Here is a 55,247-nt window from a genome sequence, read left to right as displayed (position 1 = left end):
CCCACCGAGTTGCCCGCCTTGTCGGTGTAGGGGGCGTCCTTGTAGTAGTCCCAGTCGAAGACGTGGCTGTGCAGGTCGGTGGTGCCCAGGATGGAGAACGACCAGGTGCGGGGGTGGCAGTCCCGCTTCTCCTCGGCCGCCTGCGCGGGGGCGGCCGCGACGGTCCCCGCGGCGGCGACGGCCGCACCGGTGACGGCCGACTTCTTCACGAACTCGCGGCGGTTCATGGGACTGAGGGGCATGCGAGGCTCCTGGGAGGGGCGTTGACGCGAGCAGATGGGCATACGGTGCGGAGGCTACCCGCGTAGATGCTGCTCGCGCCCGCGATCGCCGGAAACCAGGAAAAGGTCATGTCCGGGTCAAGGATGGGTCAGTGGGCCGGTTACGGGAACAGTGGGGAAACGGCCGGTGTCAGAGGCGGCCGATGAGCCTTATCTCCGGCGGCCACAGCACCCCGCTCGCCATCAGGAGCGAGGGCCCCAGATGCACCGGGCAGACGTGGAGCGGGGGCAGCTGGTACCGGGCCACCTCGAAGACCGCCGGGTCGAAGCAGTCCGTGCCGTCGGCCAGGCCGCCTTCACCGCCGTACGGTCCCCGGCACCGTGCGTTCCGGCGGACGCTCATACTTCGATTGTCCACCGGAACACACGGTCGTGGTTCCTCTACAGGAACGAGTTGATCTCGATCGTCTCGTCCCGGCCCGGGCCCACGCCGATCGCGGAGATCGGGGCGCCGGACATCTCCTCCAGCGCCTTGACGTAGTTCTGGGCGTTCTTCGGCAGGTCGGAGAAGGACTTCGCCTTGGTGATGTCCTCGGACCAGCCGGGCAGCGTCTCGTAGACCGGCTTCGCGTGGTGGAAGTCGGTCTGCGAGTACGGCAGCTCCTCGACGCGCCTGCCGTCGATCTCGTACGCCACACAGACCGGGATCTCTTCCCAGCCGGTGAGGACGTCCAGCTTGGTGAGGAAGAAGTCGGTCAGGCCGTTCACGCGGGTCGCGTAGCGGGCGATGACCGCGTCGAACCAGCCGCAGCGCCGGTCACGGCCGGTGGTCACGCCCCGCTCGCCGCCGATGCGGCGCAGCGCCTCGCCGTCCTCGTCGAACAGCTCGGTCGGGAAGGGACCGGCGCCGACACGGGTCGTGTAGGCCTTGAGGATGCCGATGACGCGGCTGATCTTCGTCGGGCCCACGCCGGCGCCGGTGCAGGCGCCGCCGGCGGTCGGGTTCGAGGAGGTCACGAAGGGGTACGTGCCGTGGTCGATGTCCAGCAGCGTGCCCTGGCCGCCCTCGAACAGGACGACCTTGTCGTCCTCCAGGGCCTGGTTCAGGATCAGCACGGTGTCGGCGACGTACGTCTCGATCTGCTCGGCGTAGCCCAGCAGCTCCTCGACCACCTGGCTCACGGCGATCGCGCGCCGGTTGTAGAGCTTGGTGAGGATCTGGTTCTTGACGTCGAGGGCCGCCTCCACCTTCTGGGTGAGGATCGACTCGTCGTACAGGTCCTGGACCCGGATGCCGACGCGGTTGATCTTGTCCGCGTAGGTCGGGCCGATGCCGCGGCCGGTGGTACCGATCTTGCGCTTGCCGAGGAAGCGTTCCGTCACCTTGTCGACGGTCACGTTGTACGGCGTGATGATATGCGCGTTACCGCTGATCAGGAGCTTGGACGTGTCGACGCCACGCTCGTTCAGACCGCTCAGCTCGGAGAGCAGGACCGACGGGTCGACGACGACGCCGTTACCGATGACCGGCGTACAGCCGGGAGACAGGATTCCGGAAGGGAGAAGGTGAAGTGCGTACTTCTGGTCGCCTACGACGACCGTGTGGCCGGCGTTGTTGCCGCCCTGGTATCGCACTACATAGTCCACCGAGCCACCGAGCAGGTCGGTTGCCTTTCCCTTGCCTTCGTCACCCCACTGAGCACCGAGCAGCACAAGTGCGGGCACGCGCGTACACCCCTTCCGGGCGGGGCATGTCCATGGTCGGGGACGTGGGCGTAAGGTACACCGCCGCGTGCCACAGCGACCGCCGTTGGTCGCACAACCGTCGGACCGGATGCCCCGGAATAGACGAAGCCCCTGGCGCAATAGCGCAAGGGGCTCTTGCACAAAGATGCTACCCGAGGAAGCGAGGCAGGACCGAGGTGGCGACTTTCGCGATGTCCGAACAGCTGCTGGTGATCATCGATCCGGCGGCACGGCAGACGGACGGGGAGTCCGTACGGATCGCGAAAGACGTGCTCAGCGCGGGTGCGGCGGCCAAGGTGTGTCTGCCGGACGGGCCGGAGGAATTCGCCCGCGCACTGGGCCGCAGGGGTTCGAGACGGCCGGTGGTGGTGGGGGACGACCGGGCGCTGGTCCGGACCGTCACCCTGCTGTACCGCCGGCGGGAGCTGGCCGGATGTGCGCTGTCGGTGGTCCCGGTGGGTGAGACGTCCGTCGCCCGGTCCCTGGGCGTACCGGGCGGAGCGGTGGCGGCGGCGCGGGCGGTGCTGGACGGGGTCGAGCGGCGCCTGGACCTGCTGGTCGACGACAGCGACGGGGTCGTCCTGGGCGCGCTGGGCATCCCGCCGGAGCCGGTGCGGGCGGCTGCCGCACAGCCGGTGCCCGTGGGTTCGGGCCGGGCCTGGTACCGCTCCCTGGCCCGCACCCTGGCCCCCCGCCCGCCCCGGCTCCCCGCCATTCCGGCCCCCGGGCCGTCCCGGCTGCGGGTCGAGGTCGACGGGGAGACGGTGGTGGATCTGGGCCAGCCCGTGCAGGCGGTGTCGGTGACGCCGGGCACGGGCGGTGTGGCCGAGGTGGAGGTACGCCCGCTGTCGGTGGGCGCGGAGGCGACGCCGCTCAGGGCCTCAGGGCGCGCGGTCACGGTGGTGGGCACGGACTTCCGCTACCGCGCGGATGCGGCGGTGTCGGGGCCGGTACGGCGGCGTACATGGCGTGTGCTGGAGGACGCCTGGGGACTGGTGCTGCCGTCGCCGTAAACCCACCCGCGCGCCCCCCAATGGTCTGGTGACAAATATTTAACCGCGCCGACCCCTTCCCGTGCACCCGTGTCGTCCACCATCCTGCTCCATCAGGACCCAGCGACCGGATACTGAGGGGGCCACCCGATGGCAGTGGACGAGGGCGTCGCTCCGGCGGCGGGCACGGCGGACGGCGAAACGGTTCACCGGCTGAAGCCCAACGCAGTGGGCCTGCTCGGCGTGGTGTTCATGGCCGTCGCCACCGCCGCGCCGATCACCGCGATGACCGGCAACGTGCCGTTCATGGTGTCGGCCGGCAACGGGATCGGGGCACCCGCGAGCTATCTCGTGGCAATGGTCGTCCTGGCAATCTTTTCCGTGGGTTTCACATCGATGGCGAAGCACATCACGTCCACCGGCGCGTTCTACGGATTCATTTCGTACGGGCTCGGCCGGACCGCCGGTCTCGCCTCCGGGCTGCTCGCGACCTTCGCGTACGCCGTCTTCGAACCGGCCCTGATCGGCATCTTCTCCACCTTCGCCACGACCACCCTGAAGGACCAGACGGGCGTGCACGTGCCCTGGTGGGCCTTCGCGGTCCTGATGCTCACGATCAACGCGACCGGCACCTGGTTCGGGATCAGCGTCGCCGAGAAGCTGCTGGTGGCGCTGCTGGCGACCGAGGTGACCGTGCTGGCGGCCATGGCGGTGTCCGTCGCCTTCCACGGCGGCGGCCCGCACGGGTTCACCTTCGCGCCGGTCGACCCGGTCAACGCCTTCAAGGGCACGTCCGCCGGCCTCGGGCTCTTCTTCGCCTTCTGGTCCTGGGTCGGCTTCGAGTCGACCGCGATGTACGGCGAGGAGTCCCGCGATCCGAAGAAGATCATCCCCAAGGCTACGATGATCAGCGTCCTGGGCGTCGGCGTCTTCTACGTCTTCGTCTCCTGGATGGCCATCACCGGCAACGGCGAGGCCGAGGCCGTGAAGGCGGCGTCCTCCGCGAACCCGCTCGCGATGTTCTTCCACCCCACCGAGCGCTATGTCGGCCACTGGGCCGTCGACGTCATGCAGTGGCTGATGATCACCGGCTCACTGGCCTGCGGCATGGCCTTCCACAACTGCGCAGCCCGCTATCTGTACGCGCTCGGGAGGGAGGGTGTCCTGCCGTCGCTGAAGCACACCGTCGGCCGCACCCACACCCGGCACGGCTCGCCGCACATCGCCGGCCTGGTGCAGACGGTCGTCAGCGCGGTGCTGATCGGCGCCTTCTGGATCGCGGGCAAGGACCCGTACACCGGCACGTACGTGCTGCTCGCCATCCTCGGCACCATGGCGATCCTCGTCGTCCAGGCCGTGTGCTCCTTCGCGGTGCTCGCGTACTTCCGCTCCCACCACCCCGAGAGCCGCCACTGGTTCCGTACCTTCACCGCACCGCTCGTCGGCGGCGTCGCGATGCTGGCCGTCGTGGCGCTGCTGGTGTCCAACATGGGTGCGGCGGCCGGGCCGGAGTCCGGGTCGGCCGTGCTGAAGGCGACACCGTGGCTGGTGGGCCTGGTCGCGGCGATCGGGGTCGGGTACGCGCAGTATCTGAAGCGGCGGTCTCCGGAGCGGTACGCGTTGTTGGGGCGGACGGTGCTGGAGGAGACGAAGGAACGCTGAGCAGGCAAGCCACCGGCGGTCTTCGATCGGAATCGGTCGGCGATCAGCGAAACGGGTGATCAACCGACCTCGACGCTCAGCCCCTTCAGCCCCCGGATCACAAAGTTCGGCTTCCGCTGCGGCTCCGCAGCCAGGGCCAGGTTCGGGGCCTGCTTCAAGAGGGCCGTCATCGAGGCGGCCAGCTCCATGCGGGCCAGCGGTGCGCCGATGCAGTAGTGGATCCCCGCGCTGAAGGAGATGTGCGGGTTGTCGGTGCGGGTGAGGTCGAGCCGCTCGGGGTTGTGGAAGACCTCGGGGTCGTGGTTGGCGGAGCCGAAGAGCATGGCGATCTCCGCGCCGCGCGGGATCGTCGTGCCGTCGATCTCGATGTCGTCCAGCACCCAGCGTTCGAAGAGCTGGAGCGGAGTGTCGTAGCGCATCAGCTCCTCGATCGCGGAGGGGATCAGAGAGTGGTCGGCGCGCAGGGCGGCCAGCTGGGCGGGGTTGCGGAACAGCGCCCACCATCCGTTCACCGTGGCGTTGACCGTGGCCTCGTGACCGGCGTTGAGCAGCAGGACCGCCGTGGAGATCATCTCCTGCTCGGTCAGCCGGTCGTCGTCCTCGTCATGGGCAGCGATCAGGCCGGAGATGAGATCCTCCCCCGGCTCCTTGCGGCGGGCCGCGATCAGCTCGCGCAGGTACTCCGAGAACTCCACCGAGGCACGGACCGCCTTCGCGGCCGTCTCCTCCGACGGGTTCAGCTCGTACATCCCGCAGATGTCCGCCGACCAGGGGCGCAGCTGGGCGCGGTCCCCCTCCGGGATGCCGAGCATCTCGGCGATCACCGCCACCGGCAGCGGTTCCGCCACGTCGGTCAGCAGATCACCGCCGCCGTTGCGGACGAGCGCGCCCACCAGGTCGCTCGCCAGTGCGCGGACGTACGGCGTGAGCCGCTCCACCGTGCGCGGCGTGAACGCCTTCGACACCAGGCGCCGGATCCGGGTGTGGTCCGGCGGCTCCAGGTCGAGCATGCCGTGGTCGTTGAGGGTGTGGAACGGCTCGTGCTCCGGCGGGGGCGGGGTCCGGCCGAACTCCTCGTCACAGAAGCGGTGCTGATACGTCCGCCCCAGCCGGCGGTCCCGGAGCAGCGCCGAGATGTTCGCGTGGTGCGGGACCAGCCACTGGTCGGTCGGCTCGTACCGGATCACCCGGCCGCGTGCGCGCAGCTCGGCGTAGGCCGGGTACGGGTCGGCGAGGAACGCCGGGTCCCAGGGGTCGAAACCGAGGTCGTGAGAGCCTGCCATGCGGGGAAGCTAACCCGCCGGACCGGGGTCTGGCCAGGGATGCTCAACGCCGGCCTGCGTAGAGGAAGTCGTAGTAGCCCTTCCCGCCGACGAGGACGGACGTGACATGCACCGGCAGGCCCTCGGCGTCGCGCGGGATCTCCTGGGAGGTCTGCCGGGTGAAGCCCAGGGACACGCCGGGGATCACGGGGGACTCGGGCCGGGACCGGTCGACCCACCATCCCCGCGCGGTGGCGCGGCGGAACAGCTCCTCCGCGGGTGTGCCGAAGACGTCGTCCCCGTTGAGCAGGACCCGGGTGCCAGAGGTCCGGCCCTCACCGGGCCACCACAGCTCGATCGCCGTCACCGTGGGGCTGCTCTCCAGCAGGGCCTGTACGCCCACGCCGTCCAGGGACCAGGAGGCCCGCGCCGAAATCCGGCGCCTGGACAATCTGGGCTCACCCCAGCCGGACACCGCCGCGACCGCCTCGTCCAACGTCATGCCCAGACACAGCGGGGCGACTCCGTGCGGTGGGTCGAGTACGAGATCCATGGTCAGGCCACGACCTCCGTGCTCACCAGGACGTACTGGAACCCGGCGTCGTCGAAGTTCACCACGAACCTCCCCGGGGGTCGCTCGGCTCCCTGGCGATGGCTGACGCGGCCCAGCGCCGGCGCGATCCATCCATGTGTACTCCTTACGTCATCTGTACTCCTTACGTCACCTGACGTACCGTCAGCCCGGCGTCACCAGTCGCGCCTCGTACGCGAACACCGCCGCCTGGGTGCGGTCTCTGAGGCCCAGCTTCACCAGGACGCGGCTCACGTGGGTCTTGATGGTCGACTCGGCCACCACCAGCCGCTCGGCGATCTCCGCGTTCGACAGCCCCTGGGCGATCAGGACCAGGACCTCCGTCTCCCGTTCCGTCAGCTCGCCGTAGGCCGCCTGGGCCGCGGGGATCAGGCGCGGGGTGTCGGACAGGCGTGAGAACTCCGTGATCAGGCGTTTGGTGACCGAGGGGGCGAGGAGGGCCTCGCCTGCCGCCACCACCCTGACCCCGTCGGCAAGTTGACGGGCCGAGGCGTCCTTCAGGAGGAAGCCGGAGGCACCCGCGCGCAGGGCCTGGTACACATACTCGTCCAGGTCGAAGGTCGTCAGGACCAGCACCTTCGCCTCCGCGTCCGCCGCCACGATCTCCCGGGTCGCCTCGATGCCGTTCAGCTCGGGCATGCGGATGTCCATCAGGACGACGTCCGGGGCCAGTTCACGGACCTTGTCCACCGCCTCCCTTCCGTTGACGGCCTCGCCGACGACTTCGATGTCCGGCATCGCGTTCAGCAGGACCGAGAAGCCCTCGCGGACCATCATCTGGTCGTCCGCGATCAGTACGCGGATCGTCATGCCCCACCCTCGATCGCCGTGCCCGCGGCCGGCACCGGCAGGAACACCGTCACCTCATAGCCGCCCTCCCCGGTCGGGGCCGTCGTCATCTCACCGTTCAGCATGGAGACTCGTTCCCGCATACCGGTGATGCCGTGACCGGCGCCCGGCGAGGGCTGGACGAGGTGCGGTGCGGGCGGCGGGCCGTTGACTATGCGCAGGCCCAGGCCGCCGAGGACATAGCCGATCTCCACGCGGGCACTCGCTCCCGGTGCGTGCCGCAGGGTGTTGCTGAGGGCCTCCTGAACGATCCGGTACGCCGACAGCTCGACCCCCTGCGGCAGTTCACGCACCGCGCCGGTCACCGCCTTGTCGACCGTGAGGCCGGCCTCCCGCACATTGGCCAGCAGCCCGTCCAGGTCGGCCAGGGTCGGCTGCGGGGCGTCCGGGGCCTCGTAGTCCTCGGCACGGACCACTCCGAGGACCCGGCGCAGCTCGGTCAGGGCCGCCACCGCGTTCTCCCGGATGGTGACGAACGCCTTCTCCAGCTCCTCCGGCGGGTTCTCCACCCGGTAGGGCGCGGCCTCCGCCTGGATGGCCACCACCGACATGTGATGGGCGACCACGTCATGCAGCTCACGGGCGATGGTCGTGCGCTCCTCCAGCAGCGTGCGCCGCGAGCGCTCGTGCGCGGTCACCGTCTGCTGCGCGGTCACCTCCCGCTCGGCCTGCCGGCGTATGTGCCGGACCGTGACGGCCAGCAGGATGAATGCCGAGAGGATCAGCATGGGGGACACGTCGGTCTCGTAGTGGTCGGAGCCGAAGGCGGCATCGAACCAGACGCCGTACACCGCGGTGAGCGCCCACATCCAGGCCGCGGTGCGCGGGCGGGTGCGCAGTGCCACGACGGCGAGCACCGTCAGGTGGGAGACGAAGCTGCTCGGCAGCCACGGCCAGCTGTCCCAGTCGCTGCCGGTGACCGCGGTGGCGGTGGTCGCCGCGAGCGACAGCCAGAACGCCCCGGCCGGACGCGCCAGGGTCAGCAGCACCGGGACCAGCGCCAGCAGCGCGCGCAGCAGGGCCCTGAGCCCCCCGTAGTTGTCCGCGAAGCCGACGAGCGCCGCCAGCACGCCCACGGCTGCCACCGTCGCGTGCGGGGCCCAGGCCGCGTACTCCCTCATCCGGCCGGGCAGCCGGCGGGTGAGCGGGCCGTCCACGGACATGGGCGGCAGCGGCCGGTAGGCGAAGGGGTTCCGGCAGAGGTCCTGCCGCAGCCCGCGCAGGGCGTCCGCGGCGAGCCGGAACTCCGGGCTGCGCGGCCGGCCGGCCGGCCCCTGCGGAGTCGTCTGCGTGTGCGTCGTCTGGGTCACGTACGCAACGGTAGGCGGGGGCGGGGCCCCGGTCGTCACCTTGCAGAGGGGTCCTCGTGGATCCCTCTCAGGTACTACGGGTCTCCGCAGGGTCCGGTGAGGGACCGGTGGCTTTCAACGGCCGCCGGGGCGGACCAGGCCGGACTCGTAGGCGAAGACCGCCGCCTGGGTGCGGTCGCGCAGGCCCAGCTTCACCAGGATCCGGCCCACGTGCGTCTTCACGGTCTGCTCGGCCACGACCAGCCGCTCGGCGATCTCCGCGTTCGACAGGCCCTGGGCGATCAGCGCCAGTACCTCCGTCTCCCGTTCGGTGAGGTCACCCACGCGCTGCTTGAGCGGGGCCCGGGGACTGCCGTCCAGGCGGGAGAACTCGGCGATGAGGCGGCGGGTGATGCCGGGTGCCAGCAGGGCGTCACCCGCGGCCACGACCCGTACCGCCTCGGCCAGCTGGTCCGCGGAGGCGTCCTTGAGCAGAAAGCCGGAGGCCCCGGACCGCAGCGCCTCGTACACGTACTCGTCCAGGTCGAACGTGGTCAGCACCAGCACCCTGACGGCCGGGTGGTCGGCCGTGATCCGGCGGGTCGCCTCGATGCCGCCGAGTTCGGGCATCCGGATGTCCATCAGCACCACGTCCGGCGCCAGTTCGGCGGTCCGGGCGATCGCGTCGCGGCCGTCCACCGCCTGTCCGACCACCTCGATGCCGGGCTGGGTGTTGAGCAGCACGGTGAAGCCCTGCCGGACCATCTGCTGGTCGTCGGCGATGAGTACGCGGATGGTGCCGGCGCCGCTCGTCATGGGGTCGGTTCTCCTGTCGGGGCTCGGTGCTCGGTGCTCGGTGCTTGCCGGGTCGGGTGCAGTGGGACGAGGGCCGGGGTCGGGGTCAGGGCGGCCCAGGAGGTGGCGGTCCCGTCGGTTCGGGGGCGTCGCCCCGGGGGAGGAACGCCACCACCACGAAGCCGCCGTCCCGGGCCGGCTTCGCCTCGACACTCCCGCCCAGCATCGCCGCCCGCTCCCGCATGCCCAGCAGGCCGTGACCGCCGCCCGGGGTCGGCAGGGCCGGACGGCTGGGGCGGGAGTTGCTGACACTCAGGTATATGCCGTTGGGGAAGTGGGCGATGTCCACGCGCACCTTCGCGCCCGGCGCGTGCCGCAGGACGTTGCTCAGCGCCTCCTGGACGATCCGGTACGCGGACAGCTCCACCCCGGGTGAGTAGCCACGGGGGTCGCCCTCCTCGGCCTTCACCACGTCCACGCCCGCCGCCCTGGTGTTCTCGAGCAGGGAGTCCAGACGGGCGAGGTTCGGCTGCGGGGCGTCGGGGGCCGGGCCGGTACCGGGAGCGGACAGGCGAGAGATGTGCTCGGCCTCCGGTTCGTCAGGGCTCTCGGAACGCAGGACGCCGAGCACGCGGCGCAGCTCGGTCAGGGCCTCCAGGGCGTTGTTGCGGATACCCGCGAGGTTCTCCTTGAGCTCCTCCGTGGGGTTCTCCACCAGGAGGGGAGCCACCTGGGCCTGGATGGAGATCACCGACATGTGGTGGGCGACCACGTCGTGCAGCTCCCGGGCGATACGGCTGCGCTCCTCCAGGAGGGTGCGACGGGCCCGCTCCTCCGCCGTGATCGTCGTCTGCTGGACCAGTTCGGTACGGGCCTCGCTCCGACTGCGCAGGGCGGCGCCGATGACGGTGGCGACGGCGAACAGGCCGATCGCCACCTTTCCCGTCGGGGTGTAGAGCCGCGCTCCTATGCCGCCCTCGATGAGGAAGGTGACCAGGGCGGTGGCGCCGAGCGCGGCAACCGTGCCGCGGACGCGGGCGCGCAGGGCGAGGAGCAGTAGTACCACCATGTGGGCCAGCAGAACGGGCGTTGACCAGGGCCAGGTCGGACTGGACAGCTGAAGCAAGGGCGCCATCATCTGCTGCCGGGCGAGCAGCGCGGTGACAGCGGCGGCTGCCAGCGACAAGGCCCAGGCGGGGGCGGGGCGCCACAGGGCCAGGACGATGGCGGCGCCCTGCAGGGACGTGCACAGGAGGGCCACGGCGGTGGCGAGGCCGTAGCTGTTGGACAGCTCCTCGGCGCCCGCGCCGAGTATGGCCAGGGCCGCATAGAAGGTCAGCAGATAGGTGAGCAGCCGGAGCCAGCGGTACTTGGAGAAGGGGGGCGACTGGGAGGAGGGGTTCTCCCCCAGCCAGGCACGGAGGCGGGCGGCACGGGAAGGAGGAGTGGCCGGGCCGGACTCGTCCTCGGCCGGGGAGTCGGGTGAGGTCGCGGGCGGGGCGCCGTCGGGGTGCTCGGTCGGGTTCTCGGGTTCCGCGGACATCACGGACGTCACTCTAGGCATGGTGCGGGGACCTCGCTGGCGGCACATGGCGGCGGACCACGTGCGACGTACGGTCGCGGGGGCGGCGGGGGCCCTGCTCGTGGTGCCGGAAGGCCGTCCAGCACAGGGCCAGGGTCAGGGTGAAGACAGGGAGCCAGGCAAGGCGGGAGGCCACCCAGGTGAGGGAGTCGGGGGTGGTGTGCAGGCCGGGCAGGCGGCCGGCCAGGAGCGCCGTCGCCGTGGTGGCCATCATGGCCGTCTGGTGCCAGAGGAAGATCGTCATCGCGGAGAGGTTGACGAAGGCCGTCGCCGCCCAGGCCAGGGGCCGGGTCATCGCGCGGCGCAGACGGTCACGGAGCAGGAGGGCGAGGCCGCACTGGGCCAGGCCGAAGGTGACGGCCGCCAGGGTCGGGGGGTTGAGGTTGGATATCGGCGCGCCGGGGACGCCGACCATGGACGCCGGGTAGCCCGCGCAGGTGATGAGCAGGGCCGTGGCCGCCGTACCGCCGAGCAGCAGGGCCCGGCCCGAGCGGCGGCTCGTCAGCTCGCCCCGGGCCCAGGCGGCGCCCAGGGCGTACGGGACCAGCCAGCCCGCCGGCAGGTTCAGCCAGCCGAGCCAGGACGGGCCGAGGTGCAGGCCGAAGCGGAGCAGGTCCACGTGCAGGACGACGGCGAGCGGCCAGAGTGGGTTGAGGCGCGCGACGAGGGGGGTGGCGGCCGTGAGCGCGGCGAAGACCAGCAGGAACCACAGCGGGGACAGCGCCAGTGTGAGCAGCGTGTGGATCGTGGACAGGGGCGTGCCGGTGAGGAGGAGGGTCACCGTCGCCGCCGTCCACAGGGTGAGCAGCGCGGCCACCGGGCGCAGGAGACGGGTCAGACGGGCCCGCAGCCAGGCGGCGTAACTGGCGCCTTGGTTGCGGGCCGAGGCCAGGCTGCGTGTCGCCACCTGGCCGCCGACCAGGAAGAACACGGCCAGTGTCTGGAAGAGCCAGGAGACCGGGGCGAGCCAGGGCATGTGCTGCAGCGGGCTCGCCGTGTGCAGGCCTCCGTCCTGTGCGACCAGCGCCGTCACCAGCCAGTGGCCGAGGACGACACCGAGGATCGCGAGGGCGCGCAGGGCGTCGATCGCACGGTCCCGGGATGCGGGGGTGGCGGTGTCGACCTGGTGGGCGGCTCGGCGCAGGGCGTGCAGGGGTGCGCGGAGGGCTGTGCGGAGGTTGGGCCGCGGGGCGTGGGGGGTGGTGCGGTGCGCGCTTGCGGTCTGCTCAGGCACGGGTCACCTCCGAGGTTTCGCCGAGGGTGATCCGGGCCAGGTTGGCGAGGGAGGCCGAGCCCGGGGTGAAGTAGCCGCTGTGGTCGGTGCCGGCCGCGTCGAAGACCCGGGCGCCGAAGGCGCGGGAGACCGGGTCGGTGCCGAAGCCGAAGGTGGTGCCGAAGAGGTGGGCGCGGACGTGCGGCACGTGCTCCACCCAGTCGTCGCTGCCGCGGGCCGCCCAGATCCGGGCGCGGGTGTGCAGGGCGGCGGCCGAGTCGGCGCCGGTGCCGGGGCTGCCGACCAGGGCGATGTCGTCCGCGTCCAGGCCGGGGGCGGCTTTGCCGCAGACGACCGAGCCGTAGGAGTGGCAGAGCAGGGAGATGTGTGTCCGGGGCGGGGTTGCCGCACGCAGCTGGCGTACGAAGGCGCGCAGGCGGGGGGCGGCTTCGTCGGCGCGGGTGGTGGTGGTCACCGTGCTGCTGACGGTGGCCGGGGTCGCGTAGCCGAGCCAGGCGATGACGGCGACGTGGGTGTGCCGGGGTGCGCGGTGGGTGAGGTCCGTGTAGAGGGCGGTGGCCGCCTTGTGGAAGCGGGCGTAGGTGTCCAGGGAGGTGTCCGAGCCGGGGACCAGGACCGCGAGGTGGTCGGCGTGGGCGAGGTCGCCGAGGACCTCGGTGGCCTGGCCTGCGCCTCGGCCGTCGAAGATGAGGAGGTGACGGGACGGGGAGGCGAGTGCCTGGTCGGCGGTGGCGCGGTGGGGGGCGCCGTGGGTGGCTGCCATGCGGGCGGCCTGGGCGGCGTCGGCCCGGTTGGTCTCGTAGGTGGTGGGGAGGGTGGTGGCGGTGAGCGGGGGGAGGGTCGCGGGGGTGGGGGCGGGGATCTGGGGGCGGGCCGCGCCGGAGAGGGGGGCGGCTATGGCTGCGGTGAGGAGGGTGGCGAGGAGGGTGCGGCGCCATTTCTCCGGGCGGCGGGTGGGGCGGGGGCCGTCGGGGTTCGGGGGCGGGTCGTGCGGGTGGCCCTCGTGGGACGGGATCGCCGTCGGCGGCTGCCCGTTCGCGGGAAGAGAGGCTGTGGTCCGGGGCGGCTGTGTATGCGTCGGGTGGTCGGCGTGCCCCATGGGCGGGTTCCTTTCAGGTCGCCCGGCCATCGGGCTTCTCCGGAAAGGAAGTTAGGGATCGGGGGCTGTCGTCGGCGTCCCGCCAGGGAGCTGTCCTGCGGGGTAGCTCTCAGGTACTACGGGTATCACCGGGTGCCGGACACGAGCCGTCACCACGCCAGTTGGGCGATCTCCTCCGCCACCACCGCGCACGCGTCCGCCGCCGGGTCGATCAGCGGGAAGTGGCCCACGTCCTCCAGCAGCGTCAGGCCCACGACCTCCCCGGCCTTCGCCGCCGCGTCCGCGTAGGACTCGGCCACCGCCTGCGGCACCACCCGGTCCGTACGCCCCTGGACGAGCGTCGTCGCGATGCCCGTCGGGAGGAGCAGGACGGGGTCGGCGTAGGGGCGGCGCCCGGCGAACGCGTCGTGGCCGCCGAGGAGTTGCAGGCTGGCGTTGCCGCACACGTCCAGTTTCTCGGCGACCTCGAAGTCCGCGATCGGGGCGAGCGCGACGACCCCGCGCAGCGGCGCCGGCCGGCCGGTGCGCCAGGGTGCGTCCGCGGGCAGGACGTGGCGGGCCGCGGCCCACAGGGCGAGGTGGCCTCCGGCCGAGTGGCCCGTCAGCACGGTGCGGCGCGGGTCGGCCTGCGGGAGCGCCTCGCGGATCAGGGCGGGGAGGGCGTCCAGGGCGGCCGCGACGTCGTCGAAGGTGTCGGGCCAGCGGCCGGCCGCAGGGGTGGCGTCATCCCCGTCGCCCGTGCTTGGTCCGGGGACCAGGGGCTCGCCGCCGCGCCGGTACTCGACGTTGGCCACCGCGAAGCCCCTGCGGGCCAGGCAGTCCGCGAAGGGCGTGATGTGACGCCGGTCGTAGCGGGCGCGCCAGGCGCCGCCGTGCAGGACCACCACCACCGGGGCCGGCGCGTCCGACGCGGTCCGGGGTGCGTAGAAGTCGATCACCTGGTCGGGGTGGCTGCCGTACGCGGACGTGACGTCGGGGTCGACCGGGGGGTGCGAGAAGGCCGACTCCTCCTCGGCGGCAGCGCGGGCTGCTGCGGCGTCGTCCGGCATGCTTCAACCTCTCAGCGATGGAACGCGTCCGGCGGACCCAGTAAGACGGACCAGGTGGAGACAATCGGCCGTCGGCGGGACGGTACCAGGCCGGTGACGTGCGCGGACACGGACGTCCGCGGTGCCTCTGGACCGACGCCACGCGGCGGAGCGACGGTCGTTCAGCAGCTTCCGCACAGCGGCACGGTCACCACGCTGCCGGCCCGCGCAGATCCCCGCGGGGCCGCGCGAGCAGACGGCTGCGCGGGAACGGACGCGGGTGCAGCGGCGGCGGCCCTCCCGCGTCCGTGGCCTGCCCGGGGCGCCTACGCCCCGCCGAGCACCTCCCCCAGCACCCGCGCCGCCCGCTCCACGTCCGCGAACCCCACGTACAGCGGTGTGAAACCGAAGCGGAGGACGTCGGGTGCCCGGAAGTCACCGACCACCCCCCGCCCGATCAGCCGCTTCATGGCATCCCCCGCGTCCGCGCACCGCAGCGCCACCTGACTGCCGCGCTCCTCATGGGCCACCGGCGTCAGACACTCGACGCGCCCCTCGGGCACATACGCCGCGACGCACTCCAGGAAGAAGTCGGTCAGCGCCAGCGACTTGGCGCGCACCGCGTCGACCGGCACCCCGTCCCAGACCTCCAGCGCCGCTTCCAGCGCCAGCATCGACAGGATGTCCGGCGTGCCCACGCGCCCCCGCAGCGCACCGGGCGCCGGGGCGTACCCCGGCCGCATCCCGAAGGGCTCCGCATGCGAGTTCCAGCCCGGAAGCGGGGAGTCGAAGCGGTCCTGGAGCGAGCGGCGGACGTACAGGTACGCCGGTGAACCGGGGCCGCCGTTCAGGTACTTGTAGGTGCAGCCGACCGCGAGGTCGACGCCGTGCTCGTCCAGGCCCACCGGCAGCGCGCCGGCACTGTGGCACAGGTCCCAGACCGCGAGGGCACCGGCGGAGTGGACGGCCGACGTCAGCGACGGCAGGTCGTGGAGGCGGCCGGTGCGGTAGTCGACGTGGTTGAGCAGCACCGCGGCCGTACGGCCGGTCAGCGCGGCGGGCACCTCGGCCGGGGTCACGGCACGCAGGGTGCGGCCGGTCATGCGGGCCGCCGACTCGGCGATGTAGCCGTCCGTGGGGAACGTCGTGGCGTCCACCAGGATCTCGGTGCGGTCCTCGCCCGCCATCCGTACCGCCGCGACCAGTGCCTTGAAGACGTTGACGCTGGTGGAGTCGCCGACGACGATCTGCCCGGCCGCCGCGCCGACCAGCGGGGCGATCCGGTCGCCGATCCGCTCCGGCGCCGTCCACCAGCCGCTCTCCTCCCAGGAGCGGATGCGCAGCTCGCCCCACTGCCGGCGGACGACGTCCGCCACGCGGTCGGGTACCTGCGCGGGCAGGGCACCCAGGGAGTTCCCGTCCAGGTAGACGACGTCGTCGAGGTGGAAGCGGTCCCTGAGCGGCGCCAGCTGGTCCGCCGCGTCCAGCTTCTCCGCCCGCAGGAAAAGCTCAGACATGGGACCTCGCCGTCCACAGCTCCGGGAACACGTTCTTGCGGGCGCGCTTCTCCAGCCAGGCCACGCCGGCCGAACCGCCCGTGCCGGGCTTGGCGCCCATCGCGCGGCGGGTGGCGACCAGGTGGTCGTTGCGCCAGCGCCAGACCAGTTCGGCCACGTCGGTCAACGCCTCGCCGAGCCGGGCGAGTTCATCGCCCTCGTCCCCCGCGTAGACGGCGGTCCAGGCCGCCTCCACGGCGTCCGAGTGCTCGTAGCGCCCGGAGACGTCCCGGCGCAGGACCGAGGCCGGGATCGGGTGGCCGCGGCGGGCGAGGAGGCGTACGACCTCGTCGTACAGGCTCGGCTCGTGCAGGGCCTTCTCCAGTTCCGCGTGGACGCGCGGGGCGCCGCGGTGCGGGACGAGCATGGACGCGGACTTCTCGCCGAGCAGGAACTCCATGCGGCGGTACATCGCCGACTGGAAGCCGGAGCCCTCGCCGAGGGCGCTGCGGTACGCGTTGAACTGCGCCGGGGTGAGCTGGCCGAGCGGCTTCCAGGAGGCGTTCAGCGCCTCCAGCTCCCGTACGGAACGCTTCAGCGCGGCGATCGCGGTCGGTACGTCGTCCGAGCGCAGGGCGTTCGCCGCGGTCTCCCACTCGTGCACGATGACCGTGAACCACAGCTCCATGACCTGGGTCGTCACCAAGAAGACCATCTCTCCGGGATCGTCGGAGAGGGTGTGCTGGAGATGGGTGAGCACGTCCGCCTTGACGTAGTCCTCGTACGGCGTCGTACCCGCGAAGTCGAGATGCGGGGTCTCGGGCTCGGCCTCGGGAAGGGGATGAGCCTGTTGGGACATCGCTGTCTCCTGTTGTTACTCCGGGTAGCGGTCCGCCCCTGCCGATTCCGGCACGGGGGCCCCGGTCCCCACCCGGAATCCTCCGCAATCGCCTCGGCTACGGCAAGGCCCGTCTGCTGCCAGACGGGCCACACCGGTGACTGCCGTCGGCTAGCCCAGGGTCTGGGCCGCCGTCGGCGAGGAGTCCTTCAGGAACTGCGAGCAGCGCTCGTACTCCTCCTGCTCGCCGATCGCCTGCGCGGCACGGGCGAGGGCGTGCAGGGCCCGCAGGAAGCCGCGGTTCGGCTCGTGCTCCCAGGGGACCGGGCCATGGCCCTTCCAGCCGCCTCGGCGCAGGGCGTCCAGGCCGCGGTGGTAGCCCGTACGGGCGTAGGCGTACGACTCCACGACCGCGCCGCGCTCGAACGCGTCGTCGGCCAGCTGGGCCCAGGCGAGGCAGGAGGTGGGGTACTTGGCGGCGACGTCCGCCGGCGCGGTGCCCTGCGCGAGGAGCTCACGGGGTTCCGGGTCGTCGGGGAGGTGGGTGGGAGGCGGGCCGCCGAGGAGGTTCTGGTGAATCGTCATGGGTTCAGTTTCCCGCACAGGCGCATATGCGGGCCCGCCCCGCGGGGAACCGACGGCCGAAAGCCGCCCCTAGCCACCCCTCAGCTCCCCCTCCAGGGGCGGCGTCGTCACATTGCCGTGGGTCCGGCACTCCGGGCGCAGGCAGCCCCGGGACGGCCGTCGGACCAGGGTGAACGCGAGGGCCGAGCCCAGCAGCAGCGTCCCCGCCAGCATGGGCATCGCCCGGTCGAACGCCGCGTCGAACGCCGTGGGCAACCGGTAGGCCTCCGGCCCCATCCCCGCCAGCAGAGGCAGCGCCGCGACCGCGATCAGGCCCGCCGCCCGGGCCGCCGCGTTGTTGATGCCGCTGGCCAGGCCCGCCCGGGTGGCGTCGACAGAGGCGAGGACCGTGGCCGTCAGCGGGGCCACCAGGGTGACCATCCCCGCCCCCATCACCAGCAGCGCCGGCAGGACGTCCGTCAGGTAGTCCGCGTCCGGCCCCACCCGCAGCATCAGCAGCATCGCCGCCGCGCAGAGCAGTGGGCCGACGGTCAGCGGCAGCCGGGGCCCCGTGCGGTCGGCCAGGGCGCCGGAGCGGGCGGAGAACAGGAGCATCAGGGCCGTGACCGGCAGCAACGCCGTACCGGCCGCCAGCGGTGAGTAGCCCGCCACCACCTGGAGCTGCAGCGCGGTGAGGAAGAAGAAGCCGCCGAACGCCGCGTACACGCACAGGGTGACCAGATTGACCGCCGTGAACCGGCGCGAGGCGAAGATGTCCGGCGGGAGCATGGGGTCGGGGCGGTGGCGTTCGACGTACACGAAGGCCACCGCCGCGGCCAGGCCCGCCACCCCCGTCAGGGGCACCGCCAAGGAGCCCGACCGCGCCTCGATCAGCGCGTACGTCAGCAGCGCCAGCGCCAGGGCGCCCAGCATCGCGCCGAGGACGTCGAAGCGGCCCCCGCGGTCCCCGGCGGACGACTCCGGCACATGCCGCACCGCGACCGGCACGCACAGCAGCGCCAGGGGGACGTTCAGCAGGAACACCCAGCGCCAGCCGGGACCGGCCACCAGCCAGCCGCCCAGGAACGGGCCGACCGCCGCGCCGATCCCGCCGAAGCCGGACCACAGGCCGACGGCCCGGCTCCGGTCGTCGGGGTGGAAGGACGCCTGGATGAGCGCGAGGGAGCCGGGGGTGAGGAGCGCGCCGCCGACGCCCTGCAGGGCACGAGCGGCGATCAGCACCGGCGGGTTCGGCGACAGGCCGCACAGCAGGGACGCCACCGCGAACCACACCACGCCCAGCACGAAGACCTTCCGGCGGCCGTGGCGGTCCCCCAGGGAACCGCCCAGCAGGATCAGACCGGCCAGCGTGACCATGTACGCGTTGACCGTCCACTGCAGCGCGGCCAGGCTCGCGTCCAGGTCGCGGCCGATGCGCGGGAGCGCCACGTTGACGACGGTGGAGTCCAGCATGGCCATGCTGGAGCCGAGGACCGTGGTGAGCAGGATCCACTTGCCCTGGGGCGAGGCCAGCCGGACGTCGGGCACGTCCCCAGGTATACAGCGGGCCCGGCGGCAAGGACAGCCGCCGGGCCCACCGCGAGGACGTACCGCTTACTTGATCTTGTTGCCCGCCGAGCGCAGGTTCTGCGTGGCCTCGACGACACGCGCGGCCATGCTCGCCTCGGCCAGCTTGCCCCAGGTGCGCGGGTCGTAGGCCTTCTTGTCGCCGACCTCGCCGTCGACCTTCAGGACGCCGTCGTAGTTCTGGAACATGTGGGCGGCGACCGGACGGGTGAACGCGTACTGGGTGTCCGTGTCCAGGTTCATCTTCACGACGCCGTTCTCCAGCGCGGTGAGGATCTCCTGCTCGGTGGAGCCGGAGCCGCCGTGGAAGACGAAGTCGAACGGGGACGCCTTGCCGAACTTGGCGGCCACGCCGTCGTTCAGCTCCTTCAGCAGGTCGGGGCGGAGCACGACGTTGCCCGGCTTGTACACGCCGTGCACGTTGCCGAAGGAGGCGGCCAGCAGGTAGCGGCCCTTCTCACCCAGGCCGAGGGCCTCGGCGGTGCGGATCGCGTCCTCGACCGTCGTGTACAGGGAGTCGTTGATCTCGTGCGAGACGCCGTCCTCCTCGCCGCCGGTCGGGGTGATCTCCACCTCCAGGATGATCTTGGCGGCGCGGGTGCGCTCCAGCAGCTCCTGGGCGATGGCGAGGTTGTCGGCGAGGGTCTCGGCGGAGCCGTCCCACATGTGGGACTGGAAGAGCGGGTTCCTGCCGGCCTTCACCCGCTCCTCGGAGACCGCGATCAGCGGACGTACGTACCCGTCGAGCTTGTCCTTCGGGCAGTGGTCGGTGTGCAGCGCGATGTTGACCGGGTACTTCTCGGCGAGGATGTGCGCGTACTCGGCGAGGGCGACCGCGCCGGTCACCATGTCCTTGCTGTACTGGCCGCCGAGGAACTCGGCGCCGCCGGTCGAGATCTGGACGATGCCGTCGCTCTCCGCCTCCGCGAAACCGCGCAGCGCCGCGTTCAGGGTCTGGCTCGAGGTGACGTTGATGGCCGGGTAGGCGAACTTGCCTGCCTTCGCCCGGTCGAGCATCTCGTTGTAGACCTCGGGGGTTGCGATGGGCATCTGTCCGCTCCTTGGTGTTGCGGGTCGGCTTGGTGCGTTACGGCCCTGACCTAGACCTGGGGGTTCGACGTCGTCGTCGGCCCCATCTTTCCAGACATGGACCGCTGGTCCATGCGCCGGTCAAGTCCAGGTCAATCCCGCGTGTCAGTCCAGACCCAGTTCATCCTTCGAGAAGGCGAACCGGTACGGAACACCCGCGCCGGCCTCGATCTTCTCGGCGGCGCCGGTCGCCCGGTCCACGATGGTCGCGACGGCGACGACCTCCGCGCCGGCCTCGCGCACGGCCTCCACCGCGGTGAGCGGGGAGCCGCCGGTGGTGGAGGTGTCCTCGACCACGAGCACGCGCCGCCCCGCGATGTCCGGGCCCTCCACGCGCCGCTGCAGACCGTGCGCCTTCGCGGCCTTCCGTACGACGAACGCGTCGAGCTTCTTCCCGCGGGCGGCGGCGGCGTGCAGCATGGCCGCGGCGACCGGGTCGGCGCCCATGGTGAGGCCGCCCACCGCGTCGAAGTCCAGGTCGGCGGTGAGATCCAGGAGCACCTGGCCGACCAGCGGGGCGGCCTCGCCGTCGAGGGTGATGCGGCGCAGGTCGACGTAGTAGTCGGCCTCCAGACCCGACGACAGGGTCACCTTGCCGTGCACCACGGCCTTGTCCTTGATCTGCTGCAGCAGCGCGCCACGTACGTCCGTCATGCCGACCAGCTTAAGGGCGCCGCCAGCTCCAGGTCGTCGTCGCCTCCAACGGCTCCAGCGGGGTGACCAGGCGCGGAAGGGTGTTCAGGCCGTTCGGCGGACCGGTCTGCGGCTCCACGCACACAGCCTCGGCCTGCTCGTCGTAGACGACCACCCACTCCTCTCGGCTGGCCACTCTCAGCTCCAGCTGCCCCGGCCAGGTGAGGGTGACGTCGACGCCGCCGGGCATGCCGAAGCAGTCGTCCCAGGGGCCGGGCTCCGGGTCGATCCGGTTGCCGGTCGGCAGATGGTCGTCCCCGCGTTCCTCCTGCCAGGCGGGCTTGAAGTCGAGCGTGACGTCCTCGCCGCCGAGGTTCCGGTTGAACCACGGATGCCAGCCGATCTGCGCCGGGAAGGAGTCGTCGTACGTCTCCACGGACATCGTCAGCGTCAGGCTGTCCTCGGCGAGCACGACGCTCTGGGTGACGCGGCCGGGGTGCGGCCAGGGGGCGACCAGCTCGTACGTCATCACCGCCTCGTTCTCCGAGGCGCGCGCGGTGCGCCAGGCGCCGTCGCGGGCGGTGCCGTGGATGGCGTGGGGCGGGGAGTTGAGCGGCATCTGACGGACGGTGCCGCCGTCCAGGAAGCGGCCGTCCCGGGTGCGGCCGCACCAGGGCACCATCGGGAAGCAGCCGTAGTGGGGGCCTTGCCTCAGCAGTTCGAGGGAGCCGAGCCTGAGGCTGCCGATACGGCCGCCGTTGGCGGGGCTGACGAGAACTTCCGCCTCGCCCGCGGTCAGCGTGATGTCTTCGTTACTCACGGGAAGAGGCTACTGGGGAAGGGTGCGCTTGTGGTCGGCGGCGGCGCCGTCGTGGCTGGTCGCGCAGTTCCCCGCGCCCCTGCACGCGCTTTTCGCTCAGCGGCGTTTGCGCAGTGCCCTTCCTGCGACGATCGCCGACGCCACGACCAGCGCCGCCGCCGGTGCCGCCCAGCGCAGTGCCGAGGTCGCTGTCACCGTCTGCGGGGCCGGAACCGGTGCGTAGCGCCCCCGCGGAGGCGCGTGGTCGACCTCCTCGGCGCTGCGGCCGATCATCGTCCGGCGCGCGTGCGCGGCCTCGGCGGGCGGCTCACCGGTGTCGGCGAAGTCCTCCGAGAGACGGTCGGCGGCCGACTCCTGCTCCTGCTGCCGCTGGGCCCGCTCCTCCGCCCGCTCCGCCTGCTCCGAAGCCTCCGTCGGCTTCTCCGGGCTCTCCGGGCTCTCTGCCAGGTTCTCCACGAAACGGTTCAGCAGACGGGTCGCCGCCGCGCTCACCGCGTCCGGCGGGAGTTCCGCGATGCGGCCGTCCGCCGCCGCCGTGCCCTCGGCCGTGACCGTCGTACCGCCCCCGGTGCCCGCGAGGCGCAGGGTGAGGGTGAGTTTCACGGCACCGGTGCCGCGGGCCTCGGTGGCTTCGGCCTCGACGGCGTACGTGCCGTCCTCCCGGGCCACCACCCGTGCCGAGCCGCGGTAGGTGACGGAGTGTCCGCCGACGCGCAGTTTCAGGCGTCCGGCGACGGGTTCGGCACCGGCGTCCTGTTGCAGGCCGGGGATGGCGCGGGCGACCTGGGCGGGATCGGCGAGGGCGGCCCTGAGCGGCTCGACCGGGACCGGGACGAAGACCTGGTGCTCCATGTCCGCTGAGCCTACCCAGGTGTGACCGGAAAGTACCCTCACGGAAACCGGCTCCTCACCACCGGCTGCCGGTCCGGCTCCTCAGTACCGCGGGTGCACCAGCGTCGATGCCGGCAGATCCCCGATCCGCGTCCGTGCCGCCGCCCTCCCGTCCGCCGTCAGGCCGCGCTGGGTCAGCGTGCGCGCATGCCAGGACCCCAGCCGCAGCGGTGGCGGAGTGTGTCCCGCAGCCGCCAGCAGGAACCCCCAGTCGTGCGGGGCCGCGGGCGCACCGGCCGAGCGGTCGGGGCCGGCCGGGAAGCCTGAGTCGTGGCCGAGGACCCGGTAGGGGGCAGCGGCGAAGCCGGCCGCGCGCAGGGTCGCGGCCACCGTCCAGAAGGCGAGGGGGCGGGTGGTGACGGACCCGGCGTGCACGACGAGCCGGCCGCGGGGGGCGAGGACGCGGCGGGTCAGGCCGTAGAACTCCTGGGAGTACAGCTTGGTGCTGGCGGTGATCCCGGGGTCGGGGAGATCGGCGATCACGACGTCGTACGACCGTCCCCGTGCCCCGCGCAGCCAGCCGAGCGCGTCGGCCGTGGTGGTGTGCAGGCGGGGGTCGGCGTAGGCGTGGCCGTTGGCGGCGGTGAGGCCGGGGTCGTGGCGGGCCAGGCGGACCAGGCCGGCGTCGAGTTCGACGAGGTCGACGCGGCGCACTCCGGGCCGGCGCAGCACCTCGCGGGCGGCGAGGCCGTCGCCGCCGCCGAGGATGAGGACGCGCGCGTGCGGCCCGCCGGACAGCGCGGGGTGCACGAGGGCCTCGTGGTAGCGGCGTTCGTCGCGGCCGCCGACCCGGAGCCGGCCGTCCAGGAAGAGGTCGAGTGGCTCGCCGTCGGTGCCGCCGGCGAGGACGACCTCCTGGACGTCGGTCTGTTCGGCGACCCGGACGTCGCCCCCGTAGACGGCGTGCCGGGCGGCGCGTTCGAAGTCGTCGGCGAGCGCGGCGGCGGAGGCGAGGACACCGAGGACGACGAGGCCGACGACGAGCAGGGTCCAGCGGGCCCGGCAGGTCAGGTCGCGGCGGAAGAGGCCCAGCACCAGGGCGCCGCCCGCCACGACGTTGACCGTGCCGGTGACCAGCGCGCCCGTCAACTGGCCCAGGAACGGCAGGAGGAGGAAGGGGAAGGCGAGGCCGCCGACCAGCGCGCCCACGTAGTCCGCGGCGAACAGGTCGGCGACCGCGCCGCCCGCGTCCTGGTGGCGGATGCGCTGGATCAGCTCCATCAGCAGCGGGACTTCGGCGCCGATGAGCAGGCCGATGGCGAGGGAGAAGGCGACCAGGAGGCAGCGCGGGCCCTCGGCCCACAGCCCGCCCCAGTCGCCGGTCCAGGCGAAGACGGCGTACAGCGCCATCGCGCTGCAGCCGCCGACCAGCGCGAGGACGGTCTCGATCGCGCCGAAGCCGGCCGCCGCGTGCCAGCGCAGCCGTTTCGCACCGAGGGAGCCGATGCCCATCGCGAACACCATCACGGACAGCACGACGGAGGCCTGGGTGACCGAGTCGCCCATCAAGTACGAGGCGAACGCCACCAGTTCGAGTTCGTACACGAGGCCGCAGGCGGCGCAGACGAAGACGCACACGAGAACCAGGAACCGCCCGGTGCCGGGCCGGACGGGCAGCCGGGCGGGGCCTGTCCAGGAGGGCGGAGCGCCCGGGGGCGCGGGGGCGTGCGGTTCGATCACGTTGCGACGTTACGTCACATGCGCGGCACGCTTCGTCACCCACACGTGTGGAACTGGGGGGCAGTTGACCCCCGGCGGGTTTATGTCGGCGCGGTGTGCTCAGCGGGCCGTGCCGCCCGCACCCGCGCCCCGACCCGGGTGCGGGTGGCCACCAACTGGCCGTCCTGCGGGTAGGCGTGCCAGGTGCGCCAGTGCACCTGGCCCTCGTGGTGCTGGGCCAGCAGCGCGGTGAAAGCGTGCGGGCTGCCCGGGAAGACACCCGCGAGGCCGTGCGGATGGTCGGAGACGAGGGCCAGCAACTCCTGGGCGCGGCCCGCGAACGAGCCGGGGCCGAGCACTTCGACGCGTGCGGCGAACTCGTACTCCCAGTCGTCGACGCGCTTGGCGACGCCGAGCGGCAGCGGGGTGCTGGAGCCGGGGATGCACGCGACCGTCTCCGAACACAGGCCGCGCTCCTCCTCCAGCAGCACCTGGTGGGATGCGCCGAGCAGTCTCAACTGCAGCTTAGCGCCGGTGAGTTCCAGATCGAGGGTGGCCAGGGCCGGCAGCGGCTCGCGTCCCAGGGCCCAGGCTAGGTCGGCAGCGCGCGTATCGGTGTAGGAGGTGTTCAGGGTCGTGAGCATGGATCGGCTCCGCAAACACGCGATGAGGGGGGAGATCGGCCATGTCAGCCCAGCCGGCTCGGCCGGATGGGGAGTCTCAGGGACGTCCGAGGGGCTGCGTTGGCGATTTAGAGGGAATCATGAACAGAGGCGCCCCCACTGCATTTTTACCCAACTTCGTGGGGTTTCCATCCCTCAGGGGGCTCCACAGTTCAACTGTTCAACCATGGCGCGCGCCGGGCGCGTGGACGAGACGGCGGGCGCCCGCCGGTTGCCTTCGCCGGCGGGCGCCCGTGTGCGGCCGTATGCGGTTCCCCCGAAAGCTCAGCTGCCCCGTGTCAGCTGCCTCCGCCGCATCCGCCCCCGCCGCCGCACGACGAACCTCCGCCGCAGGAGGAACCCCCGCCGCAGGAGGAGTGGCCCCCGCAGGAGTGGTGACCGCCGTGGTGCCCCCCGTGGTGCCCGCCCGACGAACCGGAGTCGCCGCCGCCCGCCCACCAGCTGCTGCTGCCGTCGTACGAGGACGAGGACGACGACGACGAGCGGTACGACCCGGACCGGCCCCGCCGGCCCTTGCCGAGCGACACCTTGCCCTGCCGGTTGCCGGTCCGTGCGCCCGCCATGGCCGTGAGGGTCACGAACGCGGCCACGACCAGGATGAAGATGATGCCGGCGTCCATGGCGTCACCCTCCTTCCGTTCCCCCGAAGCAGCCCCCCGTGGACCGCGGTGACCGGGGAATGCCCGGCCGTCTCAGGACTCAAAGCAGAGTTGAGGAACTCCAGAGCTTGGGCGCAGGATGACCGGCATGACCTCCAGCGCACGTCCTCACCTCAACCGCCGGCTCGCCGAGTTCGGGACGACGATCTTCGCGGAGATGTCCGCGCTCGCCGTGGCGACCGGGTCGATCAACCTGGGCCAGGGCTTCCCGGACACCGACGGCCCCGCGGAGGTGCGCGAGGCGGCGGTGCGGGCGCTGCGCGAAGGCCGCGGCAACCAGTACCCGCCGGGCCCCGGCATCCCGGAGCTGCGCACCGCCATCGCCGCGCACCAGCAGCGCCGCTACGGGCTGTCGTACGACCCCGACACCGAGGTGCTGGTCACGGCGGGCGCGACGGAGGCGATCGCGGCGGCGCTGCTGGCGCTGGTCGAGCCGGGGGACGAGGTCGTGGCCCTGGAGCCGTACTACGACTCCTACGCGGCGAGCATCGCGATGGCGGGCGGCACGCGCGTACCGGTCACCCTGCGCCCGCACGACGGCTCCTTCCGCCTGGACCTGGACGAGCTGCGCGCCGCCGTCACCGACCGCACCCGGCTGCTGCTGATCAACACCCCGCACAACCCCACCGGTACGGTCCTCACGCGCGCGGAGCTGGCCGCGATCGCCGAGCTGGCGGTCGAGCGTGACCTGCTGGTGGTGACGGACGAGGTCTACGAGCACCTGGTCTTCGACGACGCCGGGCATCTGCCGCTCGCCTCCTTCCCCGGCATGCGCGAGCGCACGGTGACGATCGGCTCGGCCGGCAAGACGTTCTCCTTCACCGGCTGGAAGGTCGGCTGGGTCACGGCCACGCCGGAGCTGGTGGGCGCCGTCCGCTCGGCGAAGCAGTTCCTGACCTACGTCTCCTCGGGCCCCTTCCAGTACGCGGTCGCCGAGGCCCTGGCCCTCCCCGACTCCTACTTCGAGGAGTTCCGCCGGTCCATGCTGGCCCGCCGCGACATCCTGGCGCAGGGCCTGACGGAGGCGGGCTTCGAGGTCTTCGTGCCGGCCGGCACCTACTTCATCACCACCGACATCCGCCCCCTCGGCGAGAAGGACGGCTTCGCCTTCTGCCGCACCCTGCCCCAGCGCGCGGGCGTGGTGGCGATTCCCAACGCCGTCTTCTACGACGACCGGGAGGCCGGGGCACCGTTCGTACGGTTCGCGTTCTGCAAGCGGGAGGAGGTCCTGCGGGAAGCCGCTGAAAGGCTGCGGGCGATGTGAGGCGTTTACTCGACACAGGTGAACCCGTGACACCGTCGGCGGCCACCTGCTCGCGCTCGCGCCCCCGCACTTGCAGGGTGCAGAGGTGTGACCCATGCCAGCACCGTCCTCGCCCCGCCCGTCACCGCGACGAAGTCAGCGCAGCGCACGTCCCTGATGCGAGCCGGCGGGATCGCCGTGTGCCTCTTCCTCGGGACCCGGCTCCTCGGTGCGGCCGTGCTCGCCGTCGTCGCGCATGTCGCCGGCAAGCACCCGCTGACGCTGCTCGGCCGGTCCTGGGACTCGGTCTGGTATCTGGGCATCGCCGCGCACGGCTACGGCCACGACCTGCCCTCCCACGACCCCGGCCCGCACAGCGACCTGGCGTTCTTCCCGCTGTACCCGGCGCTGCTGCGGGCGGTGACCGCGCTGACCCCGCTCGGCGGGGGCCTCGCCGGGCTGCTGGTCTCGTGGACCGGGGCCGCGGTGGCCGCCGCCGGGATCCATGCGGTCGGCACCCGGCTGCACGGGCGGACCACCGGCATCGCGCTGGTGCTGCTGTGGGGGCTGCTGCCGCACTCGGTGGTGCTGTCGATGGCGTACACCGAGCCGGTGCTGACCGCGTTCGCGGCCTGGTCGCTGTACGCGGTGCTGGCCGGGAACTGGCTGTGGGCCGGTGCCCTCGCGGCGCTCGCGGGGCTGGCCCGGCCGAACGGGTTCACGGTCGCCGCCGCGGTGCTGGCCGCGGCCGGGGCCGAGGTGTGGCGGCGGCGCGGAAAGGTTTCCCACAGGCTGTGGACGGGCGCGGCGCTCGCCCCGGTGGGCTGGACGGCGTACGTGCTGTGGGTCGGTCGGCAGAAGGGGGATCTGCTCGGCGGCTACTTCGAGGTGCAGCGGCTGTGGGGATCGCGGTTCGACTTCGGGCGGGGCTCGCTGGACTTCGTGTGCGCGATGCTGCTGCACGGCGGCCGGTTCGTGTTCCCGGTGGCGCTGGCGCTCGTCGTGGCGGGGGCGGTGCTGTACGCGCTGCTGCTCCTGGACCGCGCTCCGCTGCCGCTGCTCGTCCACAGCGGGGCGCTGCTGCTGATCGCGCTCGGCGGGTCGGGCTTCTTCGAGTCCAAGCCGCGGTTCCTGCTGCCGGCGTTTCCGCTGCTGCTGCCGCTCGCCCGGGGGCTGGTGGGCATGGCCAGAGCCCGGCCCTGGCACGCGACCGTGCTGGTCGCGAGCCTGGCCGGGCTCAGCTGTCTCTACGGCGCGTACCTGGTGGTGTACGCGCACGAGCCGCTGTAGGCCGTGCGGCGGGGCTTACGGCCTACTCGCCGTCGCCGTCGCCCTCGTCCTCGGGCTTGTCCGCCTCGTTGACCTCCTGCTCCAGGCCGAGCTGCTCGGCGAGCCACTTGTCGAACTCGATCGCGGCCCGCACCCAGCTGACCGTGGAGGAGACGAAGTGGTTGATGTCGACGCCCGTGCCGATCAGCATCTGGGCCTCGCCGATCAGACGGACGGTGCCGTCGTCATGGGTGTGGGTGTAGACCTTGGGCCACAGGGTGCGGCGGTTCCAGTCGTCGACGGACTCCAGCAGCTGGGGCTTCTCGTCGATCGGGTGGGGGCGGTCGTAGAAGGTCCGCACCGAGAAGACAGCCTGCTCGGCCTCCCCGCGGAACATGAAATAGGTGCGGAACTGCTCCCACGGAGCCGCGAGGTCGCCTTCCTCGTCGACGACGTACTTCAGCTCCATCTGGTCGAGGAGCTGCTTCACGAGGTCCTGATCCGGGAGGACGGGGCCGGCCGGTCCCTGGGGCTGCGGCTCGGGCTGGCCCCCGAAGTTCGGAATCGAGGACGGGTCGATGCTCACCGTGTTTTTCCCTTCATGGTGGATCTGGCCATCCTCCCCCATCCGGGGAGGGGGGAGGCAAGCCCCGACGCCTGTCTGTCAGCCGTGGGCTGACATGATTCCGGCTGCCGGGCGGACGGGAGAGCAGGTGACACGGGCGGCGGGGCGCAGACGGACCAGGTGGGGGCTTGTCGCAGCGATCTTGGCACCAGTCGCGCTGATTCTGGGCGGGCTGGCCGTGATGGTGGTGGATTTCGCGACGTCGGACCACCCGATGGGCGGGGCTCCGGAGAAGGCCTCGTGCGCCGAGGCGCTCGCCTTCGGCGGGGCGAAACTGCCGGACGGGGCGTACGACGCCGAGTGCACGGTGCAGACCTGGCTGGACACCGACTATGTGGCCCGGTTCCGGATGCCGCGGGACGGTGTGCACGACTGGCTGAAGGCCACCTATCCGGACGCGCCGGAGCCGAAGGAGCAGCACTGCTACCCGGACTCCGTCGACCTGTGTCTGAACCTCAGCTTCAACGAGGGCTTCGCGCACTACGCCGGCGACGTCCCGGGCAGGTCGGACCCCGGCTTCGGCGCCGAAGCAGCGGACATCGACGTGACGTACGAGGGCCCGGACCGGGCCCTCGTACGGTTCTCGGCGTTCACCACGTGAGCGTCACAGCGTCTTCCCCGACGTCTTCCCCTCCGTCTTGCCCGTGGCCGGGCCCACCAGCAGCCCCTCGCCGAAGCGGTCGACGCGGACCGTGTCGCCGTCCTTGACCTCGCCGGAGAGGATCTCCTTGGCGAGGCGGTCGCCGATGGCCGTCTGGACGAGGCGGCGCAGCGGGCGGGCGCCGTAGGCCGGGTCCAGGCCCTCCTCCGCCAGCCAGGCCAGCGCCTCGGGCGTGACGTCCAGGGTGAGCCGGCGCTCGGCGAGCCGCCTGGCCAGCCGGGCGATCTGGAGCTGCGCGATCCGCTCCAGCTCGGGCTTGGTCAGGGCCGAGAAGACCACCAGGTCGTCGAGCCGGTTGAGGAACTCGGGCTTGAAGGACGTCCGGACCACCTCCAGGACCTGTTCCTTCTTCTCCTGCTCGCTCGTCAGCGGGTCGACCAGGAACTGGCTGCCGAGGTTGGAGGTGAGCACCAGGATGGTGTTGCGGAAGTCGACCGTACGGCCCTGGCCGTCCGTCAGCCGGCCGTCGTCCAGCACCTGGAGCAGGATGTCGAAGACCTCGGGGTGGGCCTTCTCCACCTCGTCCAGGAGGATCACGCTGTACGGACGGCGGCGCACCGCCTCGGTCAGCTGGCCGCCCTCCTCGTAGCCGACGTACCCGGGGGGTGCGCCGACCAGCCGGGCCACGCTGTGCTTCTCGCCGTACTCCGACATGTCGATGCGGACCATGGCCCGCTCGTCGTCGAAGAGGAAGTCGGCGAGCGCCTTGGCGAGTTCCGTCTTGCCGACACCGGTCGGGCCGAGGAAGAGGAAGGAGCCGGTGGGGCGGTCGGGGTCGGCAATACCGGCGCGCGAGCGTCGTACGGCGTCGCTGACCGCCCGTACGGCCTCGGTCTGGCCGATGAGCCGCTTGCCCAGCTCGTCCTCCATGCGCAGCAGTTTCTGCGTCTCGCCCTCCAGCAGGCGGCCGGCGGGGATGCCGGTCCAGGCGGCGACGACGTCGGCGATGTCGTCGGCGCCGACCTCGTCCTTCACCATCGTGTCCCTGGCGACCTCCTCCTCGGCCTCGGAGGCGGCCTCCAGCTCCTTCTCCAGCTGCGGGATCTCGCCGTAGAGCAGCTTGGCGGCGGTGTCGAAGTCGCCGTCGCGCTGGGCGCGTTCGGCCTGGCCGCGCAGGTCGTCCAGCTTCTCCTTCAGCTCACCGACCCGGTTGAGGGACTGCTTCTCCTTCTCCCAGCGGGCGGTCAGGCCGCGCAGCTCCTCCTCCTTGTCGGCGAGGTCGCGGCGCAGCTTCTCCAGGCGGGCGAGGGAGGCGGGGTCGGTCTCCTTGCCGATCGCCAGCTCCTCCATCTTCAGCCGGTCCACGGCGCGCTGGAGTTCGTCGATCTCGACGGGCGAGGAGTCGATCTCCATGCGCAGGCGGGAGGCGGACTCGTCGACGAGGTCGATGGCCTTGTCGGGGAGGAAGCGGGAGGTGATGTAGCGGTCGGAGAGGGTGGCCGCCGCCACCAGCGCCGAGTCCGCGATCTGCACCTTGTGGTGGGCCTCGTAGCGGCCCTTCAGACCGCGGAGGATCGCGATCGTGTCCTCCACCGTGGGCTCGGTGACCATCACCTGCTGGAAGCGACGCTCCAGGGCGGGGTCCTTCTCGATCCGCTCCCGGTACTCGTCCAGGGTGGTGGCGCCGACCATGCGCAGCTCGCCGCGGGCCAGCATGGGCTTGAGCATGTTGCCGGCGTCCATGGCGGAGTCGCCGCCGGCCCCCGCGCCGACGACGGTGTGCAGCTCGTCGATGAAGGTGATGATCTGCCCGTCGGAGTCCTTGATCTCGGCGAGGACGGCCTTCAGCCGCTCCTCGAACTCGCCGCGGTACTTGGCCCCGGCCACCATCGCGCCGAGGTCGAGCGCGACGAGCCGCTTGTCCTTCAGCGACTCGGGCACGTCGCCCTTGACGATCCGCTGGGCGAGCCCCTCGACCACGGCGGTCTTGCCGACGCCGGGCTCGCCGATGAGGACGGGGTTGTTCTTCGTACGGCGGCTCAGCACCTGCACGACCCGCCGGATCTCCTGGTCCCGGCCGATGACCGGGTCCAGCCGGCCCTCGCGGGCGGCGGCGGTGAAGTCGGTGCCGAACTTCTCCAGGGCCTTGTACTGGCCCTCGGGGTCGGCGGTGGTCACGCGGCGTCCTCCCCTGGCCTTCTGGAAGGCCTCCTGCAGCTTCTTCGCATCGGCGCCCTGCCTCTTGAGCACGTCCCCGGCCGCGCCGCCCTTCGCGGCGATGCCGATGAGCAGGTGCTCGGTGGACAGGTACTCGTCGCCGAGCGCCTTGGCGCGCTCGGTGGCGTCCGCGATGACGGCCAGCAGCTCGCGGTTGGGCTGCGGGGGCGCGACGGTCGATCCGGTCACGCTGGGCAGGGCGGCCAGGACCTTCTCGGCGCCCGCGCGTACGGCGGCCTGGTCGGCCTCCACGGCCGCGAGCAGGTCGGTGATGTTCTCGTTCTCCTGCCCCGCGAGCAGCGCGAGGAGCAGGTGCGCAGGCGTGAGGTCCGGGTGCCCCTCGGTCACGGCGCGGTTGCTGGCCGCGTTGATCGCGTCCCGGCTCCTGTTGGTCAGCTCGGCGTCCACGTTGTCCGTTCTCCTCTTCGGCCACTCTCCACTGCTGACTTAACCAGCGTACACAAAGTTGAGTCTATTCCGCTCAAGGCGGGCGGCAAGGCCTGCGGGGGCTAGGTTGCGGGGCATGGTGAAGCCCTCTGAGCAGTACCTGGAGTTCTGGCGGGAACGCCACCTGTGCACACTGACGACCCTGCGGCCCGACGGCAGCCCGCACGTGGTGCCGGTGGGGGTGACGTACGACGCGGAGTCCGGACTGGCCAGGGTGATCACCAACGGGACCAGCGCGAAGGTGAGACATGTGAACGCGGCCGGGTCCGGGGGCGCCCGGGTGGCGGTGTGCCAGGTGGACGGCCGGCGCTGGGCCACGCTGGAAGGGCGCGCACGGGTACGGACGGAACCGGAACGGGTCGCGGAGGCGGTGCGGCGGTACGCCGAGCGCTACGAGCGGACGCCCGGGCCGAATCCGGCACGCGTGGTGATCGAGATAGAGGTGGAACGCGCCTTGGGGAACGGCTGAGGCAGCCGAAAACTTTCAGCCACCCTGGCAGCGGTCTCATACGCGAAATAGCGGTGAATATCCACAAAAAACTGCAGCGGCGTCACCGTGTTCAGGTCACGGTGACGCCGCTGCGGGGGGAAGCACCTGAGCGATCTTTTACGACGGGGGAATCGCGTCAGGCACTGCGGGGGGTGGCTGAGATGGTGCTGAGCTCCTGGTCCGTCGGCTCGGCGAGCCGGTGGTCCCGCTGGTCGAGGTTCACAAAGATCATTCCGTACCGGATGGCACACCGCACCGGCTGGGGCGCGCCGCGCGGCTTGCGCAGGCACCGGTACGCCCGCACGTCCTCGTCGTCGTCCCGGGTGACGACGACCGGCTCCCCGAACACGGTCACCATCAACGAGTCACCACTGTGGGGGATGGCGGTGACCAGGTCGATGAAGTGCCAGCCGGAGCGGTAGGCCGTGGCCATTTCGCGACGGAAGGAGCGGTCGTCGGGTGGAGTGGTCATGACTGCACGATCCAGCTGCTGTCGCTGGGGGCGACCCACGAACTGTCCTTGGGAGCGACCCATGAACTGTCACCCGGCACATCGGACGCCGCGATCACCCAACTGCTGTCACCGGAACCGGCAGCAGCGGTGAGCCAGCTGCTGTCCTGCGCGACATCACTCTTCGTCCCCGCGTGGCCGGTCAGCGCCCCGAAGGCCAATACGGCGGAGAAGGCGGCGACAAGCGCCGAGCGAAGCATTTTCTTACGCATAGTCGGCTTCGTCCTCATGTGAAGGTCACCTCTCCCCCGTCCGAATACGACGATGGCCCATTCCGGCACGTCATGGCCACACAAACGATGCATCATGTTCCTGCACGTTCAGGACCCTGGGGGGTGGAGATTTGGCGATAAATGAGACTAAGCGGACACATCCCCACGGGCTGACCGACCTGTGCGAGGAAGGGCGCCGCCTTTACGGGAACGCTCTCCGGACGGGACGCCTAGCCCGTGCGGATGCGGAACCGGCGCCGTGTTTGATGGAGTTCGCCCTTCTCCATCCCGACCCCGACGACCCGAACTGGCTGCGTCCGGTGCCGCCGTCGATCGCCCTGGCCCAGCGGCTCACCCCCATCGAGCAAGAGATCACACACCGCAGACGGCAGTCGATCGAACTGGCCGATGCATTCGAGCCGTTCATGAGCATCAGTGCCCAGCCCACGGCCACCACTCACTCGATCACCGTGCTGGAGGGCATCGACCGGATCAATGCAGCGCTCGATCTGGCCACCACCCAGTGCCAGACCGAGATGCTCACCGTCCAGCCGAGCCGCCGACGGCTCGAACACACCCTCACCAAGGCGCTGGAACGCGACAGGCCGCTGATCGAACGCGGCTGCCGCATACGCACCCTCTACCAGCATCCGGCCCGCTACAGCCCCGAGACGCTGGCGTACGTGGCCCAGTTCACCGACGGCAAGGTGGAGTACCGCACCATCGACGAACTCGTCGAGCGGCTGATCATCTGCGACGAGACCGTGGCCTTCATCCCGACCCGCGACGACGGGGAGATCGCCCTCGAACTCCGGCATCCGGGTCTCGTCCGCTATCTGATCAAGGTCTTCGAGTTCATGTGGACCCGCGCGGTCCCGCTGAGCGCCGGCGCCCCCTACGAAACCGCCCCCGACGGCATCCCGGAGATCCAGCACTCCATCGCCAAGCTCCTGGTGGAGGGTCACGTGGACGAGGCCATAGCCCGCCGCCTCGGGATGAACGTCCGCACCTGCCGGGCCCACATCGCCAAGCTGGCCTCAGCCCTCGGCAGCGGCAGCCGCGCCCAGCTCGGCTTTCTCATCGCGCAGTCCGGACTGCTGGACAAGGACACCTCATCGGGTGGTGAGCGGTGACGGGCGAGCGTGAAGGACCTACCAGCCGTGCGGAGGCGGTTCCCTGAGCCCGGCTCGGCTGTCTCATCGCACGCTCGGGGACTCCTGGTCAGGAGCCGTGAGCGCGCCGGCCGGCGGACCGGGGCTGCGGTGGCCGTCCAGGCCGACCTGGGCGATCCGGACGCCCAGTTGGGTGCGGCTGGCCGCACCGAGGGTCTCCGACAGGCGTGCGATGTGGGCGCGGCAGGTGCGCACGCTGATGCCGAGCCGCTCGGCGATCACCGCGTCCTGGTGGCCCTCGGCGAGCAGCGCGGCGATGGACTGCTCGCGGTGCGAGATGCCCTCGATGCCGGTGTCGGGGAGGGGGGCGGTGAGCGGGATGGCGAGCCGCCAGAGGCGTTCGAAGACCGTGACCAGGTATTCGACCAGGGCCGGGTGGCGCAGTTCCAGGGCCATCGTGCGGTCGGTGTTGGCGGGGATGAAGGCCACCGTGCGGTCGAAGAGGATCAGACGGTCGATCACCTCGTCCAGGGTGCGGGCCTCGACCGTGTCGCCCATCAGCTCCAGGTAGTTGAGCAGCCCCTGCCCGTGCCGGGCCACGTGCGTGTACAGGTCGCGCATGCGCACGCCCCGGCCGCGCAGCGCCAGCGCCCGGTGCAGCCCCTCGGTCAGCTCGGCCTCCCGGCGGATGCCGCCGGGCTGCACGGTGAGCACCTCCGTCGTGCACGCCTCGGTCGCCTCGTCCATCGCGGCCTGGATCCGGGACAGCCCGTCCAGCACCCGGATCGCGCTGCCCTCGGCCGGTGCGGCCAGGGTGCCCAGCTGCCGTCCGAGGCCCGCGTACCACTCGAAGGCGGCCACCGCCGAGCCCACCCGCCGCTGGCTCTCACTGACCTCGTCGTAGACCCCGCGCAGCAGCCTGGTCATGACCTCCTGCGGGGAGGTCGGCACCAGCCAGTCCATGTCGTCGGGGTCCGGGTGCAGCAGCGCCAGCTCCAGCAGGCAGGGCACCGTTTCGGCATCGGTGCGCGGCACCCGCCCGCGGCGTACGGCACGGGAATACACCCGGTCCCCGGCCGCGCACAGTCGGTCGGCGCCGTGTGGATGCTCCTCCGCCCCACGCCCGGCCATCGCCCATTTCACCCCCGGTGTGCTGCCACTTCCGCAGCGCAACTATGCGCGGCGTCGACCGGGTCCGCAACACGGCTCCGCCCAACAGGCCCACCGTAAAACGCGGTTATGTCCGGTTATCGGCCAGGCCCCGCCCCTCGCATTGCACCAAGATGGCGGCCCATCACACCCGCGGGGGCGGCGTGACGCTACTTCAGGCCGATCACCGCGCAGGCCGCCTTGTACTTGGGGGTGCAGATGTCGTCCACCGAGTAGATGCCGTCCGCGACGACCGTGGACTTGATGGTGTGCTTGGTCAGGGCGGTCGGCTGGATCAGCTTGGCCGGGATGTTCTTGGCGGTGGGGCTGTCGACCTTGTCCTGGGTGAGCGCGTCGAACTGGATGTCCTTGCCCTGGACCTTGGCGACGGCCATCTGCGCCGCGGCATCGGCCTCGTCCGGGTAGGCCTTGTAGACGCTCATGTACTGCTCGCCGGCCACGATCCGCTGGACCGCGTCGAGTTCGGCGTCCTGGCCGGTGACCGGGGGCAGGTTCGTGACGCCGGCCGCCTTGAGAGCCTTGATGACACCGCCCGCCATGCCGTCGTTGGCGGCGTAGACACCGGCGATGTTGTTCTTGCCGATCGCGCTGATGGCCCTGGCCATCTCGGTGTCGGCGAGCTCCGGCTTCCAGTCCGTGGTGTCGTACGACTCCGCGATCGTCACCTTGCCGTTCAGCTCGGAGAGCGCGCCCTGCTTGAACTGCTTGGCGTTCGGGTCGGTGGGCGAGCCGTTCACCATGACGATCTTGTCGGAGATGCCGGTGTTCGGCCCGAGGGCCTCCAGCAGGGTGCGGCCCTGCACCTCGCCGACGAGCTCGTTGTCGAAGGAGACGTAGGCGTCGATCGGGCCCTCGGCGAGACGGTCGTAGGCGATGACCGGGATGCCCGCGTCCTTGGCCTTCTTCACCCCGGCGGCGACGGCGTGCGAGTCGACGGCGTCGAGCAGGATGATGTCGACCTTGTCGTCGATCATCTTCTGCAGCTGCGAGGCCTGCCGGGAGGCGTCCGCGTCGGCGTTGTCGTACTCGACCTTGCCCCGCTTCCCGGTGAGTTCGGCGACCTTGTCCCTGATGATGGGGTAGTCGAACTTGTCGTAGCGGGTGTTCGCCTTCTCCGGCAGCAGCAGGCCCACCGTCATGTCGTTGCCCTTGCTCGGGCTCGCGTTCGCGCCGCCCCCCGTCGCGTCCAGCACGCCGCATCCGGCGAGCGAGAGGGTCATCGTGGATGCGGCCACGGATATGGCGATACGACGCATTCGGGGGCTCACTTCAGGTGCGTTCCGGACGTAGGGCAGCTATACGACCCAGGTGTCTGAAAAGACAACGCGGCGGCCACACCCGGCGTCAAGCGGAACTACTTAACGAGTCCGCAACATCACGCTCAGCTGACGCCGTGAAGGGTGAACGGAATCCCCTCCAAACACTCTTTACGGACCCTTCACCCAAGGGGCGTTCAGGAGACGGCAAAGGAGACGGCAAGAGAATCGATTCGGTCAGACGACCGAACAGACTCAGCCATTCGCATCCGCATCCGCCTTCGCATCCATGCGGCCCGGTCCGCCGGAGCCACAGGCCGCCACGATCTCCTCCAGGTCCGCGACCGCCGCCGCCACGCCCTCGGTGAGCAGGACCGCCGCGGGGTTGAGCAGGACCTCGTCGACCCCGGCGGCCCCGTACCCGGCCGGCGCCGCCGCGATCTCCTCCGGGCTGCCGACCACGACGACCCCGGCACGCAGCAGTGCGGACGCCGGGTCGGACCCGCCGACGTCCACGCCCGCCCGGCGCAGCATGTCGGCCTAGCGCGGGGCGCCGAGATGGTCCTGGGCGGCGAGGCGGGCCAGCCGGCGCGGGTCGCGGCCCGGACGGCGGACCGCCACGTGCACGGCGGTCGCGATCCGCGGGGGCACGGCCCGTCCCGCCGCGGCGGCTCCTTCCGCCAACGCCGGTACGAGGGTGTTCCTCAGGTAGCCGGACGGGGTCATCCAGGTGATCGCCACGTCCGCGGTCGCGCCCGCCGTGCGGGCCATCGCGGGCCGCAGCACCCCGGCGCCGACCTCCACCGGAGCGTGCGGGCCCGCCGGCAGCCGGGCGGCCACCCTGATCAGTGCGGTGGCCGCCGGGGCGGGCCCGGCTGCACACCCGGGACACGTTCATGCCAGCCGGCGACCCGGCCCCACGATGAGTTCAAGGGTGGGCAAAGACCAGTACAACCAACCTCCTTGTCCGCGAGTCGTGATCATCGCCAGCCGTATGCCGCCTCCCGACTCGACGAGAGAACCGAATGAACCCAGCCAGACGCGCGACCTCGACAGCCGTCGTGCTCGCGAGCACCGGCGCTCTGCTGAGCGCGGTCGCCGCCCCCGCGTCCGCCGCGACCTCGTGCACCTCGCCGGTGTACCAGCGGACGTTCTACGCGAACACCACGTTCTCCGGCACGCCGAAGAAGACGGACTGCGACAGCGCCGTCGACCGGACCTGGAGCGGCGCCCCCGCCACCGGCCTGCCGAAGGACGCCTTCGGCGTCCGCTGGACCGTCACCCGCGACTTCGGCTCCGGCGGCCCCTTCTCCTTCGCCGCGACCGCCCAGGACGGCATCCGGGTCTACCTCGACGGCACCCGGAAGATCGACCTGTGGAAGAACGTCTCCACCACACAGAAGAAAACGGTCAACGTCACCGTCCCCTCCGGCAAGCACACCCTCCGCATCGACTACGTCAACTGGACCGGCACCGCCGTCGTCTCCTTCGCGTATCTGCCGCGGCTCTCGGCCACCGTCGACACGGTCAAGCCCCTCGTGCCGACGGGGACTTCGGTCTCCTACGACGCCACGACCGGCAGGGCGAAGCTCACCTGGGCCGCCAACAAGGAGATGGACCTCGCGGGGTACCGCGTCTACCGGCGTCTGAAGGGCACGTCGTTCGGCGCCACACCCCTCGCGACGACCACCTCGGCGTCGTACACCGACGGCAGCCTCCCGCAGTCGGGCGCGACCTACTCCTACGAGGTCCGCGCCTACGACCGCGCCGGCAACGAGTCGGCGGGTACGACGGACCAGCCCGTGACCACCGTCGACCGCACCGCACCCGCCGTGCCCACCGGCGTGAGAGGCAGCAGCGGCGGCGACGGCGTGAGCCTCGTGTGGAACGCGCCCGCGGACGCGGCCTCGTACCGCGTCTACCGCGCCACGAGCGCCGACGGCGCCTACACCCGCATCGCCACCACCGGCCGGCCGTCCCACCTCGACACGTCCGGCAGCGAGGGCGCGCGGTACTACTACCGCGTCACGGCCGTCGACGCCGCCGGCAACGAGTCCGGACGGTCGGACACGGTCAGCGGGGTGCACCTGGACCGGACCCCGCCGTCCGCGGTCACCGGGCTGACGGTCACCCCCACCGGGTACGGCTTCCACCTTCGGTGGGACGCCGACCCGACACCGGACCTCGCCCGGTACGTCGTCTACGCCGGTGAACTCCTCGGCGACGACGAGGAGAAGGTCTGCTCGGCCCACCAGGTGGAGTGGCTGGGCACCGGCACCACCTCGTACGACTACCCCACCCTCCCGGACGGCGAGGAGCGCTGCCTGTTCGTCGACGCGGTGGACGACGACTGGAACTCCCACTACGAGCAGACCCGTTCGCCGGCCATCGTGGTCGCGACCGAGCAGGACACCACGCCGAGCGTGCCGACCCCGGAGGGCTCGCCGCTCGACGTGGACGCCTCCGCGGGACAGGGAGTCGTCGGGCTGAACTGGAACACGGTGGCCGATGCCACCGGCTACCAGGTCTACCGCTGGAACGCGGACACACAGGCCTACGAGAAACTGGCGGCCACCACACAGCCGTCCTACGAGGACACCGGCGCCGCGCCCGGCACCACCCACTACTACTGGGTGACGGCCCTGCACGCGGACGGCACCGAGTCGGCGCCCGGGGCGGCCCACGCGGTCCTCGCCCCCTGAGCACGGCGAGAGGGGCCCGGAACCCGGGCCCCTCTCGCCTCGCCTGCGGATCAGTCCTGCTGCTGCCGCTTCGGCCGCCACACCACCAGCGCGCTGGTCTGCTGGACCTCCTGGTACGGAACCAGGTCGCGGCGGTAGGAGGCGTGGACGGCGGCCTCGCGCTGCTGCATCGCGGCCGCCGCGCCGTCCAGGGCCGCCTGCAGCTCCGCGACGCGGGACTGCAGGGCGGCGACCTGGTTCTCCAGTTCGATGATGCGCTTGATGCCGGCCAGGTTGATGCCCTCGTCCTGCGACAACTGCTGCACCTGGCGGAGCAGTTCGATGTCGCGGGCCGAGTAACGGCGGCCCCGGCCCGCGGTGCGGTCCGGGGAGACCAGTCCCAGCCGGTCGTACTGGCGCAGCGTCTGCGGGTGGAGTCCGGAGAGCTGGGCCGCCACCGAGATGACGTAGACCGGGGTCTCCTCGGTCAGTTCATACGGGTTACGTCGACGGCCGTCCATCTCTCTCAGTCTCCCTTCGCCGCCTCGAACAGCTCCGCCCGCGGGTCCTCGCCCGCGGTCGCCTCGCGATACGCCTCCAGCGCGTCACGAGCCTTCCCCGACAGGTCGTTGGGAACACGCACCTCCACGGTGACCAGGAGGTCGCCGCGGGTGCCGTCCTTGCGGACCGCGCCCTTGCCGCGGGCGCGCATGGTGCGGCCGTTGGGCGTGCCGGGCGGCAGTTTCAGGGTGACGGGCGGGCCGCCCAGGGTGGGGACCCTCACCTCACCGCCGAGCGCGGCCTCGGTGAAGGTCACAGGGACGGTCACCGTGAGGTTGTCGTCCTTGCGCCCGAACACCGGGTGCTCGCCGACGTGCACGACCACGTACAGGTCGCCCGCCGGTCCGCCCCGCTCGCCGGGCGCGCCCTTGCCGCGCAGCCGGATGCGCTGACCGTCGGTCACACCGGCCGGGATGCGCACCTGCATCGTGCGCGAGGACTTCGCACGGCCGCTGCCCTTGCACTCCATGCAGGGGTGCTCGGCGATCAGCCCGCGGCCCTTGCAGTCGGGGCAGGGGTCGGTGAGCGAGAAGCCGCCGCCCGAGCCCCGCGCCACCTGCCCGGTGCCGACGCAGGTCGGGCACACACGCGGTGTGCCGTTCTTGTCGCCGGTGCCGGAACAGGCCTTGCAGGGCGCCTGGGAGGACATCCGCAGCGGCACCGTGGCGCCCTCGATGGCCTCCGTGAAGCTCAGGGTGACCTCGGTGTCGATGTCCTGGCCGCGCCGGGGCTGGGTGCGGGTGCCCGTGGCTCCGCCGCGGTTGAACAGGCCCCCGAAGACGTCACCGAGTCCGCCGCCGAAGCCGCCGGAACCCCCGCTCTGGGCGCCGCCTCCGAAGAGGTCGCCCAGGTCGAAGTTGAAGGAGCCGCCGGCGCCCGGCCCGGGGCGGAAGCCGCCGTTGCCGAACAGGGCGCGTGCCTCGTCGTACTCCTTGCGCTTCTTGGGGTCGCCGAGTATGTCGTTCGCCTCGGAGATCTCCTTGAAGCGCTCCTCGGCCTTGGCGTTGCCCTTGTTGGCGTCCGGGTGGAACTCGCGGGCGAGCTTCCGGTACGCCTTCTTGATCTCGGCCTCGGTGGCGTCCTTGGGGACGCCGAGGACCTTGTAGTAGTCCTTCTCGATGAAGTCCTTGGTGCTCATCCTCGACGCCCCTCCTTCCTGTCTGCGGTGATTACGTCAGCCCTCTTCCGGGCCACCGTTCTCCTTGTCGTCGGCGGAGCCGGCCTGCTTCGCCTCGGTGTTCTCCTCGGCGCCCTCGGCCTTGACGGTCTGCGCGCCGGGCTGCGGCTCGGCGACGGCCACCCGCGCGGGGCGGATGGTGCGCTCGCCGATGCGATACCCGGGCTGCAGGATCGCCACGCAGGTCGTCTCGGTGACGTCCGGCGCGTAGGAGTGCATCAGGGCCTCGTGGATGGTCGGGTCGAAGGGCTCGCCCTCCTTGCCGAACTGCTGCAGGCCCATCTTGGCCGCGACGGTCTCCAGCGACTCGGCCACCGACTTGAAGCCGCCGACCAGCTCGCCGTGCTCCCGCGCGCGGCCGATGTCGTCGAGCACGGGCAGCAGCTCGGTCAGGAGGTTCGCGATGGCGATCTCCTTGACCGCGATGCGGTCCCGGTCGACCCGGCGGCGGTAGTTCTGGTACTCGGCCTGGAGGCGCTGCAGGTCCGCCGTGCGCTCGCCGAGCGCCGTGCGCACCTGGTCCAGCTGGGCCACCAGGCCCACGCTCTCGTTTCCGTCCCCGGCCGGGGCCGCCCCCTCCTCGGGGGCGGCCTTCGGCTCGGCGTCGTCGGGGGTGGCGCCGGAGGGGACGTCGGGCTTCTCCTCGAAGCCCGGGGTCTCCTCCGTCACGCGGCACCGTCCTTGCGCTCGTCGTCCACGATCTCGGCGTCGACGACGTCGTCGTCAGCGGCCTTGCCGCCCTGGGCGGCACCCTCCGGACCGCCGGCGGCCTGCGCGCCCTGGGCGTCGGCGTACATGGCCTGGCCCAGCTTCTGCGAGACGGCCGCGACCTTCTCGGTGGCGGTGCGGATCTCGGCGGTGTCCTCGCCCTTGAGCTTCTCCTTCAGCTCGGCGACGGCCTCCTCGACCTCGGTCTTGATCTCGCCCGGGACCTTGTCCTCGTTGTCCTTGAGGAACTTCTCGGTCTGGTAGACGAGCTGCTCGCCCTGGTTGCGGGTCTCGGCGGCCTCGCGGCGGCGGTGGTCCTCCTCCGCGTACTGCTCGGCCTCCTGGCGCATGCGGTCGACCTCGTCCTTCGGCAGCGAGGAGCCGCCGGTGACGGTCATCTTCTGCTCCTTGCCCGTGCCCAGGTCCTTGGCGGTCACGTGCATGATGCCGTTGGCGTCGATGTCGAAGGACACCTCGATCTGCGGGACACCACGCGGCGCCGGCGGCAGACCGGTCAGCTCGAACATGCCGAGCTTCTTGTTGTACGCCGCGATCTCGCGCTCGCCCTGGTAGACCTGGATCTGCACGGACGGCTGGTTGTCCTCGGCCGTGGTGAAGATCTCCGAGCGCTTGGTCGGGATCGTGGTGTTGCGCTCGATCAGCTTGGTCATGATGCCGCCCTTGGTCTCGATACCGAGGGACAGCGGGGTGACGTCGAGCAGCAGGACGTCCTTGACCTCGCCCTTGAGGACACCGGCCTGGAGCGAGGCGCCGATGGCGACGACCTCGTCCGGGTTCACACCCTTGTTGGCCTCCTTGCCGCCGGTCAGCTCCTTGACGAGCTCGGCGACGGCGGGCATGCGGGTGGAGCCACCGACGAGGACGACGTGGTCGATCTCGTTGATGGAGATGCCGGCGTCCTTGATGACGTTGTGGAACGGCGTCTTGCAGCGCTCCAGCAGGTCGGCCGTCAGCTGCTGGAACTGGGCGCGGGTGAGCTTCTCGTCCAGGTGCAGCGGGCCCTCGGCGGACGCGGTGATGTACGGCAGGTTGATCGAGGTCTCGGTGGAGGAGGACAGCTCGATCTTGGCCTTCTCGGCGGCCTCACGCAGGCGCTGCAGGGCCATCTTGTCCTTGGCGAGGTCCACGCCGTGACCGGACTTGAACTGCTGCACCAGGTAGTCGACGACGCGCTGGTCCCAGTCGTCACCACCGAGGTGGTTGTCACCGTTGGTGGCCTTCACCTCGACGACGCCGTCGCCGATCTCCAGCAGGGACACGTCGAAGGTGCCGCCGCCGAGGTCGAAGACGAGGATCGTCTGGTCGTCCTTGTCGAGGCCGTACGCCAGCGCGGCGGCGGTCGGCTCGTTGACGATGCGCAGGACGTTCAGACCGGCGATCTCACCGGCCTCCTTCGTCGCCTGACGCTCCGAGTCGTTGAAGTACGCCGGGACGGTGATGACCGCGTCGGTCACCTTCTCGCCCAGGTAGGCCTCGGCGTCCCGCTTCAGCTTCTGCAGGATGAACGCGGAGATCTGCTGCGGGTTGAAGTCCTTGCCGTCGAGCTGGATCTTCCAGTCGGTGCCCATGTGGCGCTTCACCGAGCGGATGGTCCGGTCCACGTTCGTGACCGCCTGGCGCTTGGCGACCTCGCCGACGAGCACCTCACCGTTCTTGGCGAAGGCGACGACGGACGGCGTGGTCCTGGCGCCCTCGGCGTTGGTGATGACGGTGGGCTCGCCGCCCTCCAGAACGCTGACGACGGAGTTAGTCGTGCCCAGGTCGATGCCGACCGCACGTGCCATGGTTGATTCCTCCAGCTGACTTGAGTGGAACGGACTCAAGTGTGCATGACGCCCGGCGATGGGTCAACAGACCTGAGTCGGCAAGACTCAAGTCTTATCCGTTCCTTACACGCAACTGGCCTCTGACCTGCGTCGATTCCGTGCGCCGAGGCGACTGGACAGGCATGCGAAGGAGGACGAGCACCACCAGCAGCGCCGTTCCGGCCACCCAGAGCACGGCCCCCTCCCCCGTCCATCCGGTGTGCACGAGCACCCCGACGAGTACCGAGGAGAAGGAGCCGGCACCCAGCAGCACGACCGAGCCCGGCGGGGTGAGCCCGAGCGGCCGCATCCGGTGCGCGAGGTGGTCGGGGCCGCGCCGCAGCAGCGGACGCCGGGCCAGCCCCCGGGCGAGGACCACGAGGACCGCGTCGGCGATCGCCACCGCGCCGAGGCAGAACATCACCGCCGCGCTCGGCACCAGGTCGTAGCCCGCGCGCGTGAAGACGAGGGACGACGACAGCAGGAACCCGGTGAACAGCGAGCCGCAGGCGCCCATTCCGATCCGCGCGGGGTGCCAGTTGTGCATCAGGAAGCCGGTGAGGGCGGCGGCGAACACGCTCAGCAGGACGGCGAGCCCGTCCATCAGCTCGGCGGCGGCGCAGGCCCCGGCCCCGAAGGCGGTGACGACCCCGACGGTGCCGGCCAGCCCGTCCGCGTGGTCGAGCCCCTTGAAGGCCAGGGAGGCCACGACGATCCACACCAGCGCGAGCAGCCCGCCCAGGACGCCCGTCGCGTCGTACGGCACCACACACGCCGCCGCCACGGCCGTACCGGCGACGAGCACCCGCGCGCGCAGCCGCCACACGTCCGCGACCAGCCCCAGCGCGGCGACCGAGCAGGCGGCGACCAGCAGGCGGACGACCCCGTCGCCGAGCGGGGCGACCCGGGTCCACTGCCCCATCCAGGTGACCAGGCAGGTGACGACCACCACGGCGAGCCCGCCGAGCAGCGGCAGCCGCCGCTGCCGGCGCCGGTCGACGATGCCGGCCCGCAGCGCGGGGACCCTGAGCAGCGCCGCGAGGACGGCGGCGAGGAACAGGGCTGCGGTGGCGGCGGCGATCCCGTAGAGCACGGCTCTAAGGTAGGGGCGAATGTAGCAATTCGGTACGAATAACACGATCCGATGACCCGTGGGATGATGCGCATCACCCCGCGCCCGGCTGCATCCCGCAGGAAGATGGGGGTAGTCTCAGACGGACTGCATAAGTTACCGCTTAGTAATGTAGCCCGTAAGTCGCTCAGCCAGTTCGAGGCCGCCTCAGGAGCCCCAATGCAACTCGCCGCGATCATCGTGTCGCTGGTCCTGATCGTGGTCGGCGTGGCACTGTTCGGCCGCGCCCTCCTCCAGATCTACAACTTCATGAGGCTGGGCCAGTCGGTGCCGGCCGGCACGCGGACCAACGACCCAGCACAGCGCACCCTCACCGTGGTCAGGGAGTTCCTCGGCCACACACGGATGAACCGCTGGGGCGTCGTCGGTGTGGCGCACTGGTTCGTGGCAGTGGGGTTCTTCTCGCTGCTGCTGACGATCGTCAACGCGATCGGGCAGCTGTTCAAGGCGGACTGGATCCTGCCGGTCATCGGCGACTGGGCGCCGTACAACGTCTTCGTCGAGTTCCTCGGCACCATGACGGCGCTCGGCATCCTGGTGCTGATCGTCATCCGCCAGCTGAGCCACCCGCGCAAGCCGGGCCGCAAGTCCCGCTTCGCGGGCTCCAACTTCGGCCAGGCGTACTTCGTCGAGGCCGTCATCCTCATCGTCGGCGTCTGCATCTTCATGCTGCACGCGCTGGAGGGCGCCCAGCACCACGTGGACGGCTACGAGGCCTCCTTCTTCATCTCGTACCCGGTCGTGGCGTGGCTGAAGGGCCTGAGCGTCGGCACGCTGCAGAACCTCACCTACTTCTTCGCCGGCCTGAAGATCGCGACCTCGTTCATCTGGATGATCACGGTCGCCCTGAAGACGGACATGGGTGTGGCCTGGCACCGCTTCCTGGCGTTCCCGAACATCTTCTTCAAGCGCAACGCCACCGGTGAGACCTCCCTGGGTGCCCTGCTGCCGATGACCAGCGGCGGCAAGCCGATCGACTTCACCGACCCCGGCGAGGACGACGTCTTCGGTGTCTCCCAGGTCGAGCAGTTCTCCTGGAAGGGCCTGCTGGACTTCTCCACCTGCACCGAGTGCGGCCGCTGCCAGTCGCAGTGCCCGGCCTGGAACACCGGCAAGCCGCTCTCCCCGAAGCTGCTGATCATGTCCCTGCGGGACCACGCGCACGCCAAGGCGCCGTACCTGCTGGCCGGCGGCGGCAAGACCATGGAGGGCGAGGAGAAGGCGTCCGAGGAGGCCCTCAAGGACGTCCCCGCCGCCGCGCTCGCCGAGGCCGAGCGCCCGCTGATCGGCACCGCCGAGGAGAACGGCGTCATCGACCCGGACGTCCTGTGGTCCTGCACCACCTGCGGCGCCTGCGTCGAGCAGTGCCCGGTGGACATCGAGCACGTCGACCACATCGTCGACATGCGCCGCTACCAGGTGATGATCGAGTCCGCGTTCCCGTCCGAGGCGGGCACGATGCTCAAGAACCTGGAGAAGAAGGGCAACCCCTGGGGCCTGGCCAAGAAGCAGCGCCTGGAGTGGACCAAGGAGGTCGACTTCGAGGTCCCGGTCGTCGGCAAGGACATCGAGGACCTCACCGAGATCGAGTACCTGTACTGGGTCGGCTGCGCCGGCGCCCTGGAGGACCGCGCCAAGAAGACCACCAAGGCCTTCGCCGAACTCCTCCACATCGCGGGCGTCAAGTTCGCGATCATGGGCGGCGACGAGAAGTGCACCGGTGACTCCGCCCGCCGCCTCGGCAACGAGCCCCTGTTCCAGGAGCTCGGCATGGAGAACGTGGCGGCCCTCAACATGGCCTTCGGCGAGGACGAGGACGATCCCTCGACGGTGAAGCCGAAGTCCGCGAAGAAGATCGTCGCCACCTGCCCGCACTGCCTCAACACGCTCGGCAACGAGTACCCGCAGCTCGGCGGCGACTACGAGGTCATCCACCACACCCAGCTGCTGCAGCACCTGGTGGACGAGGGCAAGCTGATCCCGGTCACCCCCGTCGAGGGCATCATCACCTACCACGACCCGTGCTACCTGGGCCGCCACAACAAGATCTACACGCCCCCGCGCGAGATCATCGGCAAGGTCCCGGGCCTGCGCAACGAGGAGATGCACCGCCACAAGGAGCGCGGCTTCTGCTGCGGCGCCGGTGGTGCCCGGATGTGGATGGAGGAGCGGATCGGCAAGCGCATCAACAACGAGCGCGTCGACGAGGCCCTCTCCCTCAACCCGGACATCGTCTCCACCGCCTGCCCGTTCTGCCTGGTCATGCTGACCGACTCGGTCAACGGCAAGAAGAACGACGGCAAGGCGAAGGAGTCCATCCAGGTCGTGGACGTCGCCCAGCTGCTCCTCGACTCCGTCAGGACGCCGGTCGACCCGGCGGGCGAGCCGGAGCCCGAGAGCGAGCCGGAGCCCGAGCCGGTGAAGTAACCCCCGGCTCTCCCGCGTACGGCGCCCCCTGCTGCACACAGGCAGGGGGCGCCGTCGTTCACATGTTCCCGTTCAGATACGCCACTACGGCCGGCACCCGGCGGTCGGTCTCCTCGGAGGCGCTGATGCCGAGCTTGGCGTCGGGTCGGGGAGGGCTGCGCGGTGGCGGAGCCCGCCGAGATCGCGGCGTCGGTCGCCGAGATCACGGCGGGCGAGAAGACGGGTGGTGCGTACGTGCTGCAGGCGGGCCGCGCCCCTGAGCCGGTGGCCTTCCCGCAGCTGGACCTCGCCCGCACGAACGCCTGAAGGCGCCTGTCAGCGCCTGTCAGTGCCCGGCGCTACGCGCTCTTCGGTCCCGCCTGCTGGACCACCTCGAAGGACCACAGGGTGGAGCCGGAGGCCGCCGGCTTCGGCCGTTCGCCCTCCGCGCCGCCCTGGTGCGCGGCCTTCATCGGACCCTCCATCCACGCCTGGAACGACTCCTCGTCCCGCCAGCGTGTGTACACGAGGTACGTGTCGGTGCCCTCGACGGGCCGCAGCAGCTCGAACCACTCGAACCCGTCGGAGTTCTCCACCGCGTGGGCCCGCGACGCGAACCGCTTCTCCAGCACCTCCCGCTGCTCGGCGGGCACGGTCAGCACATTGATCTTCACTACGCTCATGGCCCCCATCCTGGCCCAACCCGGCGCGTCCGGCCCGGGGAGGGGTGTCATCGCGCGCCGAACACGCGGCGGCACCCCGCCCGCGGGCCGGTGGGCAAGTGCCGCTCCGCGGGGGCTGGTCGCGCGGTTCCCCGGGGCAAACCCTGAAGACCCCCTGGTCGAGTCGCTGACGGTCCCTTAGGGGATGTCACAGGTCGGCCGCAAAGCCGGGCCCGGACGCCCGGGCCCGGCACGTCACCCTCCGGGACCAGGTACGTTCGATGACGTGGCTGGATTCAGGATCGGACGCGGGGGCCGGGACAACCGCACCCCCCAAGGACAGCAGGCGCCGCAGGGACCGTCGTACGGCCGGACCGGACCGCAGCACGGACAGCCCGCGGGGCCGTCGTACGGGCAGCCCTCGGGGCCCTCGTACGGCTACCCGCAGGCGCCGCGGCGGCCGTACCCGGAGCAGCCGGGGCAGCAGCCGTCGTACCCGCAGCAGGGACAGCCGTACGGGCAACAGGGCCAGGCGTACGGCCGACAGGGCCAGGCGTACGGACACCCGGGCCCTGCCGACGACGGGCCGGAGTACTTCGGTGACGACGGCGGCTACCCCGGCGGCGGCGCTTCCGGCCACGACCCGTACGCGGCCAACAACCCGGGCCACACCCAGGCGTTCTCGATCGACGAGGCCGCCGGCTACACCCAGGGCGCGACCTACCAGGCCGGCTCGGCCGCCGCGCCCGCCGCCCCGCTCGGCCCGCCCCTGCACTGGAAGGACCTGCTGAAGGGGATCATCCTCTCCCCCGGCCAGACCTTCCTGCGCATGCGGGACTACACCATGTGGGTCCCGGCGCTCATCACCACGTTCCTCTACGGCCTGCTGGCCGTCTTCGGTTTCGACGGCGCCCGCAAGGACGCGATCACCGCCACGCTCTCCAACGCGGTGCCGATCGTGCTGATAACGGCGGTCGTGATGGTGCTCGGCCTGTTCATCCTGGGCGTGGTCACCCACACGCTGGCCCGCCAGCTCGGCGGCGACGGCGCCTGGCAGCCGACGGTCGGTCTGTCCATGCTGATCACGGCCCTCACGGACGCGCCCCGCCTGGTCTTCGCCATGTTCTTCGGCGGCAATGCCGGCTTCGTCCAGCTCCTCGGCTGGGCCACCTGGATCGGCGCGGGCGCCCTGCTGACACTGATGGTCTCCCGCTCCCACGACCTGCCCTGGCCGAAGGCGCTGGGCGCGTCGGCGATCCAGCTGATCGCGCTGCTGTCGATCGTGAAGCTCGGCACGTTCTGACCGATCTGGTCATTCGCGCACACGAAGGGCCCCCGGCACAGCCAAGCAGCCGGGGGCCCTTTGCGTATGCGCAGCGCCCTACGTCCTACGCCCTACGCCCTAGGCGTCGAGCACCTGTCCGGCCCGCTTCACGACGGGCGGCTCGACGCTCCACGGAAAGTTGATCCACTCATCGGTCCGCTTCCAGACGTACTCGCATTTCACGAGGGAGTGGGACTTCTCATAGATCACCGCGGAGCGCACCTCGGCGACGGTGTCGAGGCAGAAGTCGCGTACGAGCTTCAGCGTCTTGCCGGTGTCGGCGACGTCGTCGGTGATCAGCACCTTCTTGTCGGAGAAGTCGATCACGTTGGGGACGGGCGCGAGCATGACCGGCATCTCGAGCGTCGTCCCCACCCCGGTGTAGAACTCGACGTTCACCAGGTGGATGTTCTTGCAGTCCAGGGCGTAGGCGAGCCCGCCGGCGACGAACACACCGCCCCGCGCGATGCTGAGCACGATGTCCGGCTCGTACCCGTCATCGGCGATGGTCTGCGCGAGCTCGCGGATGGCGGCGCCGAACCGGTCGTAGGTCAGATTCTCCCGGACATCACTCATGCCTGTGGCCGCCCTCACACCTGGGTCCGATGGAAATTGACGTAGGACCGCGAGGCGGTCGGCCCGCGCTGCCCCTGGTACCGGGAGCCGTAGCGCTCGCTGCCGTACGGGGACTCGGCGGGCGAGGTCAGCCGGAACATGCACAGCTGGCCGATCTTCATCCCGGGCCAGAGCTTGATCGGCAGCGTGGCGAGGTTCGACAGCTCAAGGGTGACGTGTCCGCTGAAGCCGGGGTCGATGAACCCGGCGGTGGAGTGCGTGACCAGCCCCAGCCGCCCGAGCGAACTCTTCCCCTCGAGCCGGGAAGCGAGATCATCAGGCAGCGTGATGACCTCGTACGTGGAGGCGAGCACGAACTCCCCGGGGTGCAGGATGAACGGCTCGTCGCCCTCCGGCTCCACCAGCCGTGTCAGATCGGCCTGCTCGACGGCGGGGTCGATGTGCGGGTAGCGGTGGTTCTCGAACACCCGGAAGTACCGGTCCAGCCGCACGTCGATGCTCGACGGCTGCACCATGGATTCGTCGTAGGGATCGATCCGTACCCGCCCGGCGTCGATCTCGGCCCGGATGTCCTTGTCTGAGAGAAGCACGTAGCGAGGATACGCAAGGCGCGCGGAGCCGTGACAATCGTGACGACTCCGCGCGCCTGTGTTACCGCGCGACTACTGCGGGTCGCTGCAGCTGCTCCTACTGCCTGCTCCTACTGCCTGCTCCTACTGCCTGCTCCTACCGCTACCCCCTACCGCTGCTCCTACCGCTGCTTCTCCAGGGCGACCGGCACCACACTGCGGAGCCGGGCGCACCGGGGACACCTCATGAGCCGGCGGGGGCCGAGCCGATCGGCCTGCTGCATCGGGAACGAAGCGGTGCTGAAGACGTGGCCGTCCGCGCAGCGGACGACGGTGCGTTCCATCAAGTCCCTTAAGTCCCTTCCCCAAGAGCTTCGTCGGGCGTACCACCCTGACGACGAAAGCCACATTACGGGATCAAAGAGACGACTCTCCAGGCGGCACTCCGGCCCCACCCGGGCCCTCCCCAAGCCTTCACCGTACGCCCCAACTCCCCCCACCCGCAGCCGGATCCCACCCCAGAAACAGACTCAGACCCCGAGGGCCTCGGCACCAGGGGTCTGCGATGATGTACAGTGAGCAACGCCCGGACGCCAGCTCCCTCTGCGGGGTCACGTCCGTACTTACGCGGGTGTAGTTTAATGGTAGAACATCAGCTTCCCAAGCTGAGAGCGCGAGTTCGATTCTCGTCACCCGCTCTTCTTGAAGCCCCAGGCCAGCGGTCTGGGGCTTTGTCGTTGTCGGGCTACGCCGAGTCGGCCGACTCCGGTATCCCGCTCTCCTCCCATGCCCGGTGTCAGAGAGGTGGGGCAGAGTGACGGGGATGACACCCGCCCCGCATCCGCCCGGGGCGGGCGAAGCTCCACGGAGAGGGTGGTATGCCGAAGATCCCGAAAGGGCGGCGCGTAGGACAGGCCGCCGTGAACGCGCTGCGCGCTCTACTCGAAGAGCACGACCACATCGTTCAGGAGATATCCGGGCAGAACGACTTCAGCGAGGACTTCTACGTCACCTTCGCCGACGATGGCGAGATCACCAGCGACACGATCAAGGTCCAGGTGAAGGGCGGGGGCAGCTGGCGCCGGGGCAACGGCTACGCGGTGCCTGTCGACCACCACAGCGACACCTGGGCGGACGGGAACATCCCCGTCTACTGCGTGGTGTAGGACCCGGACACCACAAAACTGCACTGGGCGAACGCCACCCAACAGCTACGGCGGTCCGGTCCGTTCAATCCGCCACGCTTCATCGGTGTCAGCCCGAACGCGGTGCTGAACGACACCACCATGGCGTCCTTCGTCACTCAGGCCCGCCGCTACGTCGGACGCTACCGAGGCCGACAGGCCGTCCTCACCCACCTCGGTGAGATGTCCCGAGTCGATTTCGCGCCGGAAGACCACGTCCTGCACTTCGTCAACGGCTACGACGAAGACCTCATCTTCTGGAAACGCCCGGGGGACGCGCTGGCAACGCTGCTGCTCAGCGCCCGCGACTGGGAGCCGTATCTGGTCAGCCTGGAGTCCCTGATGCGCTCCGAGATCCCGCCTCCGGAGGACCCGAACAGCGGCGGTCCCGTGCGCGAATGGGGCGACGTCGACCTGCCGACCGCCGAAGACCTGGAGCTGAGCCGAACCGAAGTCATGTGGGTGGCCTCATGCTTCCTCTCCGCCCGGCAGGCCGACGAAGGACCTGAGGACGACCTCGTCACACCCGTCGAGTGCGAAGGGTGCCCGAGCTGCACAGGCGAGGAGCTCGAGGAACACGGCAACGTCGCGGCGGACGTGCTCCACGCATACGTCCTCGCCCGCATCATCGACAGAATCGAGGCTGAGCCCGACCTCCTGCAGCGCTCGATCCTGGCCCTGCGCGAGGACGGTGAACTCCCACCGGGGGTCGTCGCCGAACTCGGCCCCCTCGAAAGCGAGCCACGTGTCGTCCGCCAGGTGAACAAACTCGGCCGGGCAACGGTGACGACGATGGACGACATCGAACCAGAGGCATTCCGGCTTGCCGTCCACTACCTCATCCACCGTATCTACATCGGCGGCCCCTCACGCCCCCTCGACGAACAGATCAGGATCGTCTGGCGCATCCCTGAGCAGGAGTCCACGGTGCCGAACCGTTCCGAGAAGAGCCTTGGGTGATGCAGCGCCGGCCTCAATGCACCGTCTTCACGACCGCTGGGCCCCAAGCGGCGAATCCTGAACTCAATCCCGCGCATCGATAGGGATATAATCGATGGCGGAGTTGATATCCAAGGAGGTGTATTCGATGAGCCGAACTGTGATCGACCTCGACGACCAGCTGGTAGCGGACGTGGCAAAGGCGCTCGGGACCAGTACTAAGAAGGAGACGGTGAACACCGCGCTGCGCGAGGTGCTGGAGAACCGGCGGCGCGCTCTGGCACTTACCCGCCTGCGGGCGTCGGCCGAAGAGGGCGCCTTCGACCTGGACCTCTTCCAGGACAAGAGGAACTACCGCCGGTGAACGCCGCGCAATTCCTGATCGACACCAGCGCGCTCGCGCGCCTGCTGCGCGGCGACGCCGAGCAGTACGGATGGGACCAAGCGGCAGCCGCCGGGCTCATCGCCACCTGTCCCATCACCGAGCTGGAGTTCTTCTACAGCGCACGCTCCGCCGCCGACCGTACACAAGGCATCGAGGACATGCGCCTACTCTTCGGCTGGGTGCCGGTCGACGACCGCGCCTACGACCGCGCCTGGCAAGTCCAGGAGATTCTCACCCAACGGGGACAGCACCGCAGCGCCGGAGCCGTCGACCTAGTGGTGGCCGCCACGGCCGAGCTGCAGGGACTGACCCTCCTGCACCGCGACCGGGACTTCGAGTGCATCGCCGCCGTCACCGGCCAGGCGCTCCAGTGGTACGGCCCAGAAGCTGGCAAGTGAGTCAAGGGGCCGAGCGCCGGCTGTTCCGACGGGGGAAATCGCGGACATCGGCCTTGCGGCGGAGACGGGCTTCACCTGAAGATCTGTGCACGCGCGAAGGCGCTCCCTGACTGGGCCCCTGACCGAGCCCAGCCGAGCAGGTGCCGTTCGTACACGTGCTCTACCCCCCGGTCATCGCGACCCGTGCCCACAGCGTGCCCGTAAGAGCGGACAACCACGGTCAGCAGCGGTACGACCCGACCCGCACGACCACCCGAGCACAGGGCATCTGTGCACGTCAGAGCCATATGACCCGCCCAAGCGCCGTCGCTTCCCAAGCTGAGAGCGCGAGTTCGATTCTCGTCACCCGCTCCAGATTGAAGCCCCAGGTCAGCGGCCTGGGGCTTGTCCATTTTCAGGGACTCTTCGGAGACCTCCGCACCGCCAGTACCTGACTGGGCGTGCGAGAAATGTCAGCCTGGCGGCAGGGGCTCGTCTCGGCTCCTGCCGGAGCTCGGCTCACCCTCGCGCAGTCGTCCGCAGTGCGGCTTCCGTCAGCGCGGTCGCCGTGTGCACCGCGCTGGCGATGGCGTCGTCGGGGCCGAGGCCGCACAGGTCGGTGAGGGAGAAGAGGGCTTCTGCACTGACGACCACGGCGAGGTCCCGCTTGAGTTGGGCGAGGGCTTCCGGATCCGTGACCCCCAGTGTGTGCTCCAGGGGGAGGAGCGCGAAGTCGATCAGCCCAAAGCGGACCCCGGGCCTGGCGGTCGCCGTCTCCGGGCGGGTGATGGTGGCCGCGATCATGGCGCGCACCGCTCCCTGCCGGAGGAGTATGCCGCGCAGCAGGAACTCGCAGGCGAAGGCGATCCGTTCGACGGGGTCGGTGGAGTCCGCGACCGGTGCGAGCGCCTCGGCGGGGGGCGGCCAGGCGCCGGCCAGGGCCTCGCTGATCAGCGAGGGGAGGTCGGGGAAGTAGCGGTAGGCGGTGGCCTCGGAGACCAGGGCCGCGCGCGCGATGGCGGGCATGGTCACCTCGCCACCCGTGCCGATGAGTTCGCGGGCGGCTTCGACGATCGCCGTACGGGTGCGCTTCTTCTGATTGCTGCGGCCGGTCTCCGTATGCGTCGTCGCCACCGGTACGTCCCCTTTCTTGTCCGTCCATCCGCCGTCACCTTATCACTGACTGCTCTCGTCGTGAGAGTTCACTTGCACGACGAGGCCCAACCCTCTAATCTCCTTCGTGAGAGCTGACTCTCACGAAGGAGATGACGATGACCGCGGTTTCCGTGGTAGGCCCGGACGACGGCGAGACGATCCGTCTGGGGCCGGCACAGATCCGCATCCTTGAGGACGGCAGCACCACCGGGCACCGTCTCGGCATGGCCGAGATCACCCTCCCCCCGCACACCGAAGGGCCGCCGCAGCACCGTCACGCCCAGCACGACGAGGGCTTCTACGTGGTCTCCGGCACCGTGCACTTCACCGTCGGGGAGACGACACATGTCGCACCGGCCGGCACCCTCGCGATGGTCCCGCCCGGTGCCCCGCACACCTTCGCCAACCTCGGCGACGAACCGGCGGTGATGCTCAACACCTTCACGCCCGACCTGTACGTGCAGTACTTCCGCGACCTGCGGGACATGATCGCCGGCGGCCGGGAGCTGACCCCGCAGGCGACCGTCCAGGTGATGGGCCGGTACGCCACCGTGCCGGCGACCGACTACGTATGACGGCCGCATCAGCAGTCCCCGTCAACCCGCGCCGCTGACAACCGACTTGGAGATTTCCATGACCAGCACCGCCCGCACGATCACCCTCACCCTCGACTCCGGCGACATCGACCTGAGCTTCACCGTCGACGAGCGGGGCAAGGGTCACCCCTTCCTGCTCCTGCACGGCGGCGGCGGTCCGCAGACCGTCGCGGGGTTCGCCGGGCTCCTCGCCCAGCAACGGCCGGCGCGGGTCGTCACCCCCGTCCACCCCGGCTTCGGCGGGACCGCCCGGCCCGACTGGCTGACCGACGTGCCCACCCTCGCCCAGGTCTACGTACGACTGCTGGAGGAACTCGGCCTGGAGGACGTCACCGTCGTCGGCAACTCCATAGGCGGCTGGATCGCCGCCGAAACAGCCCTGCTCGGCAGTGACCGGATCAGCAGCGTCGTCCTCGTCAACGCCGCCGGCATCCATGTCCCCGGCCACCCGGTCGCCGACCCCTTTTCCCTGGCTCTGGCCCGTAATCGGTGGTAACCAAGGGTGACGGGCGCCGTTGGTGTGGTGTGCGAGATGTCAATGAGCTTGTGGCTGTGGTGTTTTCGGG

Annotated in this window: 56 protein-coding genes, 1 tRNA gene and 1 pseudogene (1 of these 58 running past the window's edge); 18 read left to right on the top strand and 40 right to left on the bottom strand. The window is 70.7% G+C overall.

Annotated features, from left to right (window positions below; translation table 11 throughout):
* The 3 genes from ABZ624_RS18765 to ABZ624_RS18755 all read right to left on the bottom strand — a co-directional run.
* Positions 1-242 carry the 5' portion of a 5'-nucleotidase C-terminal domain-containing protein gene (locus ABZ624_RS18765; protein ID WP_360089579.1) on the bottom strand. 1,576 nt of this gene lie to the left of the window's left edge, so 242 of the gene's 1,818 nt are visible here — the first part of the coding sequence; it begins with the start codon at positions 240-242; its stop codon lies off the left edge, out of view.
* A gap of 169 nt (positions 243-411) precedes the next feature.
* Positions 412-624: a hypothetical protein gene (locus tag ABZ624_RS18760; protein WP_360089576.1), complete on the bottom strand. Its 213-nt coding sequence runs from the start codon at positions 622-624 to the stop codon at positions 412-414.
* 38 nt (positions 625-662) lie between these two features.
* Positions 663-1,946 carry an adenylosuccinate synthase gene (locus ABZ624_RS18755; protein WP_360089573.1) on the bottom strand — a complete coding sequence of 428 codons (1,284 nt, stop codon included), beginning with the start codon at positions 1,944-1,946 and terminating at the stop codon, positions 663-665.
* A gap of 212 nt (positions 1,947-2,158) precedes the next feature.
* Between ABZ624_RS18755 and ABZ624_RS18750 the strand changes: the two genes are divergently transcribed.
* Positions 2,159-2,980 carry a diacylglycerol kinase gene (locus ABZ624_RS18750; RefSeq protein WP_360089570.1) on the top strand — a complete coding sequence of 274 codons (822 nt, stop codon included), beginning with the start codon at positions 2,159-2,161 and terminating at the stop codon, positions 2,978-2,980.
* A gap of 129 nt (positions 2,981-3,109) precedes the next feature.
* Positions 3,110-4,621 carry an APC family permease gene (locus ABZ624_RS18745; protein WP_360089567.1) on the top strand — a complete coding sequence of 504 codons (1,512 nt, stop codon included), beginning with the start codon at positions 3,110-3,112 and terminating at the stop codon, positions 4,619-4,621.
* A gap of 59 nt (positions 4,622-4,680) precedes the next feature.
* On the opposite strand, the gene ABZ624_RS18740 is transcribed toward ABZ624_RS18745, so the two are convergent.
* From ABZ624_RS18740 to ABZ624_RS18645, 20 genes are all read right to left on the bottom strand, one after another.
* Positions 4,681-5,904, bottom strand: coding sequence for a cytochrome P450 (locus ABZ624_RS18740; protein WP_360089564.1), 1,224 nt, complete (start codon positions 5,902-5,904; stop codon positions 4,681-4,683).
* A 43-nt stretch (positions 5,905-5,947) separates the two neighbouring features.
* Positions 5,948-6,436, bottom strand: a complete 489-nt coding sequence (locus ABZ624_RS18735; RefSeq protein ID WP_360089561.1) for a hypothetical protein — start codon at positions 6,434-6,436, stop codon at positions 5,948-5,950.
* A 183-nt stretch (positions 6,437-6,619) separates the two neighbouring features.
* The gene (locus tag ABZ624_RS18730) at positions 6,620-7,285 is read right to left on the bottom strand and encodes a response regulator transcription factor (RefSeq protein WP_360089558.1); all 666 of its coding nucleotides are present in this window, start codon (positions 7,283-7,285) and stop codon (positions 6,620-6,622) included.
* On the bottom strand, positions 7,282-8,634 hold the full coding sequence (locus ABZ624_RS18725; protein WP_360089555.1) for a histidine kinase: 1,353 nt from the start codon (positions 8,632-8,634) through the stop codon (positions 7,282-7,284). The genes ABZ624_RS18730 and ABZ624_RS18725 overlap by 4 nt, the downstream gene beginning before the upstream one ends.
* A gap of 114 nt (positions 8,635-8,748) precedes the next feature.
* A complete protein-coding gene (locus tag ABZ624_RS18720; RefSeq protein ID WP_360089552.1) occupies positions 8,749-9,429 on the bottom strand; it encodes a response regulator transcription factor in 681 nt (226 codons plus the stop codon).
* 85 nt (positions 9,430-9,514) lie between these two features.
* Positions 9,515-10,951 (bottom strand): sensor histidine kinase, encoded by a 1,437-nt coding sequence (locus ABZ624_RS18715; protein ID WP_360090027.1) that lies wholly within the window; start codon positions 10,949-10,951, stop codon positions 9,515-9,517.
* A 13-nt stretch (positions 10,952-10,964) separates the two neighbouring features.
* Complete coding sequence (locus ABZ624_RS18710; RefSeq protein WP_360090024.1) at positions 10,965-12,143, bottom strand: acyltransferase; 1,179 nt, start codon at positions 12,141-12,143, stop codon at positions 10,965-10,967.
* Positions 12,144-12,216: 73 nt separating this feature from the next.
* Positions 12,217-13,323 carry an alpha/beta hydrolase gene (locus tag ABZ624_RS18705; RefSeq protein ID WP_360089549.1) on the bottom strand — a complete coding sequence of 369 codons (1,107 nt, stop codon included), beginning with the start codon at positions 13,321-13,323 and terminating at the stop codon, positions 12,217-12,219.
* Between the two features lie 149 nt (positions 13,324-13,472).
* Positions 13,473-14,372 carry an alpha/beta hydrolase gene (locus ABZ624_RS18700; RefSeq protein WP_360089546.1) on the bottom strand — a complete coding sequence of 300 codons (900 nt, stop codon included), beginning with the start codon at positions 14,370-14,372 and terminating at the stop codon, positions 13,473-13,475.
* Positions 14,373-14,677: 305 nt separating this feature from the next.
* Positions 14,678-15,868, bottom strand: a complete 1,191-nt coding sequence (gene kynU / locus ABZ624_RS18695; protein ID WP_360089543.1) for a kynureninase — start codon at positions 15,866-15,868, stop codon at positions 14,678-14,680.
* Positions 15,861-16,706, bottom strand: coding sequence for a tryptophan 2,3-dioxygenase family protein (locus ABZ624_RS18690; RefSeq protein WP_360089540.1), 846 nt, complete (start codon positions 16,704-16,706; stop codon positions 15,861-15,863). Before ABZ624_RS18690 ends, kynU begins: the two co-directional genes overlap by 8 nt.
* A gap of 150 nt (positions 16,707-16,856) precedes the next feature.
* A complete protein-coding gene (locus tag ABZ624_RS18685; RefSeq protein WP_360089537.1) occupies positions 16,857-17,270 on the bottom strand; it encodes a DUF3151 domain-containing protein in 414 nt (137 codons plus the stop codon).
* A gap of 69 nt (positions 17,271-17,339) precedes the next feature.
* On the bottom strand, positions 17,340-18,797 hold the full coding sequence (locus ABZ624_RS18680) for an MFS transporter (RefSeq protein WP_360089534.1): 1,458 nt from the start codon (positions 18,795-18,797) through the stop codon (positions 17,340-17,342).
* Positions 18,798-18,863: 66 nt separating this feature from the next.
* A complete protein-coding gene (gene fbaA, locus ABZ624_RS18675) occupies positions 18,864-19,886 on the bottom strand; it encodes a class II fructose-bisphosphate aldolase (RefSeq protein WP_360089531.1) in 1,023 nt (340 codons plus the stop codon).
* Between the two features lie 144 nt (positions 19,887-20,030).
* Positions 20,031-20,579, bottom strand: a complete 549-nt coding sequence (pyrE, locus tag ABZ624_RS18670; RefSeq protein ID WP_360089528.1) for an orotate phosphoribosyltransferase — start codon at positions 20,577-20,579, stop codon at positions 20,031-20,033.
* A gap of 10 nt (positions 20,580-20,589) precedes the next feature.
* On the bottom strand, positions 20,590-21,378 hold the full coding sequence (locus ABZ624_RS18665; RefSeq protein WP_360089525.1) for an aldose 1-epimerase: 789 nt from the start codon (positions 21,376-21,378) through the stop codon (positions 20,590-20,592).
* 96 nt (positions 21,379-21,474) lie between these two features.
* Positions 21,475-22,230 (bottom strand): SRPBCC domain-containing protein, encoded by a 756-nt coding sequence (locus ABZ624_RS18660; RefSeq protein WP_360089522.1) that lies wholly within the window; start codon positions 22,228-22,230, stop codon positions 21,475-21,477.
* Positions 22,231-22,311: 81 nt separating this feature from the next.
* Entirely contained in the window at positions 22,312-23,949 is a 1,638-nt protein-coding gene (locus ABZ624_RS18655; RefSeq protein ID WP_360089519.1) for a polyamine aminopropyltransferase, read from the bottom strand.
* A gap of 80 nt (positions 23,950-24,029) precedes the next feature.
* Positions 24,030-24,572, bottom strand: coding sequence for a DUF2617 family protein (locus ABZ624_RS18650; protein WP_360089516.1), 543 nt, complete (start codon positions 24,570-24,572; stop codon positions 24,030-24,032).
* A 317-nt stretch (positions 24,573-24,889) separates the two neighbouring features.
* A complete protein-coding gene (locus tag ABZ624_RS18645) occupies positions 24,890-25,231 on the bottom strand; it encodes a hypothetical protein (RefSeq protein WP_360089513.1) in 342 nt (113 codons plus the stop codon).
* Positions 25,232-25,349: 118 nt separating this feature from the next.
* On the opposite strand from ABZ624_RS18645, the gene ABZ624_RS18640 reads away from it, so the two are divergent.
* Both ABZ624_RS18640 and ABZ624_RS18635 read left to right on the top strand, forming a co-directional pair.
* On the top strand, positions 25,350-26,534 hold the full coding sequence (locus ABZ624_RS18640; protein ID WP_360089510.1) for a pyridoxal phosphate-dependent aminotransferase: 1,185 nt from the start codon (positions 25,350-25,352) through the stop codon (positions 26,532-26,534).
* 87 nt (positions 26,535-26,621) lie between these two features.
* Positions 26,622-27,803 (top strand): hypothetical protein, encoded by a 1,182-nt coding sequence (locus ABZ624_RS18635; protein ID WP_360089507.1) that lies wholly within the window; start codon positions 26,622-26,624, stop codon positions 27,801-27,803.
* 22 nt (positions 27,804-27,825) lie between these two features.
* On the opposite strand, the gene ABZ624_RS18630 is transcribed toward ABZ624_RS18635, so the two are convergent.
* Positions 27,826-28,368: a YbjN domain-containing protein gene (locus ABZ624_RS18630; RefSeq protein WP_360089504.1), complete on the bottom strand. Its 543-nt coding sequence runs from the start codon at positions 28,366-28,368 to the stop codon at positions 27,826-27,828.
* A 181-nt stretch (positions 28,369-28,549) separates the two neighbouring features.
* Here ABZ624_RS18630 and ABZ624_RS18625 point away from each other — a divergent pair, with 181 nt between their 5' ends.
* A complete protein-coding gene (locus ABZ624_RS18625; RefSeq protein WP_360089501.1) occupies positions 28,550-29,008 on the top strand; it encodes a hypothetical protein in 459 nt (152 codons plus the stop codon).
* A gap of 3 nt (positions 29,009-29,011) precedes the next feature.
* Here the strand turns inward: ABZ624_RS18625 and clpB are convergent, their stop codons facing one another.
* Entirely contained in the window at positions 29,012-31,633 is a 2,622-nt protein-coding gene (gene clpB, locus ABZ624_RS18620; protein ID WP_360089498.1) for an ATP-dependent chaperone ClpB, read from the bottom strand.
* A gap of 115 nt (positions 31,634-31,748) precedes the next feature.
* Between clpB and ABZ624_RS18615 the strand changes: the two genes are divergently transcribed.
* Positions 31,749-32,141 carry a PPOX class F420-dependent oxidoreductase gene (locus ABZ624_RS18615; protein ID WP_360089495.1) on the top strand — a complete coding sequence of 131 codons (393 nt, stop codon included), beginning with the start codon at positions 31,749-31,751 and terminating at the stop codon, positions 32,139-32,141.
* Positions 32,142-32,298: 157 nt separating this feature from the next.
* On the opposite strand, the gene ABZ624_RS18610 is transcribed toward ABZ624_RS18615, so the two are convergent.
* Positions 32,299-32,634, bottom strand: coding sequence for a hypothetical protein (locus ABZ624_RS18610; protein ID WP_360089492.1), 336 nt, complete (start codon positions 32,632-32,634; stop codon positions 32,299-32,301).
* Entirely contained in the window at positions 32,631-32,903 is a 273-nt protein-coding gene (locus ABZ624_RS18605; protein ID WP_360089489.1) for a hypothetical protein, read from the bottom strand. Before ABZ624_RS18605 ends, ABZ624_RS18610 begins: the two co-directional genes overlap by 4 nt.
* A 248-nt stretch (positions 32,904-33,151) precedes the next feature.
* On the opposite strand from ABZ624_RS18605, the gene ABZ624_RS18600 reads away from it, so the two are divergent.
* Positions 33,152-34,018 carry a helix-turn-helix transcriptional regulator gene (locus ABZ624_RS18600; protein WP_360089486.1) on the top strand — a complete coding sequence of 289 codons (867 nt, stop codon included), beginning with the start codon at positions 33,152-33,154 and terminating at the stop codon, positions 34,016-34,018.
* A 63-nt stretch (positions 34,019-34,081) separates the two neighbouring features.
* Here ABZ624_RS18600 and ABZ624_RS18595 read toward each other — a convergent pair whose 3' ends face one another.
* The 3 genes and pseudogenes from ABZ624_RS18595 to lxmJ form a co-directional block, all read right to left on the bottom strand.
* Positions 34,082-35,128 (bottom strand): LuxR C-terminal-related transcriptional regulator, encoded by a 1,047-nt coding sequence (locus ABZ624_RS18595; RefSeq protein WP_360089483.1) that lies wholly within the window; start codon positions 35,126-35,128, stop codon positions 34,082-34,084.
* Positions 35,129-35,316: 188 nt separating this feature from the next.
* On the bottom strand, positions 35,317-36,423 hold the full coding sequence (locus ABZ624_RS18590; protein ID WP_360089480.1) for a substrate-binding domain-containing protein: 1,107 nt from the start codon (positions 36,421-36,423) through the stop codon (positions 35,317-35,319).
* Positions 36,424-36,678: 255 nt separating this feature from the next.
* Positions 36,679-37,248, bottom strand: a pseudogene (lxmJ, locus tag ABZ624_RS18585) (F420-dependent peptide dehydroalanine reductase LxmJ); the annotation flags it as partial.
* 200 nt (positions 37,249-37,448) lie between these two features.
* Between lxmJ and ABZ624_RS18580 the strand changes: the two are divergent.
* The gene (locus ABZ624_RS18580) at positions 37,449-39,125 is read left to right on the top strand and encodes a PA14 domain-containing protein (RefSeq protein WP_360089477.1); all 1,677 of its coding nucleotides are present in this window, start codon (positions 37,449-37,451) and stop codon (positions 39,123-39,125) included.
* A gap of 50 nt (positions 39,126-39,175) precedes the next feature.
* Here ABZ624_RS18580 and ABZ624_RS18575 read toward each other — a convergent pair whose 3' ends face one another.
* From ABZ624_RS18575 to ABZ624_RS18555, 5 genes are all read right to left on the bottom strand, one after another.
* Positions 39,176-39,625, bottom strand: a complete 450-nt coding sequence (locus ABZ624_RS18575) for a helix-turn-helix domain-containing protein (protein ID WP_360089474.1) — start codon at positions 39,623-39,625, stop codon at positions 39,176-39,178.
* 5 nt (positions 39,626-39,630) lie between these two features.
* Positions 39,631-40,803: a molecular chaperone DnaJ gene (gene dnaJ, locus ABZ624_RS18570; protein WP_360089471.1), complete on the bottom strand. Its 1,173-nt coding sequence runs from the start codon at positions 40,801-40,803 to the stop codon at positions 39,631-39,633.
* 36 nt (positions 40,804-40,839) lie between these two features.
* Complete coding sequence (grpE, locus tag ABZ624_RS18565; RefSeq protein WP_360089468.1) at positions 40,840-41,511, bottom strand: nucleotide exchange factor GrpE; 672 nt, start codon at positions 41,509-41,511, stop codon at positions 40,840-40,842.
* Positions 41,508-43,355, bottom strand: a complete 1,848-nt coding sequence (gene dnaK, locus ABZ624_RS18560) for a molecular chaperone DnaK (RefSeq protein WP_360089465.1) — start codon at positions 43,353-43,355, stop codon at positions 41,508-41,510. Before dnaK ends, grpE begins: the two co-directional genes overlap by 4 nt.
* Before the next feature lie 94 nt (positions 43,356-43,449).
* Complete coding sequence (locus ABZ624_RS18555; RefSeq protein WP_360089462.1) at positions 43,450-44,469, bottom strand: MraY family glycosyltransferase; 1,020 nt, start codon at positions 44,467-44,469, stop codon at positions 43,450-43,452.
* Positions 44,470-44,667: 198 nt separating this feature from the next.
* On the opposite strand from ABZ624_RS18555, the gene ABZ624_RS18550 reads away from it, so the two are divergent.
* Together ABZ624_RS18550 and ABZ624_RS18545 are read left to right on the top strand one after the other, a co-directional pair.
* Positions 44,668-46,935: a (Fe-S)-binding protein gene (locus ABZ624_RS18550; protein ID WP_360089459.1), complete on the top strand. Its 2,268-nt coding sequence runs from the start codon at positions 44,668-44,670 to the stop codon at positions 46,933-46,935.
* A gap of 162 nt (positions 46,936-47,097) precedes the next feature.
* The gene (locus tag ABZ624_RS18545) at positions 47,098-47,241 is read left to right on the top strand and encodes a hypothetical protein (protein WP_360089456.1); all 144 of its coding nucleotides are present in this window, start codon (positions 47,098-47,100) and stop codon (positions 47,239-47,241) included.
* A gap of 32 nt (positions 47,242-47,273) precedes the next feature.
* On the opposite strand, the gene ABZ624_RS18540 is transcribed toward ABZ624_RS18545, so the two are convergent.
* Entirely contained in the window at positions 47,274-47,597 is a 324-nt protein-coding gene (locus ABZ624_RS18540) for an antibiotic biosynthesis monooxygenase (protein WP_031172500.1), read from the bottom strand.
* Positions 47,598-47,781: 184 nt separating this feature from the next.
* On the opposite strand from ABZ624_RS18540, the gene ABZ624_RS18535 reads away from it, so the two are divergent.
* The gene (locus ABZ624_RS18535; protein WP_360089453.1) at positions 47,782-48,879 is read left to right on the top strand and encodes a YIP1 family protein; all 1,098 of its coding nucleotides are present in this window, start codon (positions 47,782-47,784) and stop codon (positions 48,877-48,879) included.
* A gap of 99 nt (positions 48,880-48,978) precedes the next feature.
* On the opposite strand, the gene ABZ624_RS18530 is transcribed toward ABZ624_RS18535, so the two are convergent.
* The 3 genes from ABZ624_RS18530 to ABZ624_RS18520 all read right to left on the bottom strand — a co-directional run bounded on the left by ABZ624_RS18530 (position 48,979) and on the right by ABZ624_RS18520 (position 50,389).
* Positions 48,979-49,476, bottom strand: coding sequence for a phosphoribosyltransferase (locus ABZ624_RS18530; RefSeq protein ID WP_360089450.1), 498 nt, complete (start codon positions 49,474-49,476; stop codon positions 48,979-48,981).
* A gap of 14 nt (positions 49,477-49,490) precedes the next feature.
* Complete coding sequence (gene dcd, locus ABZ624_RS18525) at positions 49,491-50,066, bottom strand: dCTP deaminase (RefSeq protein WP_360089447.1); 576 nt, start codon at positions 50,064-50,066, stop codon at positions 49,491-49,493.
* Positions 50,067-50,227: 161 nt separating this feature from the next.
* Positions 50,228-50,389, bottom strand: coding sequence for a hypothetical protein (locus ABZ624_RS18520; RefSeq protein ID WP_360089444.1), 162 nt, complete (start codon positions 50,387-50,389; stop codon positions 50,228-50,230).
* Positions 50,390-50,672: 283 nt separating this feature from the next.
* Between ABZ624_RS18520 and ABZ624_RS18515 the strand changes: the two genes are divergently transcribed.
* The 5 genes from ABZ624_RS18515 to ABZ624_RS18495 all read left to right on the top strand — a co-directional run bounded on the left by ABZ624_RS18515 (position 50,673) and on the right by ABZ624_RS18495 (position 52,951).
* Positions 50,673-50,743: transfer RNA gene (locus tag ABZ624_RS18515), tRNA-Gly, on the top strand.
* Positions 50,744-50,923: 180 nt separating this feature from the next.
* Positions 50,924-51,211 (top strand): DUF4365 domain-containing protein, encoded by a 288-nt coding sequence (locus ABZ624_RS18510; RefSeq protein WP_360089441.1) that lies wholly within the window; start codon positions 50,924-50,926, stop codon positions 51,209-51,211.
* Between the two features lie 102 nt (positions 51,212-51,313).
* Entirely contained in the window at positions 51,314-52,189 is an 876-nt protein-coding gene (locus tag ABZ624_RS18505; protein WP_360089438.1) for a hypothetical protein, read from the top strand.
* A gap of 127 nt (positions 52,190-52,316) precedes the next feature.
* Entirely contained in the window at positions 52,317-52,532 is a 216-nt protein-coding gene (locus ABZ624_RS18500; protein ID WP_360089435.1) for a type II toxin-antitoxin system VapB family antitoxin, read from the top strand.
* Complete coding sequence (locus ABZ624_RS18495; RefSeq protein WP_360089432.1) at positions 52,529-52,951, top strand: PIN domain nuclease; 423 nt, start codon at positions 52,529-52,531, stop codon at positions 52,949-52,951. The genes ABZ624_RS18500 and ABZ624_RS18495 overlap by 4 nt, the downstream gene beginning before the upstream one ends.
* Positions 52,952-53,449: 498 nt before the next feature.
* Here ABZ624_RS18495 and ABZ624_RS18490 read toward each other — a convergent pair whose 3' ends face one another.
* The gene (locus tag ABZ624_RS18490; protein ID WP_360089429.1) at positions 53,450-54,064 is read right to left on the bottom strand and encodes a TetR/AcrR family transcriptional regulator; all 615 of its coding nucleotides are present in this window, start codon (positions 54,062-54,064) and stop codon (positions 53,450-53,452) included.
* A 137-nt stretch (positions 54,065-54,201) separates the two neighbouring features.
* On the opposite strand from ABZ624_RS18490, the gene ABZ624_RS18485 reads away from it, so the two are divergent.
* Together ABZ624_RS18485 and ABZ624_RS18480 are read left to right on the top strand one after the other, a co-directional pair.
* Positions 54,202-54,660: a cupin domain-containing protein gene (locus tag ABZ624_RS18485; protein WP_360089426.1), complete on the top strand. Its 459-nt coding sequence runs from the start codon at positions 54,202-54,204 to the stop codon at positions 54,658-54,660.
* Positions 54,661-54,718: 58 nt separating this feature from the next.
* Positions 54,719-55,177 (top strand): alpha/beta fold hydrolase, encoded by a 459-nt coding sequence (locus tag ABZ624_RS18480; protein ID WP_360089423.1) that lies wholly within the window; start codon positions 54,719-54,721, stop codon positions 55,175-55,177.
* The last annotated feature ends 70 nt before the right edge of the window (positions 55,178-55,247 follow it).

Origin of the sequence: Streptomyces sp. NPDC007205 (genome assembly GCF_040634095.1) — a bacterium.
Taxonomy (GTDB): Bacteria; Actinomycetota; Actinomycetes; order Streptomycetales; family Streptomycetaceae; genus Streptomyces.
Note: the sequence above shows the minus strand (reverse complement) of the source record. Positions and strands in the feature narration are given on the sequence as shown.

Coding starts and splice junctions, on each gene's coding strand:
- ABZ624_RS18575 (WP_360089474.1), bottom strand. CDS start 39,625: ATGGACGGCCGTCGACGTAACCCGTATGAACTGACCGAGGAGACCCCG.
- ABZ624_RS18730 (WP_360089558.1), bottom strand. CDS start 7,285: ATGACGATCCGCGTACTGATCGCGGACGACCAGATGATGGTCCGCGAG.
- ABZ624_RS18740 (WP_360089564.1), bottom strand. CDS start 5,904: ATGGCAGGCTCTCACGACCTCGGTTTCGACCCCTGGGACCCGGCGTTC.
- ABZ624_RS18605 (WP_360089489.1), bottom strand. CDS start 32,903: ATGAGGACGAAGCCGACTATGCGTAAGAAAATGCTTCGCTCGGCGCTT.
- ABZ624_RS18705 (WP_360089549.1), bottom strand. CDS start 13,323: ATGGGGCACGCCGACCACCCGACGCATACACAGCCGCCCCGGACCACA.
- pyrE (WP_360089528.1), bottom strand. CDS start 20,579: ATGACGGACGTACGTGGCGCGCTGCTGCAGCAGATCAAGGACAAGGCC.
- ABZ624_RS18600 (WP_360089486.1), top strand. CDS start 33,152: ATGGAGTTCGCCCTTCTCCATCCCGACCCCGACGACCCGAACTGGCTG.
- kynU (WP_360089543.1), bottom strand. CDS start 15,868: ATGTCTGAGCTTTTCCTGCGGGCGGAGAAGCTGGACGCGGCGGACCAG.
- ABZ624_RS18590 (WP_360089480.1), bottom strand. CDS start 36,423: ATGCGTCGTATCGCCATATCCGTGGCCGCATCCACGATGACCCTCTCG.
- ABZ624_RS18610 (WP_360089492.1), bottom strand. CDS start 32,634: ATGACCACTCCACCCGACGACCGCTCCTTCCGTCGCGAAATGGCCACG.
- ABZ624_RS18500 (WP_360089435.1), top strand. CDS start 52,317: ATGAGCCGAACTGTGATCGACCTCGACGACCAGCTGGTAGCGGACGTG.
- ABZ624_RS18715 (WP_360090027.1), bottom strand. CDS start 10,951: ATGTCCGCGGAACCCGAGAACCCGACCGAGCACCCCGACGGCGCCCCG.
- ABZ624_RS18745 (WP_360089567.1), top strand. CDS start 3,110: ATGGCAGTGGACGAGGGCGTCGCTCCGGCGGCGGGCACGGCGGACGGC.
- ABZ624_RS18720 (WP_360089552.1), bottom strand. CDS start 9,429: ATGACGAGCGGCGCCGGCACCATCCGCGTACTCATCGCCGACGACCAG.
- ABZ624_RS18535 (WP_360089453.1), top strand. CDS start 47,782: ATGTCACAGGTCGGCCGCAAAGCCGGGCCCGGACGCCCGGGCCCGGCA.
- ABZ624_RS18690 (WP_360089540.1), bottom strand. CDS start 16,706: ATGTCCCAACAGGCTCATCCCCTTCCCGAGGCCGAGCCCGAGACCCCG.
- ABZ624_RS18660 (WP_360089522.1), bottom strand. CDS start 22,230: ATGGAGCACCAGGTCTTCGTCCCGGTCCCGGTCGAGCCGCTCAGGGCC.
- fbaA (WP_360089531.1), bottom strand. CDS start 19,886: ATGCCCATCGCAACCCCCGAGGTCTACAACGAGATGCTCGACCGGGCG.
- ABZ624_RS18510 (WP_360089441.1), top strand. CDS start 50,924: ATGCCGAAGATCCCGAAAGGGCGGCGCGTAGGACAGGCCGCCGTGAAC.
- ABZ624_RS18760 (WP_360089576.1), bottom strand. CDS start 624: ATGAGCGTCCGCCGGAACGCACGGTGCCGGGGACCGTACGGCGGTGAA.
- ABZ624_RS18685 (WP_360089537.1), bottom strand. CDS start 17,270: ATGACGATTCACCAGAACCTCCTCGGCGGCCCGCCTCCCACCCACCTC.
- ABZ624_RS18595 (WP_360089483.1), bottom strand. CDS start 35,128: ATGGCCGGGCGTGGGGCGGAGGAGCATCCACACGGCGCCGACCGACTG.
- ABZ624_RS18530 (WP_360089450.1), bottom strand. CDS start 49,476: ATGAGTGATGTCCGGGAGAATCTGACCTACGACCGGTTCGGCGCCGCC.
- dnaK (WP_360089465.1), bottom strand. CDS start 43,355: ATGGCACGTGCGGTCGGCATCGACCTGGGCACGACTAACTCCGTCGTC.
- ABZ624_RS18750 (WP_360089570.1), top strand. CDS start 2,159: ATGTCCGAACAGCTGCTGGTGATCATCGATCCGGCGGCACGGCAGACG.
- ABZ624_RS18735 (WP_360089561.1), bottom strand. CDS start 6,436: ATGGATCTCGTACTCGACCCACCGCACGGAGTCGCCCCGCTGTGTCTG.
- ABZ624_RS18645 (WP_360089513.1), bottom strand. CDS start 25,231: ATGGACGCCGGCATCATCTTCATCCTGGTCGTGGCCGCGTTCGTGACC.
- ABZ624_RS18520 (WP_360089444.1), bottom strand. CDS start 50,389: ATGGAACGCACCGTCGTCCGCTGCGCGGACGGCCACGTCTTCAGCACC.
- ABZ624_RS18615 (WP_360089495.1), top strand. CDS start 31,749: ATGGTGAAGCCCTCTGAGCAGTACCTGGAGTTCTGGCGGGAACGCCAC.
- ABZ624_RS18640 (WP_360089510.1), top strand. CDS start 25,350: ATGACCGGCATGACCTCCAGCGCACGTCCTCACCTCAACCGCCGGCTC.
- dnaJ (WP_360089471.1), bottom strand. CDS start 40,803: ATGAGCACCAAGGACTTCATCGAGAAGGACTACTACAAGGTCCTCGGC.
- ABZ624_RS18550 (WP_360089459.1), top strand. CDS start 44,668: ATGCAACTCGCCGCGATCATCGTGTCGCTGGTCCTGATCGTGGTCGGC.
- ABZ624_RS18580 (WP_360089477.1), top strand. CDS start 37,449: ATGAACCCAGCCAGACGCGCGACCTCGACAGCCGTCGTGCTCGCGAGC.
- ABZ624_RS18480 (WP_360089423.1), top strand. CDS start 54,719: ATGACCAGCACCGCCCGCACGATCACCCTCACCCTCGACTCCGGCGAC.
- ABZ624_RS18540 (WP_031172500.1), bottom strand. CDS start 47,597: ATGAGCGTAGTGAAGATCAATGTGCTGACCGTGCCCGCCGAGCAGCGG.
- ABZ624_RS18700 (WP_360089546.1), bottom strand. CDS start 14,372: ATGCCGGACGACGCCGCAGCAGCCCGCGCTGCCGCCGAGGAGGAGTCG.
- ABZ624_RS18485 (WP_360089426.1), top strand. CDS start 54,202: ATGACCGCGGTTTCCGTGGTAGGCCCGGACGACGGCGAGACGATCCGT.
- ABZ624_RS18650 (WP_360089516.1), bottom strand. CDS start 24,572: ATGCTCACGACCCTGAACACCTCCTACACCGATACGCGCGCTGCCGAC.